Here is a 56,345-nt window from a genome sequence, read left to right as displayed (position 1 = left end):
CTGTGCTTGACCGGATGGAACGCGGCTTCCGCATCCTCGACAGCATCGCCCAGATCGCCCCGCTCCTTGGCCTTTTCGGCACCGTGCTCGGCATGATCGGTGCGTTTCAAGCGATGCAGGAAGCGGGCGCCAACGTCGATCCCTCGACCCTCGCGGGCGGGATCTGGGTCGCGCTGCTGACCACGGCGGCGGGGCTTGCGGTGGCGATGCCCACCTCGCTGATGCTGACTTTCTTCGAATCGCGCGTGGCGCGGGCGCGCGGCGTGGCCGAGACCGCCATCGAGACGATCTTTGCCCCGAGCCAGCCTACCACGCAGGCCGCCCCCGCGCCCGGGGAGACGCTGCACTCCGATGCCGCTTAGACGCCCCTCCCGGCGGCGACGCCTCTCGATGACATCGCTCATCGATGTCATCTTCCTGCTGCTGTTGTTCTTCATGCTGAGCTCGACCTTCACCCGCTATGCCGAAATTCCGCTCACCGGGGCTTCCGGGGGCGGGGCCGTGTCGGGCGATCAGGTGGTGATGTTCCTGCGGCTCAACCCCGAGGAGGCGCTGCTCAACGGGCGCGGGCTCTCGATCGAGGAGACGGTCGAGACGCTGCGCGAGGCTGAGGAGGGCACGGCGCGGACGCTGCTGGTCACCACCACCGAAGAGGTGACGACCCAGCGGCTGGTCGATCTGCTGATCGCGCTCGACACGGTTCCGGATCTCTCGACGCAGGTGCTTCGCTGATGGCCCTCAAACGCCCCGCCGCCCGACAAAAACCGGAGCCCACCATCGCGCTGATCAACGTGGTGTTTCTCATGCTGATCTTCTTCATGGTGACGAGCACGATCGCGCCGCCGATGGACGAACGCGTGCAACTCACCAGCACGTCCGAGCTGGAGGGCCGTCCGCCGCCCGATGCGGTGGTGCTGCTGCCGGACGGGTCGATGACCTGGCGCGGCGAGCCGATCGACCTGGCCGGCGCAGTGGCGCGAAGCGCGCCGGTGGAGGACGCGGCCGTGCCCGTGGCGGGTGAGCCGCCTGCGATGGAGTTGCGTCTCGTGCCGGATCGGGATCTGCCGGCCCAGCTTCTGATGGAGCGGGTGGCGGAGCTGACCGAGGCCGGGGCGGGGCAGATATTTCTTGTGACGGAACGGGGGCTGGACTGATGCGTGCGCGGATATTCGGCGGGGCTGCTCTTGCGATTTCGGTGGCGGCCCATGCGGTGGGGCTGGTGCGCTATGGCGAGGCGCCGGAGCAGGTTGCGGCCACCTCCGCGCCCCCGATGCAGGCGCAATTCGGGACCGGCTTTGCCGATCTGGTCACGGGCACGGTGGTGCCGGCGGCGCCGGAGGTGACCGACGCGCCCGCGCCCGAGGAGGTGCAGCCGCCCGAGCCGGTCGAAGTGACGCCCGAGGTCGCCCCGGTGGAGACCGCGCAGGCCGAGCCCGCGCCCGTGCTGACCCAGGCCGAAAGCGCCGCGCCCGCCGCGCCGGTGGCTGTGGGCGAGGCCGAGCCGATGACCATGGCCGCGCTCGTGCCGCTCTCGCCCGTCACGCCGACGCCGCCGGTGGATCCCGCGCCGGTCACGCCGTCGGTCTCCGCGCCGATCACGCCGTCCGAGACCGCGCCGACGCCGGTTCAGCCCGTCGCGCCGCCCACGGTAACGCAGGCCGAGACGCCGCCGCCCGAGGTGATCGAGGCCCAGCCCGAGACCGTCGTGCAGACACCCGATGACACCGACCTGCGCCCGGTCGCCCGTCCGCGCGACATTGCGCGGACCCCCCCGAAGAAGACCGAGCCGAAAAAGCAACCGCCGAAGCCCGCCGCGGTGGCCGCGGGCAATGCCGACCGCGACGAGGTCCGCGGCGCTGCCGCCGCCAGCACCTCGGCCGCGCCCGCCGCCAATGCGGGTCAGGGCCAGACCGAAAACGCCACCGCCGCCACCGAGCGCAAGGCCGCCGCGGCCTACCCCGGCAAGGTCAACCGCAAGCTGAGCCGGACGCGCAAGGCCCGCTCGCGCAGCAAGGGATCGGCGATCGTGCAGTTCAAGGTCGCGCGGAACGGCGGGCTCTCTGCGGTGCGCATCCTGCAAAGTTCGGGAGATACAGAGCTAGACCGGCTGGCGCTGGATCACACGCGGCGCGCCTCGCCCTTTCCCGCGCCGCCGGCTGGGGCGCAGACCGTCTTCAAATATCGCTACAACACCCGCTAGGGGCGTCGCGTTCGGCGCAGTCCGTTTACTAGGTAAACAATCCCCGCTAAGCTTTGGCCAAACCGGAGGGACAGGGGAGGCAAGCGGGTGACAGCCGACGATCGACACGGCGCAGAGACGGGCCCCGAGAGCGCGGGATCGGTGCTTGAGACCCTGATCGGCTATAACCTCAAGCGCGCCTATGTGATCGTGCAGGCCGATTTCCGCGAGGCGCTCGGCCAGGACGGGCTCGGCCCGCGGGCCTTCTCCGCGCTTTCCTTCGTCGTGCAATTTCCCGAGATCACCCAAAGCGCGCTGGCGCGTAAACTCGGGATCGAGCGCTCCGGCCTCGTGGCGATTGTTGACGATCTGGAACGGCGCGGGTTTCTGCGGCGCACGGCGGTTCCGGGGGATCGCCGGTCCCACGCGCTGGTCGCGACACATGTGGGGCAGGCGGCGCTCCGTTCGGCGCAGGATGCGGTGCGCGCGCATGAGGCGGCGCTGTTGGCGCATATGACCGAGCAGGAGCGGGAGATGCTGATCACGCTGCTCCGCAAGATCCGCGCGCGGGAGGGGTGAACATGGCGGGAGATTGCCTGCGGTTCGGTGGCGCGATCCGACGGGGGCCGCGATGAGCGGCACGGGGTTCTGGACGCCGGTCTTCGACATCGAAAAGCGCGGCGATGGCAGCATCCTGATGCGCCAGAACGACCCTCTCACGGACCACCGCCCGACGCTGGCCGACGCGCTAGACCACTGGGCCGAGACCGCGCCCGACCGTCCCTTCCTCGCCCGGCGCGCGCCGGGCGGCGGCGACTGGCGGCGGATCAGCTACGGCGCGGCGCGCGCGGCGGCGCGGGCGATGGGCGCGTCGCTCCTGACGCTCGGGCTGGGGCCGGACCGGCCGCTCCTGATCCTGTCGGAAAACAGCCTCGAACACGCGCTTCTGGGCCTCGCTTGCACCTGCGTCGGCATACCCTTCGCGCCGGTCTCGCCGGCCTATTCGCTGGTCTCCAAGGACCACCGCAAGCTCCGCGAGATCGCCCGGACGCTCCGGCCCGGCGCGGTCAACGCCGACGATCCCGAGGCCTTCGCCCCCGCGCTCGCGGCGTTGGCGGCGAGAGGGCGACACGTGATTTCCAACGAGGACGGGCCAGGCCGGATCGGGCTCGAGACCCTGCGCGGCGGCGATCCGGCAGGGGCCGAGGAGGCGCGCGCGGGCGTCGGGCCCGAGACGATCGTCAAGTATCTCTTCACCTCCGGCTCCACCGGCGCGCCCAAGGCCGTCATCAACACCCACTCGATGATCTGTGCCAACCAGGCGATGGTCCGCGATTGCTACCGGTTCGTGGCAGAGCGCCCGCCCGTGGTGCTCGACTGGGCGCCGTGGAACCACACGGCGGGGGGCAACAAGGTCTTTTACCTCGTGATGACCAACGGCGGCACGTTCTACATCGACGATGGCCGCCCCGTCTCGGGGCGCTTCGACGAGACCCTGCGCAACCTGCGCGAGATCGCCTGCACGTGGTACTTCAACGTGCCGCTGGGCTACGACCTTCTGGTCGAGGCGCTCGAAGGGGAGCCCGCGCTGGCCGAGATGTTCTTCCGCGATCTGGGCATGATGTTCTACGCGGGGGCCGGCATGTCGCAGATCACATGGGACCGGCTGCGCGCCGTCGCGCGCCGGACGGCGGGGCGCGAGGTGCTGCTGGCCACGGGGCTCGGCGCAACCGAGACCGCCCCCTTCGCGCTGGCCTGTACCGAGGTGCAGGAACGGGCAGGCAACGTGGGCGTTCCCGCGCGGGGGCTGACGCTCAAGCTGGTGCCTCAGGGCGGCAAGCTGGAGGCGCGGCTCAAGGGGCCGACGATCACGCCCGGCTACAAGGGCGATCCGGCAAAGACAGCGGAGGCCTTTGACGAGGAGGGGTTCTACAAGCTGGGGGACGCGCTGCGCCCGGCCGACCCGGAGGATTTCACCAAGGGGTTCTTCTTCGACGGGCGTATGGCGGAGAACTTCAAACTGACAAGCGGGACATGGGTCCCTGTCGGCGCGGTGCGCGCCGCGCTGGTCGATGCGATGGGCGGGCTGGTGCGCGATGCGGTGATCGTGGGCGAGAACGCACCGGAGCTCGGGGCGCTGCTCATCCTGAGCGAAGCGGGCGCGGCGATGGCGCCCGAGGCGCGGGAGGCGGCGCTTGCCGAACGGCTGGCGGCGGCGGCGCGGGCCGCGACGGGGTCGGCCAGCCGGGTGCGCCGCGCGCTCGTGCTCACCGAGCCGCCGAGCTTCGAGCGCGGCGAGGTGACCGAGAAGGGCTCGCTCAACCAGCGCCAGATGCGCGGCAACAACGCCGAGGCGATCATGACGCTCTATGACGGCGGACCGGGCGTCCTGACCTTCTAGAGCGCGTCGATCACGTGGACGAGCCACAGGGTGATTGCCGGGAACCCGGCGAGGAGCACCACCCGCAGGATATCCGTCAGCACGAAGGGCATCGCGCCGCGATAGGTCTCGCCGATGGGCGTGTCGCGGGCCATCGAGTTGATGATGAAGAGATTCATCCCCACAGGGGGCGTGATCAGCCCCACCTCCACCACGATCAGCACGAGGATCCCGAACCAGAGCCCGAAGTCATTGGCGCTCATGCCGAAATCGAGCGTGGCCATGATCGGATAGATGATCGGCACGGTCAGCAGGACCATGGAGAGCGAATCCATCACACAGCCGAAGGCGAGGTACATCAGCAGCACGATGGTAAGCACCAGCCACGGCGAGAAGCCCTGTTCGCCGACCCAGACGGAGGCGGTCTGGGGCAGGAAGGTCAGCGACAGGAAGTTGTTGTAGAGCTTGGCGCCGAGGATGATCATGAAGATCATCGCCGAGGATGAGGCGGTCGCGAGAATCGCGTCGCGCAGCCGGGCCCAACTCATCTCGCCCGTGGCGAGCGCGGCGACGAATGTGCCTGCCGCGCCGACGGCGGCGGCTTCGGTCGGGGTGAAGATCCCGGCATAGATGCCGCCGACCACCACGAGGAAGATCGTCAGCACCGGCCAGACCTTGCCGAGCGCGACCAGCCGTTCGGCCCAGGGCACGCGGGGTTTGACCGCGGCGCTGTTGGGGGCGACCCGCACCCAGACCGAGATCGCGACCATGTAGCCGATGGCGGCGAGGATGCCGGGCACGAGCGCCGCGACGAAGAGCTTCTCGATGTTCTGCTCGGCGAGGATCGCGTAGATCACCAGGATGACCGACGGCGGGATCAGGATTCCGAGCGTGCCCCCCGCGGCGAGGGCGCCGGTGGAGAGCGAGCCGGGGTAGCCGTAGCGCTTCATCTCGGGCAGCGCGACCTGTCCCATGGTGGCCGCGGTGGCGAGCGACGAGCCGCAGATCGCTCCGAACCCCGCGCAGGCTCCGACCGCCGACATGGCAACCCCGCCGCGCCGGTGGCCGAGGAAGCTTTCGGCCGCGCGGAAGAGCGAGGCGGACATGCCCGAGAGCGTGGCGAACTGGCCCATCAGCAGAAAGAGCGGGATGATCGAGAAGGAGTAGTTGGAGAACTCGCCGTAAACCATCGTCTTGAGTTGGTTGAGCACCATCGCGGGTGTGCCGATGACGAGGTAGTTGCCGAGCACGCCGACCGCGATCATCGCCAGTGCAATGGGCGCGCGCAGGAAGACGAGCAGCAAAAGGACGGGGAAGGACCAGAGCGCGAGGGCGATCGGTGTCATGGCTCAGCCCTCCAGACCGGCGAGGCGGCGCGCCGAGCGCAGCACGCAAAACAGCGCGACGAGCACGAAGCCGACGGCGCCGACGAGGCTCGCGGCATAACCCTGCCAGACCGGGATCTGGGCGATGAGTGTGGTGTCGCCATAGGCGAGCCTGTCCTGCATCCCCAGATAGAGCCGCCAGCTTCCGACCGCGGCGACCACGGCCATGCCGATGTTGAACAGCAGGTCGAGCCCGAGCGAGAGCCGCGCGGGCATCGCGGGCTGGAAGAGGTCGACCCGGGCATGGGCATCGCGCAACTGGGCCCAGGGCAGAAAGGCGAATACCGCCGCGGCCATCGCGATTTCGGTCATGTCGTAGATCCCCTTGATCGGACCGATGCCGATATCAAGCGGCACCAGCGCGCGCCCCGCAATCGACACGCAGGTCATCCCGACGATGAGCAGCAGCACCAGCCCGCCGGCCAGCGCCAGGGCGCGGGCGATGGCCTCCGCCGCGCGATGAAGCCCTTGATACATCCGTGAAGTCCCCGAACCGAAAAAGGAGAGAGGGCCCCCGCGGGCCCTCTCGGTGGTCGTGCTGCGGCCGCGATCAGCCGCCGTGCTTGGCGATCAGGCCGCGCGCCTGTTCGATCAGCGCGGCGCCGTCGATGCCCTTGTCGTTCATCTCGGCGATCCAGTCGTCGATCACCGGCTGGGCCGCCTCTTTCCAGCGGGCGACCTCGGCCTCGTCGAGCTCGACGATGGTGTTGCCCGCGTTTACGGCGATCTCGCGCGCCGGCGCGTCCATGTCATACATGACCTGTGTGGCGAAGGCCGACAGCTTGGCGCCGGATTCCGCGTCGAGGATCGCCTTGAGATCATCGGGCAGGGCGTCATACTTGGCCTTGTTCATCGCCAGAACGATGGTCGCGGTATAGAGCGCCTCGTCGCCCGCGAACTCGGTGTGGTTCTCCACCAGCTCCGCCAGACGGATCGAGCTCGTGACCTCCCACGGCACCACAGTGCCCTTGACCACGCCCTTGGAGAGCGCTTCGGGGATCGCCGGAAGCGGCATCCCGACCGGCGTCGCGCCGAGCTCGGAGAGCAAGTTGTTGATGATCCGGGTCGGGCCGCGCATCGTCACGCCGCTCATGTCCTCAAGGCTCTCGACCCCGTCCTTGGTGTGGATCAAGCCGGGCCCATGAACCCAGGCGCCGAGGATCTGGACATCGCCGTATTCGCTCTCCTGCCAGTCGGTCTCGACCATCTCCCAGAAGGCCGAGGCGGTGGCGACCGGATCGGTCATCATGAAGGGCAGCTCGAACACTTCGGTGCGCGGGAAGCGGCCGGGGGTGTAGCCCACGAGCGTCATGATTATATCGGCCACGCCATCGCGCGCCTGATCCATCAGCTCGGGCGGGCGGCCGCCGAGCGACATGGCGTCGAAATGCTGGAACGCGATCCGCCCGCCGGAGGCTTCCTCGACGCTCTCGGCCCAGGGCTTGAGAATCATGGACGGAACGGGCGCGGGCGGCGGCAGGAACTGGTGCAGCCGGAGCGTCACATCCTGCGCGGTTGCGCTGCTGCCGATCATCCCGGCCGCAAGGGCGCCGGCGGCTAGAATGCGTGTGAAAAGTCGTGTGTTCATGGGGGTCCTCCCTGATCCTCCCGTGGGTATCGCGTTGCCGCGATCTTGTGGCAGGTTACGCCATAAGCCCTGCCTGTGAAATGTGCCTTCGCGTCCTAAGAGTGGTAGAAATCGCGCATCGGCGGGCCCTCCGCGCCGGGCGGAGTTCAGCGAAACTTCGGCTCCCGTTTTTCGAGAAAGGCGCGCATACCCTCCTGCGCGCCCTCGGAGGTCTGGGACATCGAGGCCGCGAGGCTCTCGGCGAAGAGCCCGTCGCCGCGCGCCATGTCGGCGATGCGGGGCAAGGCGTTGATCATCAGATAGTTGGAGAAGGGCGCGTTGGCGGCCATCCGCGCGGCCAGCTTGCGCGCGAGGTCCAGCCCCTCGCCATCGCCCACCGCGTAATGCGCCAGCCCGAGTTGCAGCCCCTCATCGGCGCCATAGCGGCGCCCGGTCAGCATCATCTCGCGCATCCGGTCCGCCCCGAGGATGCGGCCCACGCGGACCGAGGCCCCGCCGCCGACGAAGATCCCGCGACGCCCCTCGGGCAGTTCGAACCGTACGGAAGGCTCGGCGATGCGGACGTGCGTCGCGCTCGCGATCTCCAACCCGCCGCCGATGACCGCCCCGGTCAGCACCGAGACCACCGGCAGGCCGCCGTATTCGATCAGCTCCGAGACCCGGTGCCAGTTGCGCGAATGATGGACCCCGTCGACCGGGGCGCGATGCTGGTGCTCGGCCAGATCGAGACCGGCGCAGAAATGCCCGCCTTCACCGCGCAGGATCACCGCCGCGACCCCGTCCGGAGGCGCCGAGAAAAACGCATCCAGCGCGTCGATGAGCGCGTCGTTCATCGCGTTGCGCTTTTCCGGGCGATCAAAGATGAGCTCTGCGATCTCGCCTGTGATTTCGATCCGGATGATCGGCCGATCTGTCATGGGCATCCCTTCTGCAGCGGGCCGGTCAGGCCATCGGGTGGTCGAGAAGTGTTGTACCGGTAAACAGTTTTGCAGTATAGCGTTATTCTCGCGCGGGGGGCGGCTGCTCCCGCTGCTCAGGCCGCTGAAAGGACCCGACATGGTCGATTTTTCCAAGGTGGAGGCGATCGACTTCCACACCCATGCCGAAGAGCCCTGCGACAGTTGCCGCGATGACGGGTACAACGAGTTCCAGACCGGCATGGCGGCCTATTTCCGCAATCCCGCCGGGGCCGAAGGGATGCTGCCGACGGTGCAGGATACCGCCGCCTACTACCGCGCGCGCAACATCGCGGCGGTGATCTTTCCGGTGGACGCGGAGCGCGAGACTGGCTTCCGGCGCTACTCCAACGAGGAGGTGGCGAGCCTCTGCGCGGAAAACGACGACATCCTGATCCCCTTCGCCTCGGTCGATCCGCACAAGGGCCGCGCGGGCGCGCGCGAGGTGCGCAGGCTGGTGCGGGAGTTCGGCGTGCGCGGCTTCAAGTTCCACCCCACGATGCAGGGGTTTTTCCCCAACGACCGCGCGGCCTGCTACACCGTGCTGGAGGCCTGCGCCGAGGAGGGGGTGATCACGCTCTTTCACACCGGCCAGACCGGTGTCGGCTCGGGGATGCGCGGCGGCATGGGGATGCGGCTGAAATACTCCAATCCGATGCATATCGATGACGTGGCGGTGGATTTTCCCGACATGAAGATCGTCCTTGCGCACCCCTCCTTTCCATGGACCGAAGAGGGGCTCGCCGTGGCGCAGCACAAGCCCAACGTCTACATCGACATGTCCGGCTGGTCGCCGCGCTATTTCCCGGAGATTTTTACCCGCTATGCCAACTCGATCCTGAAGCGGAAGATGCTCTTCGGCTCCGACTGGCCGGCCATCACGCCGGACCGCTGGCTCAAGGATTTCGCCGAGGCGCCATTCAAGGATGAGGTCCGCCCGCTGATTTTGAAGCAAAACGCGCTGCGGCTCCTGGGCGAGGTGGAGTGACCATGACCGACAACAGGATTCTGATCGTCGGGGGCGGGATCGGCGGGCTCGCGATGGCGCTGACGCTGCAACAGATCGGCGTGGATTGCGTGGTCTTCGAGGCCGCGCCGGAGATGAAGCCGCTCGGGGTTGGCATCAACCTGCAGCCCAACGCGGTGCGCGAGCTCTACGATCTCGGGATCGGGGCGGCGGATCTGGACAGGGTCGGTCTGCCCGCCGAGGAATGGGCGCTTGTGGGCCTGAACGGGCGCGAGGTCTATGCCGAGCCGCGCGGGACCAAGGCGGGGTATCACTGGCCGCAATATGCCGTGCATCGCGGCGCGCTGCATGTGTTGCTCTACGAGCGACTGATCGAACGGGCCGGGCCCGGGGCGGTCCAGCTTGGCACGCGGGTGACAGGCTATCGGCAGGACGGGGGGCTGGTGACGGCCACGGTCGAGGGGCCGGATGGCGAGTCGCGCGAGGTCTCCGGCCGGCTGCTGATCGGGGCGGATGGCATCCATTCGGCGGTGCGCGCGCAGATGCACCCGGACCAGCCGCCGATCCACTGGGGCGGCGCGCTCATGTGGCGCGGCACGTTGCGCACCCGCGCGATCCGCACGCAATCGTCTTTCGTCGGGCTCGGGACGCACCGGCACCGGATGGTGATCTACCCGATTTCCCGCCCCGATGCGGATGGGCTCTCGCTGGTCAACTGGATCGCCGAGGTGACGCTGGACAATTCCGGCGGCTGGCAGCAGGACGGCTGGTTCCGGCCCGTCACGGTGGAGAGCTTCCTGCACCATTTCGAGAGCTTCCGTTACGACTGGCTCAACGTGCCGGAGATGCTGCGGCAAACCGATTGCGCCTATGAGAACCCGATGATCGACCGCGATCCGGTGGACACCTGGGTCGACGGGGCGGTCGCGCTCATGGGTGACGCGGCCCATGCGATGTACCCCACCGGCTCCAACGGCGCGAGCCAGGCGATTGTCGATGCGCGCGTGATCGGGTCGCAGCTGCTGCGTCACGGGATCACGCCGGACGCTCTGGCCGCCTATGACGCGCAGCTCTGCGCGCCGGTGTCGGAACTTGTGCTGCGCAATCGCGGCAACGGGCCTTTCGGGCTGCTCAACCTGCTGGACGAACGCTGCGGAGGGGTGTTCGAGGATATCGATGCGGTCATCCCGGCCGACGAACGCGCGGCGTTCATGGCGCGCTACAAGGCCGCCGCCGGGTTTGCGATGGAACAGCTCAACGCGGCGCCGCCGACGATCGGCCCCGGTGCGCGCCTCACCACCCAGCACGATCTGTCGAACGCCTGAGCTTTCGGAGCTTTTCGTTTTCCAGGGAAGGGGTGGGGCGCTGGTTTTGCGATCCGCGCCGGCCTCTGGATCGTCGTCTTTATCGGCATCCCCCGGCGAGGCGTCCGCGCCGCCGGGGGGGAAGTCTTTCGGGGCCTTAGCCGCCGAAGTCGTCCAGCATGATGTCTTCGCGGTCGACGCCGAGATCGAGCAGCATGTTGATCACCGACTGGTTCATGATCGGCGGGCCACACATGTAGTATTCGCAATCTTCCGGCGCCGGGTGGTTCTTGAGGTATTCCTCGTAGAGCACGTTGTGGATGAAGCCGGTGTAGCCGCCCCAGTTATCCTCCGGCAGCGCATCGGAGAGCGCCACGTGCCAGGTGAAGTTGGGGAATTCGGCCGCGAGCTCGTCGAAGTCCTCGACGAAGAACATCTCGCGCTTGGAGCGCGCGCCGTACCAGAAGGTGATCTTGCGATCCTTGTTCTTCAGGCGCTTGAGCTGGTCGAAGATGTGGCTGCGCATCGGGGCCATGCCCGCGCCGCCGCCGATGAAGACCATTTCCTTTTCGGTCTCGCGCGCGAAGAACTCGCCGAAGGGACCGGAGATCGTGACCTTGTCGCCCGGCTTGAGGTTGAAGATGTAGCTCGACATCTTGCCCGGGGGGATGCCATCGGAGCCCGGGGGCGGGGAGGCCACGCGGACGTTGAGCATGATCATACCCTTTTCATCAGGGTAGTTGGCCATGGAATAGGCCCGCTCGATCGGTTCGGCGACGGTGGATTCGTACTGCCAGAGATTGAACTTGTCCCAATCCTCGCGGTACTCCTCCTCGACGTCGAAATCCTTGTAGCTCACGTGATGCGCCGGGGCTTCGATCTGGATGTAGCCGCCTGCGCGGAAGTTCACGTCCTCGCCCTCTGGCAGCTCCAGAACCAGCGCCTTGATGAAGGTCGCGACGTTTTCGTTGGAGCGCACGGTGCACTCCCATTTCTTGACGCCGAAGACCTCCTCGGGGACCTCGATGTCCATGTCCTGCTTGACCGCCACCTGACAGGAGAGCCGGTCGCCGCAGGCGGCCTCACGCTTGGTGATGTGGCTTTCCTCGGTGGGCAGGATGGACCCGCCGCCGGAGTGGATCTTGACGCGGCACTGCGCGCAGGTGCCACCCCCGCCACAGGCGGAGGGGACGAAGAGTTGCTGTTCGGCGAGCGTCTGCAGGAGCTTGCCGCCAGCGGGGACCGAAACCGTCTTCTCGCCGTTGATCGTGATGTTCACGTTGCCGGTCGAGACCAGCTTGGAGCGCGCGGTGAGGATGATCGTCACCAGCGCGAGCACGATCAGGGTGAAGAGGAGAATGCCGAGACCAAAAGTTGCCATGTCGTGTCGGGCTCCCTCAGAGTTTCACGCCGCTGAAGGACATGAAGGCCATGGCCATCAGACCCGCGGTGATGAAGGTGATGCCGAGACCCTGCAGGCCGTCGGGGATGTCGGAATATTTCAGCTTCTCGCGCACGCCCGCCATCGCGGTGATGGCCAGCGCCCAGCCGAAGCCGGAAGAGACGCCATAGGTCACGCTTTCGGCGAAGTTGTAGCTGCGTTCCACCATGAAGAGCGAGCCGCCGAGGATGGCGCAGTTCACCGTGATGAGCGGCAGGAAGACGCCAAGCGCGTTGTAGAGCGGCGGGAAGTACTTATCGAGCACCATCTCGAGGATCTGCACCAGCGCGGCGATCACCCCGATATAGGAGATGAGGCCGAGGAAGGTCAGGTCCACGTTCTCGAAGCCCGCCCAGCTCAGCGCGCCGGGGGCGAGCAGGTAGGTCAGGATCAGGTTGTTGGCGGGCACGGTGATCGCCTGCACCACCATGACCGAGATGCCAAGGCCGATGGCGGTCGCGATCTTCTTGGAGACCGCGATGAAGGTACACATGCCGAGGAAGAACGACAGGGCGAGGTTTTCGACGAAGATCGCCTTTACCGCTAGGGAAATCAGCGCTTCCATCAGTGGGCCTCCACGATTTGGATCTTGTATTCGCGCTCTTCGACCTGCTCGGGTTTCCACGACCGGAAGGCCCAGATCAGCAGCCCGATGACGAAGAAGGCCGAGGGCGGCAGCAGCAAAAGCCCGTTGGGCACGTACCAGCCGCCGTTGTTGACCGTCTGCAGGATGGTCACGCCGAAGAGGCTGCCGGAGCCGAAGAGCTCGCGGACAACGCCGACGAGCATGAGGATCAGCCCGTAGCCGAGCCCGTTGCCCACGCCGTCGATGAAGCTCGCCACCGGCGGGTTCTTCATGGCGAAGGCTTCGGCGCGGCCCATCACGATACAGTTGGTGATGATCAGGCCGACGAAGACCGAGAGCGTCTTGGAAATCTCGAAGGCATAGGCCTTGAGGATCTGGTCCACGATGATCACCAGCGAGGCGATGATCACCATCTGGACGATGATCCGGATCGAGCCGGGGATCTGGCTGCGGATCATGGAGATGAACATCGACGAGAAGCCCGTCACCAGCGTCACGGCGATGGCCATGACGAAGGCGACCTTCAGCGAGGAGGTCACCGCGAGGGCGGAACAGATGCCCAGAACCTGAAGCGTGATGGGGTTGTTGTCGACCAGCGGGTCGATCAGCATCTCTCTGCGTGTTTGAGCCATCAGATCTCTCCTGCCTTGAGATTTTCAAGGAAGGGCGCGTAGCCTTCCTCGCTCATCCAGAAACGGACCAGATTGTCGACACCGGCCGAAGTCAGCGTGGCGCCGGCGAGGGCATCCACGTGATATTCCGCGCCCGCGGGCGGGATGCTCTTGGAGACGGTGATCTGCAGCTCGCCCGACTCGTCGGTGAGCTTCTTGCCATTCCAGAGCGCCTTCCAGCGCGGGTTGTCCACTTCGGCGCCGAGGCCCGGGGTCTCGGCGTGGCTGTAGAATTGCAGCCCGTAGATATCGTTACCGTTTTCCTCGATGGCGATGAAGCCATAGAGGGTCGACCAGAGGCCATAGCCGTGAATCGGCAGGATGACCTTGTCGATCTCGCCCGCCGCGTCGCGCAGCAGGTAAACCGTCACATAGTCGGCCTGGCGCCCGATACCAGCGGGATCGTCCTCCAGAGCGGTCGAGAGGGCCGGATCGTCGGCGGCGGCCTGATCGTCGAAGGTGGCCGGGTCGAACTGGTCGGAGAACGCGCCAGTCTCAAGCTCAAGCACCTGCGGCTCGAAGGCCTGGAAGGCCGCGACCACATCGGTATCGGGATCGTAGACCCCGGCGACCTGCAGAATGTTGATCTGCTTGTCCTTGAGCTTGTTGACCTCCTGGATCGGGCGCAGCGACACCGAGACCGCCGAGACGATCATCGAGGCCACAAGGCACAGCGACCCGGCGACGATCACGGTCTTGGAGACCGAATCCGGCGGAGCGGCGAGGAAACGGCGGATGGGTCCGAGGTTCTGGTTTTCGTCAGACATGTCGTTTCGCCCTGCGTTTGATGTTGGCCTGCACGACGAAGTAGTCGATCAGAGGCGCGAACACGTTCCCGAAGAGAATGGCGAGCATCATGCCTTCGGGGAAGGCCGGGTTGATCACCCGGATCATCACCACCATGAAGCCGATGAGCGCGCCATAGATGTAGCGGCCGACGTTGGTGTGCGAAGCCGAGACCGGCTCCGTCACCATGAAGACAAGGCCGAAGGCATAGCCGCCGATCACCAGATGCCAGTACCAGGGCATGGCGAACATCGGGTTGCTGTCGGAGCCGACGACGTTGAGCAGCAGCGAAAAGCCGATCATGCCGCCGAGGCAGCCCACCACGAGCCGCCAGTTGGCGATCTTGGTGATGAGCAGGAAGGCAAGCCCGATCAGGCAGGCCAGCGTCGAGGTCTCGCCGATGGAGCCGGGGATCGTGCCGATGAAGGAACTGGCCCAGGTCATGCCGTTGGCGGCGAGGTCCTGGTAGCCCTGGCTCGCGCCGATGGAGAGCGCGGTCGCGCCGGAGTAGCCGTCCACGGGCACCCAGATCGAATCGCCCGACATTTGAGCGGGGTAGGCGAAGTAGAGGAAGGCCCGGCCGGTCAGCGCCGGGTTGAGGAAGTTTTTCCCTGTCCCGCCAAAGACTTCCTTGCCGATCACCACGCCGAAGGAGATGCCGAGCGCGACCTGCCATAGCGGCGCGGTCGCGGGCAGGATGAGCGCGTAGAGCATCGAGGTGACGAGGAAGCCCTCGTTGACCTCATGGCCGCGCACGGTGGCGAAGATCACTTCCCAGATGCCGCCCACGACCAGCGTCGTGATGTAGATCGGCAGGAAGTAGAGCGCCCCGTGCAGGAAATTCGCCAGCGGATTGGCCGGGTTGAACCCGATGCCGAAGGCGCTCAGGATCCAGGCGCGCCAGCCGCTCGGATCGAAGTTCCCGAGCGCGAAGTTGGCCTGGAGGCCGACGTTGTAGAGCCCGAGGATGATGCAGGGGATTGTCGCGATGACCACATAGGTCATGATCCGCTTCATATCGATGTAGGAGCGCGCGTGCGGCGCGGCGGTGGTGACCGTCTTTGGCGTGTAGAGGAAGCTCTCCACCATCTCGTAGACGGGGAAGAGTTTCTCGTATTTGCCGCCCTTTACGAAATTCGGTTCGATGCGGTCAAAGAAGCTGCGAAGACCCAAGCCCTAGCCCTCCTTTTCGATTTTGGTGAGACAGTCGCGAAGCGCCATGCCGTATTCATACTTTGCGGGGCAGGCAAAGCCCACAAGTCCGAGATCTTCCTCATCCAGTTCCAGAGCGCCGAGCGCCTGGGCCTGGTCGGTGTCCATCACCAGCAGCGCGCGCAGAAGCTGCGTCGGCAGGTAGTCTTGCGGCATGATCTCTTCGAAGGTGCCGATCGGCACCATCGCGCGGCGCCCGCCGTTGAGGTTGGACGTAAGGTTGTAGACCTTCTTCGCAAAGGCGGAGCCGAGCACCGGTTGCACGGCGTATTTGCCTGGCATCGGGCGAATCCAGCCCATCGGGATCTGTTTGTGATCCTCTTCGATGAGGGTGATCTGTCGTGCGTAGCGCCCGAGATAGGCCGAGGGCCCTTCGCCGAGACGCCCGCTGAGGATCGAGCCGGAAATGAGCCGCACCGGGACGCTTGCGTCGTATTCGCCCTCGGCAAGCTCGGTCAGCGACGCGCCCGCAACCGTGCGCACAAGGCGCGGATTGGTGCAAAGCGGTCCAGAGAGCGCGATCACACGGCGCGGATCGTAGTGCCCGGTTTCCAGCAGCCGGCCGATGGCGATCACATCCTGATAGCCGATGGTCCAGACCATCTCGGCCGAAGTCGGCGGCTGGAGGAAATGAATATGCGTGCCCGCGAGGCCGGCGGGGTGGGGGCCGGAGAAATCCGCAAGCTCGACGCCCGCGATGCCCGCGCCGGGCATGGCGGCGCCGGTCTCGTGGCAGAGATAGGTCGTCCCGGAGGTCAGGGTCGCCACAGCGGCGAGCCCGGTCTCGAAGGCCGATCCCGCATCGGCGATCACCACGGCCGGATCGCCGCTCAGCGGCTCGCTGTCCATCGCGGTCACGAAGATCGCGGCGGGGCGGCTCTCGGGCTCGGGAACCTTGGAGTAGGGCCGCGTGCGGAACGACGTCCACAGGCCCGAGGCGCAGAGCCGCTCCACGAGCCCCTCCTGCGTCGTTATGTCACCCGTCTGAGAGAAGTCCTGGGGGGGCTGTGCGCCCTCATCGACGTCGATCTCGACGCTGATGAGCACACGCCGCGCGCCCCGATTCACCGCCCGGACCCGGCCCGCGGCGGGCGATGTGATCATCACCTCCGGGCTGTCCTTGTGAAAAAACAGCGGTGTACCGATCCCGACGGTCTCGCCTTCCTGCACAAGCAGTCTTGGCTTCAACCCGATATAGTCGGCGGCAATCACTGCAGCGGTGCGAATATCTCTTCCGTCCGTGATCTCCTGCGCCGGTTTCCCGGCGACGGGCAGATCCAGACCTTTCTTTAGCTTGAAGCTTCCCACGCTTTTGGCCTCCGGTAGTCACTGGCGCGCGGTATGCTACGTTTTTGGCGCGACCAAAAGTACTGATTTGCTCATTCGCAACATTTATGTGTTGAATCGGGTTAAGAAACCAAAGAAAAGCTCCCCAATGTATGCGAGACAGTTCGCGATTGATCTCTCGGAGGCGATTACGGTGCCAACCAGCATGAAATTCTCCCGGCGCAGCTTCATTGTCATGTCGCTCGCCTTGGCGGCCTGCAAACGTGGCGCGAATGTTCTGGAGCTGTCCGGCTCCACCATGGGGACCAGCTTCTCGGTGGTCGCGGTGGACCACGAGGGCGCGGCGGACAAGGCCGCGGTGTCTCGCGCGATCGATACCGCGCTCGCTCAGGTGAACCAGCAGATGTCCAACTGGGATGCCGGCTCGGAAGTCTCGCGCTTCAACGCCGCCCGGACGACCGGGCCCATCGCCGTCTCTCCCGAGCTGGGCGAGGTGGTCTCCGCTGCGCTTGACGTGCACGCCGCGAGCGACGGGCAGTTCGACATCACGCTCGGCTCCGCGATCGAGGCCTGGGGCTTTGGTGCCACCGGCGCCGCCGACGGGCGCGAGCCCTCCGCCGCGCTGCTCGCCGCCGCCGCCGGGACCCACGGGCTCAGCATCGAGGGCGGCGCCGTCCGCAAGGCGCACCCCGAGACACAGATCTACCTGTCGTCCATCGGCAAGGGCTTCGGCGTCGATCAGGTCGCGGGCGCGCTGCGCGGCTTCGGGCTGAAGGATTTCATGGTCGAGATCGGTGGCGATCTCTATGTATCCGGCAACAACGCCGACGGCCAACCCTGGCAGATCGGGATCGAATCGCCCGACGCGCTCAGCCGCCAGGCCTATGATATCGCGAGCATTTCCAACCTCGGGATGGCCACCTCCGGCGACTATCGCAACTACTTCGAAAAAGATGGCGCGCGCTACTCGCACATCCTCGATGCACGCACCGGTCGCCCCGTGACGCACAACACCGCCTCGGTCACCGTGCTGGCCGAAAACGCGATGCTGGCCGATGCATGGGCCACCGCGCTGCTCGCAGTCGGGACGGAGCGGGGCCTTGAGATCGCAAATCAACGTGATCTCGCCGCCATGTTCATTGATCGCGACGGCAAAGCGGACCATGTAGGATACACGCGCGCCGAGAGCGCGCGGTTTGCGGCGCTCAAGGCCTGAGGCCTGAGGCGCAGGGTCACACAAGAACGGGGTAGCGACTCATGGCCACCTTTTTGCTCACCTTTGGATTGCTGGTTCTGATCGTCACGGGCATGGCGCTCGGGGTGATCTTTTCCGGCAAGACCATCAAGGGTAGCTGCGGCGGGCTCAACGCGATCACCGATGCGGATCAATGCCTTGTCTGCAACAAGGACATCGACCCCGACAGCCCCCTGCGCGAGCGTCTGCTTTGCCCCCGGGCGCGCAAGATGCTCTCGGAAATGGACGCCTGATCCAGCAAACCCGGGTCCGGCCCGCCCTCGGCGCACCGGCTTGCTGCCTTGACGATTGTGACGCCGATCACGCCGTCAGAGGAACAAACCCCAGAATCATCAGGCAAACCGCCGCGACGACCCCGTAGAGCCAGAGCTGCCAGCGGGGCCCTTCGGCTTTCCAGACGCGGCGGTATCTGTGCCCTGCCAGACAGGCCAGAACGAACAAAAGCGTGGCGATGAGCGGCGTAAGTGTCAGTTCTTCCAAACTGGGGTGTTCCTAAATCCGTCAAACGTCGTGTAGGCTGATCGCTACAGGGAGAGGGAAGCAACCATTCGGGAGGGCCTTCATGCCAGCTTCGTATCAGGCGCCGAGCCGCAAGGACAAGTCTTCGGACACGACCTACAGCCAATCGGCCCAGACCAATACTTCAGCCGAGACCGCCAACGTCCAGAAGATCCTTCAATCCAAGGACAAGGCCGTATTTTCCATCCGCCCGCAGCAGACGATCCACGACGCGGTCGAGATCCTGCGCGACAAGCGGATCGGCGCGCTTCTGGTGATGGATGCCGAGGGGCATCTCGTGGGGATTCTCTCGGAGCGCGATATCGTTCGCAAGCTCGCCGATACGCCGGGCAAGACGCTGCCCAATCGTGTCGAGGATGTCATGACCCGGGATGTCGAGGTCTGCACCCCGGATGAGCCGCTGCTGTCGGTTCTGCGCCGCATGACCGCCGGGCGGTTCCGGCACATGCCGGTTGCCGCCGACAACGGGGTGGTGGGGATCGTGACGATCGGCGATGTCGTCAATTTCCGCCTCAAGGAACTTGAACACGAAGCGCTTCAGCTCAAGCAACTCATCGTCGGCTGAGCACGGCCTGCGTCTTTGGCCCGCGTTCAATTGCGCTGTTCGACAGGTGCGGGATCGGGATCGAGCCGCCTGTGCCAGATCAGATGATCGGTGAGGGGCGACACGTCGAAGGGCACCGGCATGGCCACAAGGTCATGCCGGGCCATCATGCGTGGCGCTGCCGTGCGGTTGAAACCCGCGATGGGGCCGGAATTTCTCAGGAACTCGCGCAGTCTGGTCATTTTGACCACACGCCGCCGGATCGCCCAGTCGCCCCGATTTCCAGCATTGCATCAACGACTTGCCGAGCCTGTTGCGCCGGTTTTTCACGCCGTGGGCAGACTCCGGCCGGGGCCGGCCGCGCCGCTCAGGCAGGAATATCTATAGAAATCGTTTAGGATTACATGAGTATTCATTTCGAAAATGAAGCGCGGCGAGGCAAAATCGTCGGCACGTCGGTTGGGGAAGAGCAATGGAAGAGACAAGAGCCGAGACCCTTGCCGCCACCGTAGCGGCGCCCGAGGCCCATCGTGCGGGCGGCCTGTCGGCGGTGATCGGCGCGGCGACATGTTGCGGGGCGGACTTGCGCCGCACCCCCGCTGACGGCGCGCCGGTTGACATGATCCCGCGGCTCGCGCCGAATCCGGCGGTCGGGCAGCGGCGCTCCCCGTTGCGCCACCACTGGCCGGGGGCGGCGGCATGACCCTGCGCGACCAGCCGGCCCCGCTGCGGTGGGCCATCGCCGCGCTGGCCACGGCGATGTGCCTGTTTTGCATCCTGTGGAACCTCGATCTGTCGACCCGGCTCGGCCTCGCGATCCGGCACCAGCAATATCTCGCGCTCCAACTCGGCCTCGCGCTCGCGATCACCTACCTGCACTACGGCTGGTCGGGCCGCGCCGGCGTGCGGACGGGCCCGGTCGGCATCGCGATCGCCGCGCTCTGCCTGGGAACGTTGCTCTATGCGGCCTATGATTACGTCTGGCTTCTCAGGGAACAGTTCTACCGCCCCTGGCAGATCACGCTGATCGGCTCGGTGGTGGTCCTCGCGGTGATGGAGGGGGTGCGCCGGCGCGCCGGGATGATGCTCTTCACCATCGTGCTTGTCTTCCTCGTCTACGCGCTCTTTGCCGATCGCGTCGGCGGGCGGCTCATCGGCCGGGCGCTCTCGCCGCAGCGGCTGGTGGACTATGTGGGCTTCGACAACTCCGCGGTCTTCGCGGCCCCGCTCGCCGTAGGCACAATCGTCGTGTTGCTCTTCGTCTTCTTCGGCCGCCTCCTTTTTGCCGCTGGCGGTGGCACCTTCTTCACCGATTTCGCCATGGCGACCACCGGGCGCTCGCGCGGGGGCTCGGCCAAGATCGGGATCGTCGGATCGGCGATCTTCGGCTCGATCTCCGGCTCGGCGGTCGCCAACGTCGCGACCACCGGCGTCATCACCATTCCGCTCATGCGGCGCGGGGGCTACAGCAAGGAAGACGCGGGCGCGATCGAGGCCGTGGCCTCCACCGGCGGCCAACTCACCCCGCCGATCATGGGCGCGGCGGCCTTCCTCATGGCCGAATTCCTCGAAATCCCCTACGCTCAGGTCGCCGGCGCGGCGCTCATCCCGGCTCTGCTCTACTACCTCGCCGTCTTCCTTCAGGTCGACCTGATCGCCGCCCGCGACGGGGTCTCGGCCAACGTCGATGACAGCAAGCCCATCGGCGAGGTTCTCAAGGCCGGCTGGCATTTCCTGATCCCCTTCGGGATCCTGCTCTTCGCGCTCTTCCGGTTGGGGATGGATCCCGGGGAGAGCGCGCTTCTTGCCTCGCTTGCCCTTGTCGTCGCGGGGTTCCTGCGCGGCTATGAGGGCCAGCGGTTGACGCTGCGGACGCTGGGCCGGGTCTTTGTCGAGTCCGGGATCGCGATGGTCGATCTCATCCTCGTGCTGGCCGCGGCGGGCTTCGTGATCGGCGTGCTCAACGTGACCGGTCTTGGCTTCGCGCTGACGCTGGTTCTCGTGGATGCTGTGGGGCAGAGCGTCCTGCTGCTGCTGCTCGTCTCGGCCGTCATCTGCATCATTCTCGGCATGGGGATGCCGACGGCCGGCGTCTATGTCCTGCTGGCTTCGCTCGTCGCGCCCTCGCTGGTCGAGGCGGGCGTGCCGGCCATCTCGGCGCATCTCTTCATCCTCTATTTCGGGATGCTGTCCATGATCACGCCGCCGGTCGCTCTCGCCGCCTTCGCCGCGGCGACGATATCCGGGGCCGGGGCGCTCCAGACGGGGCTCGCGGCAATGCGAATCGGGTGGGCGGCCTTCATCCTGCCCTTCGCCTTCGTCACCACGCCCGCGCTGTTGCTCGCCGGGACACTACAGTCATCCCTCATGATGGCGATCCTGACCGCCTTCGGCATCGGCGCCGTCACCGCCGCCATCACCGGGTTCTGGGCCGGCACGCTCCGCCCGCTCCTGCGCTGGTTGTTCCTCGTGCTCGGGTTGCTGTCGCTGCCGATCGGCTTGTTCGATCTGGGGTTGGTGTTGCACAGTTGCGCAGCGCTTACCGTCGTGGCCATCGCGCAGTTCCGGGTCATGCGGAACCCGCAGGCCGAGCCGGGCTGCTAGGTCAATAACCTCGGGAGGAACCGATGCACATCTTCAGAACACTGGCGAGCGCCGCGCTTCTGTCGCTGGGCTCCACCGCCTCGGCGCAGGTCGTGACCATGGCCACCGGGGCGCCGGGGTCGCTGGCCTACAACGCGGGTCAGGCCGTCGCGGTCGTCGCCAATCACAGCGGGATCACGGTGCGCACCCAGCCGCTCGTCGGCTACATGCCGCTGTTGCAGGGGGCGGAGATCGATTTCGGCTATGCCAACGGCGCCGAGGCCGTCTTCGCCTATACCGGCACCGGCAATTTCGACCGGGCCCACCCCAACGTGCGCCTCGTGGGCGAGATGTTTCAGCTGACCACCGGCATCATGGCGCCCTGCGACCTGGGGCTCCAATCGGTCGATGATCTGGCGGGGCGGAGCGATCTGCGGATCGCTTCGGAGTACACTTCCTCGTCCATCATCCCCTTCTACATTCGCGGCGTGCTCGCCACCGGCGGGCTCGACTACCGTGATTTCGAATCGGTTCCCGTTTCCAATTTCGTGAGCGGGATCAGGGCGCTCGGCGATGAGCGCGTCGATCTCGCGCTGGTGAGCCTCAACGCGAGCGCGGGGCAGGAAGCGGCGGTCAGACTCAAGGCCCGGGGCGGCCTCTGCTACGTCTCGGCCCGGATCGGCGCGGAGGCCGAAGCGGCGCTGGCCGAGGTGCTGCCCTCCGGGCTCATCGCGCCGCTGCCGCGCATCGAGGGACTCAACGGGTTGCAGAGCTGGGATGCGGCGCTGGTGCGCGTGCCCTGGATGCTGCTGACCAATGCCGATGTGAGCGATGATCTGGTCTACGATCTGACCAGGGTCGTGCATCGGAACAAGGATGCGCTCGGCATTGCGTTCGGGGCGTTCAACCGCGCCAATTTCGAGGCCATGGCCCCCGAAAGCACGACCCCGTACCACCCCGGCGCGATCCGCTATTTCAAAGAGGCCGGCGTGCCCGTCGCCGACTAGGCGCCCCCCGCGCCGGCTGAAAGAGCGCGCGCGGCAGGGCATTTGCGATTGAGCTTCGCCGTGTGGCCGCTACCATCGGGCGAGCTTTCCCGGAGCTGCGCCACCATGCCCCCGACCTTGCCCAGATGACCACGACGCTTGCCCTGATGGAGCTCTCGCTCCTGCCAGACGGGATCGATCCGGCGGTCGCGCTTCTGCTGCTGGCGACGAGCTTTCTCGCTTCGCTCATCACCGTCGCGTTCGGCATCGGCGGCGGCGGGCTGCTGCTCGCGGTGATGGCTAGCCTGATGCCGCCCGCGGCGCTCATCCCGGTTCACGGTCTGGTCCAGCTCGGCTCAAACGCGGGGCGCATGGGCCTGTTGCTCGGCGCGGTCTCGCGCCCCGCCTTGCCCGCCTTCGCTCTGGGATCGGTGGTCGGCTGCATTGCGGGCGGGCTCGTGGTGGTGGACCTGCCGGCCCATGTGATCCAGATCGCCGTGGGCGCCTTCGTCATCTGGTCCGTCTTTGCCCGCGCGCCGCGGTGGGTGGGCCGGGCGCCGCTCCTGACGGGGCTGATCTCCAGCGTGTTGACCATGTTTTTCGGCGCGACCGGGCTTTTCGTTGCCAGCTACACCAAGTCGCTCCACCTGCCGCGCCACGCCCATGTCGCGACCCACGCCGCGCTGATGACGATCCAGCACGGGCTCAAGACCCTCGTCTTCGGGGCCCTGGGCTTTGCCTTCGCGGACTGGGGGCTCTTCATCGCGGCGATGATTCTCGCGGGGCTTGCAGGGACGTTCACCGGCCGGCTCTTTCTAGACCGCATCGCGGAGTGGTTCTTCCGCATCGCGCTCGATGTACTGCTGGTCCTGATTGCCGCGCGGCTTATCCTCGCGGGGCTGGGCCTCATCGGCTGAGGCGGGCGGGCGCGCCCGGGCGGGCGCGCGCCGGTCAGTACACGTCGCGCTGGAAGCGTTTGGCGTCGCGCAGGTCGGCGAGATAGGCCTCGGCCGCCACGTCATCCATGCCGCCGTGGGTCTTGAACACCTCGATCAGCGTGGTCTGCACGTCCTTGGCCATCCGGTTCGCATCGCCGCAAATGTAGAGATGCGCGCCCTCTTCGAGCCAGCGGAAGACCTCGGCCCCGTTCTCGCGCAGCCGGTCCTGCACATAGACCTTCTCGGCCTGATCGCGGCTGAAGGCCACGTCGAGCTTGGTCAGCAGGCCGGACTTGAGATAGCTCTGCAGCTCGACCTGATAGAGGAAATCCTGCGTGAAATGCGGGTTGCCGAAGAGGAGCCAGTTGCGCCCCTCGGCCCCTTGCGCGTCGCGCTCCTGCAGGAAGGCCCGGAAGGGCGCGATCCCGGTGCCGGGGCCGACCATGATGACGGGCGTGTCGGGATCGGCCGGCAGGCGGAAATTGTCGTTGCTTTCCACGAACACGCGCAAGCCATCGCCCTCGGCGACACGCTGGGACAGATGCCCCGAGCAGCCGCCGAAATGGCCGCATTCGAAGGCGTCCCAGGTGACGACGCCGACGGTGAGATGCACCTCGTCCTCGACCTCTGCCTGGCTGGATGCGATGGAATAGAGGCGCGGCTGCATCTTGCGCAGGCTATCGGCCAGCGCTTGGGGCGTGATCTCGGCGGGGTGCTCGCGCAGCACATCGTAGATCTGGCGCGCATCGAGATAGGCGCGCAGCTCGGCCTTGTCGGCGACAAGCGCGGAGAGGGCCTCGATCTTGGAGGCCTCGGCGTATTTCTCGACGAATCCGGGGTAGGATTGCGTGAGCTCCAGATCTTCGATCAGCGCCGTGCGCAGGGGCTTGGTCTCGCCGCCAAGCGTGATTTCGGCCGCGCCATCGAGCTTCAGGAGCGCCAGCAGGGCATCGACTTCCGCCGGATCGTTGTGGAAATAGACCCCCAGCGAATCCCCCGCCTGGTAGGTCAGGCCGGAGCCCTCAAGCGAGATCTCCACGTGGCGCACGTCCTTGGTGCTGTCCCGGCCGGTGATCTTCTGAACGACGCTCACCTCCGCCTCGAACGGGCTCTTCTTGGAATAGGGCGAGACCACGGGCGCGGGCGTCATGCCAGGCATCGGGACCACGTTGCTGACCGCCGGGGAGGCGGCTTTCAGCTCGGGCTCGAACACATCGAGCGCCCCGCCGATCCACGCCTCGGCGAGATCGTCGTAGTCCACATCAAGCAGCGCGCGCTCGACGGCCACTTTCGCGCCAAGCGCACTCAGCCGCTCTTCGAAATCCACCGCCGTCTTGCAGAAGAACTCGTAGCTGGAATCGCCGAGCCCGAGGACGGCAACCTGCACGCCATCGAGCTTGGGCGCCTTCTTCGAGCCGAGGAAATTGTAGAACTTTTCAGCCGTCTCCGGCGGCTCGCCCTCGCCATAGGTCGAGACGACGATGGTGATGAACTTCTCGGATTTGAGCTGGGTCGGCTTGTAGTCGGCCATGTCGATCAGCTTGACCTCCAGCCCCCGCGCGCGGGCGGCCTCGGCCAGATCGGCGGCCACGTGCTTGGCGTTGCCGGTCTGCGAGCCGTACAGCACGGTCAGGGTCGCGGGGTCCGCTGCGGGCGCCTGCGCGGGCGCGGTGAGGGCCCCGCCTTGCGCGCTGGCCGCGAGATAGCCGCTGACCCAGGCCTGCTGGATCGGCGTCATGCTGCCCAGAAGCGAGGTGAACTGCTGCGCCTGCTCGGTCGAAAGGGGGTTGATCCCTGCGGGGATTTGCGCCGGGGTCATGAGCTTACTCCTGTTCGATGTGCAGGCCGCATTCGCGCGACATGCCGAAGAAGCGCGTGTCTTCTTCGCGCATGCCGTCTTCGAGCTTGCGGGTGGTGTGGGTGTCGCCGACGCTGACATATCCCTTTTCCCAGAGCGGGTGATAGGGCAGGTCGTGCTCCTTGAGGTAGAAGTGGATGTCGCGGTTGCTCCAGTCGACGATCGGGTGGAACTTCACCCGGCCGTGCTGGAATTCGAGGATCTTGCGATCGGCGCGGCTGTCCGATTGCACGCGGCGCAGCCCGCTGTACCAGGTCCCGGCGCCCACATTGGACATCGCCCGCTGCATCGGCTCGACCTTGTTCATGCTGTTGTATTTCTTGAGCCCTTCCTCGCCCTGTTCCCAGAGCTGGCCGAAGCGCGCTTCCTGCCAGGCAGGGGACATTTCGGCGCGGAAGACGCGCAGGTTGAGCTTGAGCCGTTCTGTCAGCTCATCGACGAAACGATAGGTCTCGGGGAAGAGGTAGCCGGTGTCGAACAGCAGCACCGGGATATCCGGCACGGCCCGTGTCATCAGGTGCAGCATGACCGCCGACTGGATCCCGAAGCTCGACGAGACGACGTGATCGCGCGGCAGGTTTTCCAGCGCCCAGGTGATGCGCGTCTGCGCGTCCTGCCCTTCGAGCCACTCGTTGGCCGCGGTGAAAACCTTGGGGCCGCGCACGGCCGCCTCGGGCTGGACTTGGGATTTGACAGCAGATGACATGACTTCGCCTCGCTTCGGTTTATGCGTAAAAGTCGCGCTTGGAGACCTCGACCGCGGTGACGACACCGGCGCGGATGACGAAATCGCCGAAGCATTCGCTCTCCTCGCGCTCGGCCACCCACCGCCCGATGAGCCCGTCGAGCTCTTCGAGAATCGCATCGGGGCTCACGTTCTCAAGGTGCAGCTTGGGGATCCGCGTGCCGACACGGTTGCCGCCGAGGTAGAGGTTGTATTTGTTCGGCCCCTTGCCCACGAGCCCGGCCTCGGCGAGCATCGCCCGGCCGCAGCCGTTGGGGCAGCCCACAACGCGCAGGATGATGTGATCATCGGGGATGCCGTGCTTGACCAGAAGCCCTTCGACCGCCGCCACCAGATCGGGCAGGAAGCGCTCGGCCTCGGCCATGGCGAGCGGGCAGGTCGGCAGCGCGACGCAGGCCATGGAGTTCTTGAGCTGCGGCGTCATCATGTCGTCGATCAGCCCGTGGTCCCGCGCGATCTTTTCGATCTTCTTGCGATCCTTGGCGGCAACCCCGGCGATGACGAGGTTCTGGTTCGCGGTCATGCGGAAATCGCCCTTGTGGATTTCCGCGATCTTGCGCAGGCCGGTCTTCAGTGGCCGGCCCGGGTAGTCGAGGATGCGCCCGCTCAGGAGGTACAGCGTCAGGTGATGCTTGCCGTCGACCCCTTCGACCCAGCCGAACCGGTCGCCCCGGCTGGTGAATTCATAGGGGCGGGAGGGCGCGAAGGTGATGCCCGCGCGGCGCTCCACCTCGGCCTTGAACGTATCGATGCCGACGCGGTCGAGGGTGTATTTCGTCTTGGCGTTCTTGCGGTTGACCCGGTTGCCCCAGTCGCGCTGGACGGTGACCACGTGTTCGGCGACCTTGAGCGTATCCTCCAGCGGAATGAAGCCGAAATCATCGGCCTTGCGCGGATAGGTCGAGGTGTCGCCGTGGGTCATGGCGAGCCCGCCGCCCACCAGCACATTCCAGCCGATGAGCTTGCCGCCCTCGGCGATGGCCACGAAGTTGAGGTCGTTGGCGTGCAGATCCACCTCGTTATTGGGCGGGATGCTCACGGTGGTCTTGAATTTGCGCGGCAGGTAGGTCTCGCCGAGGATCGGCTCCTCGGTGGTCTTGACCTTCTCGCCATCGAGCCAGATCTCGGCATAGGCGCGGGTCTTCGGCAGCAGGTGCTCGGAGATCCGCTTGGACCACTCGTAGGCCTCGGCGTGCAGCTCGGATTCCACCGGGTTGGTGGTGCAGAGCACGTTGCGGTTCACGTCGCCCGCGGTAGCGATGGAATCGATCCCGGCCGAGTTGATGACCTTGTGCATGTCCTTGATCTCGGGCTTCAACACGCCGTGGAACTGGAAGGTCTGGCGCGTGGTCAGCCGGACGGAGCCGTAGATCGTGTGCTCTTCGGCGAATTTCTCGATGACGAGCCATTGCTCGGGCGAGATGATCCCGCCGGGCATCCGCGCGCGCAGCATCACATTGTGCAGCGGCTCCAGCTTTTGCGCGGCGCGCTCGGCGCGGATATCGCGGTCATCCTGCTGGTACATGCCGTGGAAGCGGATGAGCTGGAAATTGTCGGCGCTGAAGCCCCCGGTGATCGGGTCCTGCAAGTCCGCTTCGATCGTCCCGCGCAGGAAATCGCTCTCACGCTTGAGCCGTTCGTTGTCGGACAGTTTGCCCTCAACGATCAGATTGGGCTTGTCGGCTTTGCTGTCGAGCATCGGTGGCTACCTTCGATTGCGGGCTTCGATTGCGGGCTGCGAGTGCGGTCTTGATGAGGATGGCCGGGCGCGTCGCGGGCGCCCGGCTCGGGTTTTTGGGCAGACGGCGCCGGGCTTATGCCGGCTCTTTGGTCGTGCGCAGGTAGGGCAGGACCTTTTTGAAATCGCCGAACTTGGCTTTCGCGTCCTCGTCGCTGACCGTGGCGGGGATGATCACGTCGCCGCCCGGGGTCCAGTTCGCGGGGGTTGCGACGCCCTTGCCGGTCGAAGTCTGGAGCCCGTCGAGCGCGCGGAGTATCTCTGCGAAGTTGCGGCCCACGGTCATCGGGTAGGTCATGGAGAGCTTGAGCTGCTTGTCCGGGCCGATGATGAAGACGGCGCGCACGGTGGCGCTGTCGGCCGGGGTGCGGCCATCGGGGAGGTAGGCCTCGGCGGGCAGCATGTCGAAGGCTTTGGAGACTTCCAGCCCGTCATCGGCGATGATCGGGAAGCCGGCCGCGGCGCCGCCGAAGGTCTCGATGTCGCCTTTCCATTTCTTGTGGTCCTCGACCCCGTCGACCGAAACGCCGATCACCTTGGTGCCGCGCTTTTCCCACTCGTCAGCGAGCTGCGCCACGGCGCTGAACTCGGTGGTGCAGACGGGGGTGAAATCCTTGGGGTGGCTGAACAGGATCGCCCAGCTGTCGCCGATCCAGTCATGCAGGCTGAACGTGCCCTGATCGGTGGTCACGGTGAGGTTGGGGACGGTGTCGTTGATGCGCAATGCCACGTGGTCTTTCCTTCTGCCAGGTGATGGGCGCCGCGACGGTCCTGATCGGAGCGAGCAGGGCGCCGGGGTCGTGTCGTTTTAGGTCCATCCGTTCGGTTCGAAATCGCGGCGTGCCCTCTGGCCTCCGGTCGCAAACGACCCGAAGCCCAAGGCGCGCACCGCCTTTCGCGAGAGAGCTAACGAGGCCCTTGCGACGCGGCAAGACCGCCCGGGGCAATAAAGGACAGCGTCAAAACCGGCCCGAAATTTCGGGTACCCTGTTCCAGCGCGCTTGCGTCAGCCGGAACGAAATTCAGGCGCCCGGCGAGGGGGTTGGCGCGGTTGGGCGACATGGCCGCCGCGCGCGGGGGGAGGGGCCGGACGCGGCCGCTCCGGGGCCGGCGATGTCGCAATTTGGACACAACGATGAAAGTAACCTATAAAAAAACTCGGAAAATTTCGCGCACCCTGTTGCCTCCCGGCGATGGACGCACAATAACCGCGCCGACAACGCACGTTGTTTCCGGAACCGCTTTCGATCCTCTCCAGCCAGCCTAGCCAGACAGGTTCATTCGAAATGCATCAAGACGCTTTCGAGGGAGATACCCATGACCCAAAAGAAAACAGTCGGCACGACGCTCGGCCTCCTGCCGACTCTGGCCCTGTCCACCGCCTGCGCCATCCCCGCCCATGCCCAGACCGCCGCGATCGAGCTCGATCCGATCGAAATCACGAGCGGCGGCCCAGGCTATGCCACCACTGAGAGCTCCAACGACAAGGCCACCGCGCCGCTCGTGGACACGCCCCAGACCGTCAACACCATGTCGGCCGAGGAGATCGCTGACCGCGGGCTCAATTCGGTCGAGGACGTGCTGCGCGCGACGCCGGGCGTCACGCTTCAGGCGGGCGAGGGCGGCAACCCGATGGGCACCGCGCCGATCATCCGCGGCTTCGATGCCAACTCCGACATCTCGGTCGACGGGATCCGCAACTCCTCGCGCGTGAGCTACGAGACGTTCAACCTCGACTCGGTGCAGGTCAACAAGGGCGCCTCGGGCACGACGGCGGGCCGCGGCTCCACCGGCGGGACCATCAACCTCGACACCAAGACGCCCCAGCCCGGCAATTTCGCCGATGTCGCGCTCACCTACGGGACCGGGAACTACATGCGCGCCACGCTCGACGTGAACCGCGATTTCGGCTCCGGCGCGGTGCGGCTCAACCTCATGGGCCAGCAGGCCGATGACCTCAACGGCCGCAAGGGCCTGACCTCCGAGCGCTATGGCTTCGCGCCGAGCCTCACCTACCGGCTGAGCAACACCACCTCGATCACCGCCGGGCTTTACTACTACGAGATGCACGACCTGCCGGACTACGGCATCTCCTTCACCAACGCCAACACGCCCGCTGAATTCGCGGTCGGCTCCGGCACGGACGACGATCCGTATCAGCCCACCGATGTGGACAACGACAACTGGTACGGCCTGCATGACCGCGACTTCCGCGACAACATCACCCGCTCGGCCTATGCTCGTGTGGACCACGACCTCGCCAATGGGCTCACTTTCCAGTCGACCCTTCGCGTGACGGAAGACGAAAACGTCTACCTGACGACCAAGCCCGCCGCCGTCGCGGGCGGGGTCGAGGCGCAGGACCGCAACGGCAACCGCCTCACCAGGACCGTCGCGCTCAACGCGCAACTGTCCGGCGAGCGCGAGGCCTTCGGCGCCAGCCACAACTTCGTCGTTGGTGTTGACCTCTCCAAGGAAACCACCGACCGCGGATCGCTCTCGATCGACGCCCCTACGGATCCGGTCCTGAGCTATGAGAACCCCAACTACAATGCCGCCTGGGATGGAAGCGTCTCGGAGGAAGACCGCTCGAAATTCGGCGAGGTGGTCACCACATCGCTCTATGCCATCGACACGATGACGCTCTCTCCCCAGTGGGAGGTCACGGCGGGCCTGCGCTATGACATGGTGGACGCGATGGCGCTCACGGGGCCGAGTTCCAACCCGACGGAGCTTGAAGAGGAGCAGGGCTTCCTCAACGGCAACTTCGGCGTGGTCTACCACCCGCGGCAGGACGTCTCGCTCTATGCGGTGGTCAGCTCCTCGGCCGATCCGGCGCTCGGCAATCCCGGCATCCAGACCGATTCCGCGAACACCGACACGGTCGAACTCGATCCCGAACGCTCTTACACCTACGAGCTCGGGGCGAAATGGCTGGTCAACGACAGCTTCCTTCTCGGCGCGTCGATCTATCGGATCCAGAAGGACAACGAGCGCGTGGAGGTCGAAGAGGATGTCTGGGAGCTGGCCGGCGACAGCCAGTCCCAGGGGATCGAGCTGACCTTCGCGGGGCAGGTGACCGACAAATGGTCGCTCTCGGGCGGCTATTCGCGGATCGACTACAGCTCGAAATCCTCGGACACCGATTTCAGCCGGAACGTGCCGGAGAACAGCTTCTCGATCTGGTCGACCTATGACGTGAACGACGCCCTCACGGTCGGCGGCGGCGCGACCTACACCGGCGAGCGCTTCGCCGGCAATAACGAGACGCGGCTGATCCCCTCGTCCTGGCAGGTGGACGCCATGGCGCGCTACGCCTTTGCCGAGGACACGGCCGTCCAGGTCAACGTCACCAACCTCTTCGATGAGGATGTCTACGGCTCCAGCCACCATGGCCAGTTCGTCTACATGGGCCCGGCGCGGACCGTGTCGATGACGCTGACGAAGTCGTTCTGAGCCACGGCCTTCCGGCCGAATGAAACTGGCCGGGGCCCCGCGCGGGCCCCGGTTTTCCAACCCCGAGACCCGAGAGGCGCCGATGCTCATCACCATCCCCGATCTGCTCACCCCTGACGAAACCGCGCATATCCGCCAGGTCCTCGAACGGACCGACTGGGTCGACGGGCTCAGCACGGCGGGCGATCAGGCGGCGGGGGTGAAGAAGAACCTTCAGGTCCCGACCGACAACCACGAGGCCCAGAAGCTCAGCGCGCTGGTCCTTCAGGCACTGGGCCGCAGCCCGACCTATTCCTCGGCCGTTCTGCCGCTTCAGGTCCTGCCGCCGATGTTCAACCGCTACGACGCGGGCATGACCTTCGGCGATCATGTCGACGGCTCGATCCGCGTCATTCCCCAGACCGGCCAGCGCATCCGCACGGATGTCTCGACCACCGTCTTCCTCACCGAACCCGATGAGTACGAGGGCGGCGAACTGGTCGTGAAGGACACCTATGGCGAGCACAAGGTCAAGCTGCCGGCGGGCCACGCGGTGGTCTATCCCTCGACCTCGCTGCACCGGGTGACGCCGGTGACCAAGGGCTCGCGCTGGGCGTCGTTCTTCTGGGCGCAATCGATGATCCGCGACGACTGGCAGCGCCATATGATGTACGACCTCGACCAGTCGATCATGCGCATCCGCGGGCTGCTCCCCGATGACGATCCGGCGGTGACCGGCATCACCGCGCATTACCACAACATGATCCGCCAGTGGGCCGAGGTATGAGCCCCATCCCGGCCAAGATCGTTTCGCTTCAGGATTACGTCGATGCCGCCGCCCGGGCGCTGCCCGCGCCGACCTGGGCCTATCTCGCCGGGTCGGGGGCGGACGGGCTCACGCGGGCGGAGAACCGCGCGGCGTTTGACCGGCTTCGCCTGCGGCCCCGGGTGCTGGCCGATGTGGCCGGCGGGCACACGCGGCTCTCGCTTCTGGGCCAGAGCCTGACCCATCCGATTATCGTGGCGCCCATGGCGTTCCACAAGCTGGCCCATCCCGGCGCGGAGGAGGCGACGCTGCTCGGGGCCGCGGCGCGCGATGCGCTCGCGGTTGTCTCGGCCCAGGCGTCGATGGACATGACGACCCTCGCCGACGGGACCAGCGGCCCGCTGTGGTTCCAGCTCTATCTCCAGCCCCTGCGGGAGGCGAGCCTGAGGCTGGTCCGCCGGGCCGAGGCGGCGGGCTACCGCGCGCTTGTCGTGACGGTCGATGCGCCGGTCAACGGAATCCGCAACGAAGAGGCGCGGGCGGGGTTTGCCCTGCCGCGCGGGATCTCGGCGGTCAACCTCGCGGGGCTGCCGGCGCCCGAGAGCCCGCCGGCCGAAGGCGGCAGCGCGGTCTTTGACGGGCTCATGCCCGCCGCCCCGACATGGGAGGATATCGCGTGGCTCCGGGCGCAGACCGACCTGCCGATCCTGCTCAAGGGCATCCTCGATCCCGATGATGCCGCCCGCGCCATTTCGCTCGGCGCACAGGGGGTGATCGTCTCCAATCACGGTGGCCGCGTGCTCGACAGCGGGCTCTCCGCGCTCGACGCTTTGCCGGCGATCCGCGCGGCCCTCGGTCCGCAGCCGGCGATTCTCATGGATGGCGGGATCCGACGGGGTACGGATGTGCTCAAGGCGCGCGCGCTCGGCGCCGATGCGGTTCTGGTCGGCCTGCCGCTCCTTGCGGCGCTCGCAGTGGGCGGCGCGGTGGGGGTTTCCCACGCGCTGGAGATCCTGCGGACCGAATTGGAGGTTGCAATGGCGCTGACAGGCTGCAAGACACTCTCCGACGTTTCAAGTAAAACACTCTGGAATTCCTGACCGCCACCGCGCCACACCTGGTACCCCGCCGATGCCCGACCCGACCCAGACCTGTCCCCAGCAGCTTTGGCCCGCCCCCTGCGCCGCGCGCTACCGTGCCCGCGGCTATTGGCGCGGGGTAAGTTTCGGGGGCTGGCTCGACGAGATCGCCGCCGCCCATGGCCCGCGCGAGGCGCTCGTCGCGGGGACATTGCGGCTGAGCTATGACGAGCTGCGCAATCTGGCCCGGGCCTATGCGGCGGGGTTTCTCGGCGACGGGTTTGCGCCGGGGGATCGCGTGCTGGTTCAGCTTCCCAACGGTCCGGCCTTCCTGCCGGTGGTCCTTGGGCTGCTCTATGCCGGGCTCGTGCCGGTCTACGCGCTGCCTGCCCACCGCGACCGCGAGATCGCGCATCTGGTGGCCGGGTCCGGGGCGCGGGCGCTGATCTGCGCCGAGAGCTACGAAGGGTTCGATTATCGCCCGCTGGCCGAGGCCGTGCGCGCGGCTTGCCCCAGCCTCACGCGGATCTACATCGACGGGGCGCCGCAGGCGGGCATGTCCCGGCTCGCCGACCTCGCCGACACCGCCCCGCTCGATGCGCCCGTGCCGCGCGATCCCGGCTCGGTCGCATTCCTGCAGATTTCGGGCGGCACCACCGGCTTTCCCAAGCTCATCCCGCGCACCCATGACGACTATATCTACAGCTTCGAGGCCTCCGCCGGGATCTGTGCCGTCACGCCGCGCTCGGTCCTGCTGACCGCGCTGCCCGCGGCGCATAACTTCCCGATGTCGAGCCCGGGCTATTTCGGCGCGCTCTCGGTCGGCGCCAAGGTGGTGATGAGCCCCAGCCCCGCGCCCGGGGCGGCTTTCCCGCTGATCGCCGCCGAGGGGGTAACGCATACCGGCCTCGTCCCGCCGCTCGCGCTTCTTTGGATGCAGGCGGCCAAGGCGGCCAAGCATGACCTCAACTCGCTTGAGGTGCTGCTTGTGGGCGGCGCGAAATTCACCCCCGAGGCCGCCGCGCAGGTCCGCCCGACGCTCGGCTGCCAGCTGCAACAGGTCTTCGGCATGGCCGAGGGACTGGTGAACTACACCCGGCTCGACGATCCCGAAGAGGTCATCCTGAACACCCAGGGCCGCCCGATTTCGCCCGATGACGAGATCCTGCTGCTCGACGAGGATGGCGCCCCGGCCACGGGGGGCCACGGTGTGCTGCACACCCGCGGGCCCTATACGATCCGCGCCTATCACAACGCGCCGGAGGCCAACGCGCGCGCCTTCACTCCCGAGGGGTTCTATTGCACCGGCGACATCGTCCGGCTGCGCCCCGATGGCAACCTCGAGGTGCAGGGCCGGGCGGGGGACCACATCAACCGCGCGGGCGAAAAGGTCTCCGCCGAAGAGATCGAGGACAATCTCATCGCCCACGAGGCCGTGTTCGATGCCGTCGTCGTCTCCGTGCCCGACCGGTTCCTTGGCGAGCGGAGCTGCGCTTTCGTGGTGCTGCACGATGGGGCGAAGGCCGAGGACCGCGCGCTCAAGGCCTTCATCCGGGGGCGCGGGATCGCCGAGTTCAAAGTCCCCGATCAGATCGTCTTTACCGACCGGTTCGAGACAACCGCCGTCGGCAAGACCGATCGCAAGGCGCTCCGGGCGGCGCTCAAGAAACGTCATTTCGCGTGAAGGAGGCCAAGGGGCCAATGGATTTCGACCGTATCAGAGCCGATGTCGCCGCGGCGCTCTACACCACCCCCGACCAGATCGGGATGGAGGATAACCTCACCGATCTCGGGCTCGATTCGATGCGCATCATGACCCTCGTGACCGAGTGGCAGGAGCAGGGGATGGAGCTCGATTTCCTGTCCTTTGCCGAAGAGACGACGCTCGCGGCGTGGAAAGCGGCCTTCGAGACGCGGCAGGGGTGAGCGATGGACGCGGTTTCAACGGCGGGCGCCCTGCACGAACTGCTTGAGGCGCAGGAGGGGCTCTGGCTCGCGCAGCAGCTCGCGCCCGCCAACCCGCTGTTCAACACCGGCCAATTCATCGCGCTGGACGGCCCGCTCGATCTGGACGCCTTCACCGCTGCCCATGCCGAGGCGATGGCCGAAGCCGAGGCGCTGCGGCTCCGCATTCAGTCGGTGGGCGGCGCGCCCCGGCAATCGCTCGACGGGGAGGTGCCGGCGCTTGAGGTGGTCGATCTCACTGGCGATCCGGATGGGGAGGCCGCCGCCCGGCGCGACATGGACCGCGACAGCGCCGCGCCCACAGATCCGGCGCGGGACCCGCTCGCGGCCTTCCGCCTCTACCGGCTGAGCCCGACGCGGCATCTGTGGTACGAGCGCATCCACCACCTCGCGATCGACGGGTTCGGCATGGTGCTCCTCACCAACCGCGTCGCCGCGCTCTATTCGGCACGGATGGGCCAGAGCGCCGGCCCGGCGCTGGCGCCATATTCTGCCGCGCTGGAGGCGGATCGCGCCTATCGCGCCGGGGAAAAACACGCCGCCGACCGCGCCTTCTGGCTGGACCGCGCGGACCGCCTGAGCCCCCCGGCCTCACCGTCGCCAAATGCGGCGGGCGTGCTGAGCTCAAGCAGCTTCCTGAGGCTCGCGCGCCGGGTCCCCGACACCATCTGCACCGCGATCACCGAGCGGGCCAAACGCCTGCGCCTCACCTGGCCGGATGTGCTGACCTCGCTCAGCGCCGCCTATCTCCGCCGGGTCTCGCCCGACGGCGACGCGGTCTTCGGCCTGCCGTTCATGGCCCGGTTCGGATCGCGCGCGGCGCGGGTCCCGTGCATGTGGATGAACGTGCTGCCCCATGCGCCGAGCCTTCCCGAGGCCTCCGATCTCGACGCGGCGCTGCGCGAGGACGCGGCGGAGATTGCTCTCGCGCGGCGCCATGGGGCCTACCGCTCCGAACGGCTCCGCCGCGAGATCGGGCGGCGGCGGGTGGACGAGCGGCTCTACGGCCCGCTGATCAACGTCCAGCCCTACGATGTCGCGCCGCAATTCCATGGGCTCGAAAGCCGCCTCAACATCCTCAGCGCCGGGCCGGTCGATGACCTTACCGTCAGCTTCCGGGGCGATGGCAAGAGCGGCCTCACGCTGGAGATCGACGCCAACCCGGCGCTCTATTCCGAAGCGGAGATCGCCGGCCACCTGTCGCGGCTTCTGGCCTTTCTCGAGCGGGCTGCCCGCGCGGCGCGTCTGGAGGAGGTGCCGACCGTCACCGAGGGCGAGCACGCGCGGCTGATCCAGGAGCTCAACGCCACGGATCAGGCGCTGGACGAGATCACGCCGGAGACGACCCTGACCGCGCTCATCGAAGCGCAGATGGCCCGCAGCCCCGAGGCCCCGGCCGTCCGGTTCGGCGAGACCGTGTTGAGCTACGCCGAGCTTGACCGGCGCTCGCGCGCACTTGCCGAGCGGCTGGTGGCGCTTGGCGCGGGGGCGGACCAGCGCGTTGCGGTGCTGATGGACCGCTCGGAGCATCTGGCCGTCGCACTCGTCGCGATCCAGCGCGCCGGCGCGGCCTATGTGCCGATGGACCCGGGCCAGCCGCCCGCGCGGATCGAGGGGCTGCTGGCGCAGACCACGCCCATCGCCATCCTCGCCGACGCGCCGCCCGGCTTTCGCGTGGCCCCGCCCGTGCTCACCCCCGCAGAGTGGCCCGACGCGCCCACCGGCGCCCCCCTGCCGCCGGTCGCCCCGAATCAGCTGTCCTACGTGCTCTTCACCTCCGGCTCCACCGGCGCGCCCAAGGGCGTGATGATCGAGCACCGCGCCATCGTGAACCGGCTGCTGTGGATGCGCGAGGCCTATGGCTTCACCGCCGATGACCGCATCCTGCAAAAGACCCCGACGAGCTTCGATGTCTCGGTCTGGGAGCTCTTCCTGCCCTATCTGTGCGGCGCCTGCCTCGTCTTCGCCCCGCCGGGGAGCCACCGCGACCCCAAGGCCATCGCGCGCCTCATCCGCGACGACCGCATCACCACCTGTCATTTCGTCCCCTCGATGTTGGCGGCCTTCCTCGGCCACCCCGAGAGCGAGGGGATCACGATGCGGCGGGTCTTCTGCTCCGGCGAGGAGCTGACGCCGGATCACCGCGATCTGTTTCACGCCCGGATCGATGCCGAACTGCACAACCTCTACGGCCCCACCGAGGCGTCCGTTGATGTGACCTTCTGGCCCGCCGGGCCGGAGGATCGAAGCGCGCCGATGCCCATCGGCTGGCCAGTCTGGAACACGCGCTGCTACATCCTCGACGGCGCCATGCGCCCCGTGCCCGAGGGCGTCGCCGGGCAGCTTTACCTCGGCGGTGTCCAACTCGCGCGCGGCTATCTGGGGCGCGATGATCTGACGGGTGAGCGCTTCCTGCCCGACCCGTTCCGCCCCGGCGCGCGCATCTATGCCACCGGCGACATGGCGCGGCGGCGCGGCGATGGCGCGATCCTCTATCTGGGGCGCAACGATCATCAGGTGAAGATCCGGGGGATGCGGGTCGAGCTTGGCGAGATCGAAGCCGCGCTGCGGGGCCTTGCCGGCGTGCGCGAGGCCGTGGTGATCGCGCGTGATGATCCGGGGCAGCAACGGCTGCTGGTCGGCTATGTGGTGGCCGGGCCGGAGTGGACCGATGCGGCGCTGCGGGCGGCGCTGGCGCAAGCCTTGCCGGCGCATATGGTCCCGGCGCGGATCGTCCCGCTGGAGCGGATGCCGACCACCGCCAATGGCAAGCTTGACCGCAAGGCCCTGCCGAAACCGGCGCTGAGCGGGGTGGGGGGGACGCCGCCGCGGGGAGAGACCGAAGAGCTCATTGCCGAGGCCTTTGTCTCCGTGCTGCGCCTGCCCGAGCCCCCGGTGCGCGAGGCGGATTTCTTCGCCCTCGGCGGCGACTCGCTCTCGGCTCTGGATCTGATCCTGCGGCTGGAAGAGCGCCTGGGCCGCGCCGTGCCGCTGGGCCAGCTCTTCGAGACCCCGCAAATCGCCGCGCTCGCCCGCGCCGTCGAGACCCGCGCCGATGCCCTCGCCGGGCTCGGCCCGGTGTTTCCGCTGGTGGCTGGGCGCGAGGGGGGCGCGCCGGTCGTGCTGCTGCACCCCGCCGGGGGGCTTTGCTGGGGCTACCGCGCGCTGGCCAAGGCGCTTTCGGCGTCCTACGACGGGCCGATCTTCGGCTTGCAATCGCCGGTCCTCACGGGGGCCGCCATGCCCGAGCGGCTGGTCGATCTGTCGCGCCGCTACGCCGATGAGATCATCGCCCGCTCGGATGCCGATCGCGTGCATCTCGTCGGCTGGTCCCTCGGCGGCATCCTCGCGCAGGATCTCGCGGTCGAGCTCAGCGCGCGCGGGGTCCGTCCCGGCACGGTCGCGCTGCTCGACGCCTATCCCGCGGAGGTCTGGCGCGACGAGCCCGAGCCCGATCCGATGACCGCCCTGCGCGCCCTGCTGGCGATCGCCGGGTTCGATCCCGAGGGCCATCCCGAGCTCGATGATCGCGAAAAGCTCATGAGTTTTCTGAAGCGGAATTCCCGGCTTCTCGGTGCGCTGCCCGGGGATGTGCTCGACGCGGTCGTGACGCTCGTGACCGGCACCAAACGGCTGATGCGCGCCCATCAGCATCGGCACTACGCTGAGCCGGTGATCCACATTCGCGCGGCAGCCGATCACGCGGAGCGCGGGTTTGTCTCCGATCTCTGGGCGCCCCATTGCGCCGCGCTTGAGGCCTGTGATCTCGACTGCCTGCACAAGGACATGGTCGCGCCGGAGCATGTGGGCGCGATCGCCGCCATGCTCGCGCCGCGCGGCTGATCAGGCGGCGGCGAAGCGCAGCGCGGTGGGGAGCGAGCTCGGCAGGCTCGCGATATGCACCGCGCCGTCGTAGACCTGCGTGCTGAGCGCCACCCGGCCGCTCTCTTCGAGCCGGCGCGCGAGGGCGTGAAACTCCGCCGGGGCGTCGGTCGGCTCGGGGCCGCCCGCGCCCGTCCGCCGCTCGCGGTTGCCGCTGCCCAGATAGATCTCCGGGCGCGCGGGCCCCTCCCCGAGCGCGCCGAGATGCCGGGCAAGGACGCGCTCCAGCCGCTCCGGGTTCCACCACAGCGAGGGGCTGATGGCCGCGAAACGCGCGAAGCTCCGCGGCCGTTGGAGCATCAGGTTGAGCACGAAGAGCCCTCCGAGCGAATGACCCCAGATCGCGCGCCGCGCGGGATCGACCACGAGCCCGTCTTCCGCCGCCGCGCGCAACGGGCCGAGCAGCAGCGGCAGGAACCCCGGTGCGCCGCCCGCCGGGCGATTGCCGTAGCCCGCATCAGGCACCAGCCCGGTCTGGCCCTCGGCGGGAAAGGTCAGATCGCGGGCGCGGGCGAGGCGGTCAAACTGCGCTTCCGTCTGCTGTCCGATGCCGATGACGGCAAGATCCGGCACGGCCTCCAGCATCTGGGGCGTGAGGAAATCAAAGGCCGCGTTGCCATCGAGCAGGGTCAGGACCGGGCGCCCCCCGGCGGGGGCGGGGGCCGTCGGGATGGCGCGAAACAGACGGTAGGGCGCGGCGTCCGGTGCGGCCAGAGGATGGCGCGGTTCGGGCAGGACGGCGCTCTCGATCCGGTGGCTCGCGCAGGGCGCGCGCAGGATCTCCAGCGTCGCGAGGCGGCCCTTGTGCGGCGGCAGCGCAAGCCGGGCCGCCGGGATCACGGCGGGGCAGGCAAAACGCGGCACCGGCGCCGGCGTGGGGGCGATTGGTTTCTTGTGCATGGGGGCGCAAACTTGTACGTGATTGTTTTAGTCGGATACCACCGGTTGGCGGCACCCTAGGGGGCCTGCCGGACCGGCGCAACAACTCTCAGCGAGGCCATCGACCATGACGACACCTCATCGCTTCGGGATCGGGCTGCGCGCCCTTGCTTTGACGCTGGCGCTGCTCGGCTGGGCGCTGCCCGCCGCCGCAGAGCTGCGGATCACGGATGTGACGGAGCGCGAGGTGCGCCTGCCCGAGGCCGCGCAGGCGGTGATCCTTGGCGACGCGCGCCACATCATGGTGCTCGGCATGCTGCTAGACGATCCGGTCGCGCGGGTGGTTGGCTGGCGGCAGGACAAGGGGCTCGATCCGGCGCGGCGCGCGGCCTTCGCCGCACGGTTCCCGGCGCTGGAGGAGATCGCCCCGGTGGGCGCGGGCAACCGCGAGCTTTCGGTCGAGGCAACCATCGCGCAGGCGCCCGATCTGGTGATCCTGTCGCTCACCGATGCGCGCAACCCCACGATGGAGGTCCAGCTGCTGCAACTTGAGGCGGCGGGCATCCCGGTCGTCTTCGTGGATTTCTTCAGCCACCCGATCGAGAACACCACCCGCAGCCTCGAAATCCTCGGGCAGGCCCTCGGGGCGGAGGATCGCGCCGCCGACCTGATCGCCTTTTATACCGAGCGTCTCGACACGGTGCGCGGCCGGCTGGCCGAAGCCCAACCGGACGCGCCGCGTGTTTTCGTGCAGGTCCATGCCGCGCCGGGAACCTGCTGCGCGACCGTAGGCGGCGGGGTGTTTCACGACTTTATCGAAGCCGCGGGCGGGCACAATCTCGGACAGGATGCCGTCCCCGGCATCATGGGCAACGTGGGGCTGGAAAACGTCATCGCCGCCGATCCGGATGTGTTTCTCGCCACCGGCGGCGCGCATATGCGCGAGCGCGGCGGGCTGGTACTCGGCGCCGGCGTTGCGCAAGACGAGGCGCGGGCGGGGCTTGAGGCCCTGCTTTCCGGCGCCGGAATCGCCGATTTGCGGGCGGTGGAGCTGGGACAGGCCCACGCTTTCTGGCATCTTTTCAACGACAGCCCGATGCACATCGCGCTGATCGAATACCTCGCCCAGACCTTCCACCCCGAGCTCTTCGCCGATCTGGATCCGCAGGCCACCGTCGCCGAGATGCAGGCGCGGTTCTCGCCCATCGACGTCGATGGGACCTGGTGGCTCGCGGCCGAGTAACGCGCGCAGATGACCGACACAGAAGACATGGGCCGGCTGGCCGAGGGGTATCGGCTGTCGCGCGCGCGGCGGGGCCTGCTGGTGGCGGGGCTTGGCGCGCTGGCGCTGATCGGGGTGATCGCGGATATCGCCTCGGGGCCGTCGGGCCTGCCGGTGAGCGAGGTCCTGCGGGTGCTGACCGGGGGCGAGGCCGCGTCGCGCGGGGCGGAGGTCATCGTCTGGCGCGTGCGCCTGCCGGTGGCGATCATGGCGCTGCTGGTGGGGGCGGCGCTTTCCCTTGCGGGCACCGAAATGCAGACCGTCCTCGAAAACCCGCTGGCAGAACCCTTCACGCTCGGCGTTTCCTCTTCCGCGGCACTCGGCGCGGGCGTTGCGATCATCCTCGGGATCGGCGTGCCGTTCCTGCCGGCGATCTGGAGCGTGACGGCCAACGCCTTCCTCTTTGCCCTCGGCTCGCTCGCGATCCTGCAGATGGCCGCCGGGTTTCGCGGCGGGCCGACGCTGGTGATCCTCTTTGGGATCGCGCTCAACTTCACCGCCGGCGCGCTGCTGGCGCTGGTGCAATTCGTGGCCTCCGCCGATGCGCTGCAACAGCTCGTGTTCTGGACGATGGGCAGCCTCGCCAATGTCCGCTGGGAGGGGATCGCGCTGGTGGCCGTTGTCCTCGTGCTGACCGTGCCCTTCTCGCTGCGCGCCTCGTGGCAACTCACCGCGCTGCGCATCGGCGCCGATCAGGCACAGGGCTTTGGCGTCGACGTGGCGCGCCTGCGCCGCTGGGCGCTCATCCGGGTGAGTCTTCTGGCGGCGGCGGCGGTCTCCATCGTGGGGGTGATCGGCTTCGTCGGCCTCGCGGGCCCGCATATCGCGCGGATCATTGTGGGAGAGGATCACCGCTTCCTCACCCCCGCCTCGATCCTCACCGGCGCGGTGCTGATGTCCTTCGCCTCGATCCTGTCGAAATTGCTGGTCCCGGGCATCCTTCTGCCCATCGGGATCGTCACCTCGCTCGTCGGCCTGCCGGTCTTCTTTGCGCTGATCCTGCGCCGGGCGGGGAGCCTCTCATGAGCCTTGAGCTGCGCGAGGTCTCGCTGCGGCTCGCGGGCCGCGAGGTGCTCTCCGGGATCAGCGCCGCGCCCTTCGCGCGCGGGGAGTTCACCGTGCTCGCCGGGCCGAACGGGGTCGGCAAATCCACGCTCCTGCGCGCCATCGCCCAGTTCCTGCCCTATCGCGGCGAGGTTCTGTTCGACGGCGAGCCGCTTTCCGGCATGTCGCCCGCGCGGCGGGCGGATCTGGCGGGCTTCATGCCGCAGAACCTCCAGAGCCGGTCGGATCTCAGCGTCCTCGAGGGCCTGCTGGTCGCGATGAACGCCGCCGGCGGCACCCGCGAGGGGCAGGGGGCGCAGATCCGCCGGGCCGAGGCGCTGCTCGCACAATTCGGCATCGCCGCGCTGGCCGGGCGGGGCCTCGCGCGGCTCTCGGGTGGCCAGCGCCAGACGGTGGGCCTTGCCCAGGCGCTGGCGCGCGACCCGACGCTGCTGCTGCTCGATGAGCCCACGGCCGCGCTCGATCTCGCCATGCAATACCGCATCCTCGCCGAGTTGGCCGCCATCGCCCGGCGCGACCGGGTGGTGATCGCGGTGCTGCATGATCTGACGCAGGCCGCCCGCTGGGCGGACCGGCTTGTGGTGCTGCATCGGGGACGCGTTGCAGCGGACGGGCCTCCCGAGCAGATCCTGACGCCGGAGCTTCTGGCCGAGGTCTACCGCGTGCGCGCGCGCGTCGAGCGCGACGGGGCCGGGCAGCTGTTCGTCGCCGTCGACGGGCCAGCCTGACGCGGCACGCCGCACGCGCCTTGGATCAAACGAAACATGGCCGCAGAGACTGCGGCCATGTCTGTTTTTGCGTTGGACAAGAGGCGGTCTGCCCGCCCTCAGCCTTTGATCACTTGCGCACGATGCGCCAGAGCGTGTTGCCGTCCGGCGCCTCGCCGCGCGCCTTGTTGATGAGGTAGACCACGCCCGCGTCGCTTTCCTCAACGAAGTTGGGGAAGGGCCCGCCGGGCAGGTTGGCGACGATCTCACCGCTGTCGGAGACCACGGCGAGGCTGTCGGAGGCGCGGTTGGCGACATAGGCCAGCTTCTGGCTCTCGACATAGACCACGTTGAGCGCCTGCGCGCCCACGGCGACGTCGAGCATCTCGCTGCCGTCCTCGGCGCTGATCACCTTCAGATCGTCGCTGCCTTGCGAAACGACGAAGAGCTTCGTGCCGTCCTCGGAGACGTCCACGCCGGAGGCGCGGTCAACGCCGTTCAGCGGCAGGATCGTCACCTCGCCGGAGGCCAGGTCGATACGGGCGGCTTCGGGCGTGGTGCGCGAGACGGTGTAGAGCTGGCCGCGCGCCTCGTCGAGCGCGATGGACATGGTCGAGAAGGTCTCGCGGCGGATACCCGAGGGCACCACGATGGTCTCGACCAGCTCAAGCGCCTCGGCGTCATAGACGTTGATGCCCGCGTCAGCGATCGAGACGTAGACCCGGCCGCGGGTCGCGTCGACGATCGCGTCGCGCGGGTGCGATGCGGTGCCCGGCTCGAACTGTTTGATCAGGGACAGATCGTCCTGCGAATAGACCGCGACGGTGTTCTGGCGGGTGTTTGTGGCCCAGACGGTGTTGTTCACATCGTCGACCCCGACGCCGTAGACGGCAAAGACGCCGCCATCGCGGTCACCGCGATCGGGTGCATCGGCGGGCGCGGCTTCGGCGAGGACTTCGAGGCTTTCGGCGTCGAGCTTGATCAGGCGCGAGTCGCTGACCGGCGGGCGGCCCACGGCGGAGGTCACGAAGAGCGTGTTGTTCTTCTCGGAGATCGCGACCTGGTAGAGCCCGCCCCCGAGCGAGACCTTGGAGATTTCGAACTGGTCCGCGCCGCTGAATGCAATATCAGGGGAGACCTTGATCTGAACCACGCTCGCGCTGTCGGGGCCGTCGGTCTTGACGACGACGGGGTGCAAGCCGAGCGCGGCATCCTCGTCGAGGGTGAACTCAGCGGAGACGTTGCCTTCGGCGTCGGCGGTCAGGGCAGGCACAAGCGCCGCGTCGCCGCGTTCGATGGTGACGGTCTGACCGGGGGCAAAGCCCGCGCCGGTGATCTGGACGGTGCTGCCGGGGTAGATCGGCGCGCGATCGGCGGTGCTGAAACCGATGCGACCGGAAAACTCTGCTGGAGTGTCAAAGGCGGTTTGGGCTGCGGCGGGGGTAAGCCAGCAAAGCAGCGCGGTGGTGGCGCAAAGGGCTCGGCCGAGACGCGTGGTCGTGATCATGAAATCACCTCTCAGGATGTCTGGATTGTCAGGGGCGGCTGGCAAGCATTCCGGTTTGCTCGCGGGCTGGGGTGGTTGTTCTCCTTTCCGCAGGTGAAGTCAACCGAAACAAGTGTTTTAGTCAGGATTTCAGCGTCGCCCCGCCATCCACATAAAGATCGGCCATGGTGACGTGCCCGGCCTGATCGGAGAGCAGGAAGAGCGCGGCCTCGGCGATGTCTTCGGGGCGGGCGAGTTTGCCCAGCGGGATGCCGGTCTTGTGGATCGAAAGATCGCCTTCGATGATGCGCGCGGCGCCGTTCTCATCGGCCCACATGCCGGTCTGCATCGGCGTCAGGGTTGAGCCCGGAGCGAGGATGTTGCAGCGGATGCCGAGCGGCGCGAGCTCCAGCCCGAGGCAGCGTATCAGCATATGCAGCGCGGCCTTGCTCGCGGGATAGCCGCCCATGCCCACGCGCGGGATGCCCGCCGCGTTGGAGCCCACCGCGAGGATCGCGCCCGCGCCGTGGGGCGCCATTGCCCGGCCCAGAGCGCGGGTGACATGGAAGCCCCCGGTGAGGTTCACGTCGATCACCTTCTGCCAGAGGGCGGCGTCGAGCTCCAGCAGCGGCGCGCCGCCGAGGATGCCGGCGGCAAAGACCCCGTGGCGCAAGGGGCCGAGCCGCGCCTCGGCCTCGGCCACGGCGGCATCGACCGCCTCGGGATCGGTCACATCCAGCGGCGCCCAGAAGACCCCGTCGATCTCCGGTGCATCGGCGATCGCTTCGGGCAGGTCGGTGGCAAAGACCGTGGCCCCGGCCTCCGCCAGCGCCGCGACGATCGCGCGCCCGATCCCGCCGCCCGCGCCGGCGACGAACCCGGCGCTGCCCTCGAATCCGGTCAGTCTCATTGCGCCCCTCCGATCCGCGCGCAGGCCGCATCGCCGGACAGGACCACGCCCGCGCAGCTTGCGACCCAATCGAGCGCCATCTGGTGTTTGTCTTGCGAAAAATCGCCCAGGGCATCGGCGGCGAAAAACGGCTCGATGTCGCGCTGGAACGCCTCGCCCACGGTCGCGAGGCAGCCGATATGGGCGTAAATTCCTGTCACGATCAGCTGGTCGCGCCCCCGGGCGCGCATCAGGGTCTCAAGGTTCGACCGCTGAAACGCGCTGTAGCGATGCTTGACGAGGCGAATGTCTCCGGGCTGGGGCGCGAGCGGGGGGATGATCTCCTCATGCTCGGGCACGGCGCGCATTCCGGGGCCCCAGAGATTGGCCTGAAGTCCCCGGTCGGGGAGAAACTGATCCCCCTTTTGCGCGGTGTAGAAAACCGGCATCCCGGCGGCGCGGGCCGCGACGGCGAGGCGGGCGATGTTGGACACGATCCGCTGCAGCAGCGCGCCGTCCTGCGCCCAGGCTTCGGCCCCGTAAGCCGCGCAGAAGTAGCGCTGCATGTCGTGGATGAGCAGGGCGGCGCGGGCGGGCTCCAGCGCGAAAGTCGCGCGGGAGGCAGGCAGGGCATCGGCGGCGGGGAGCGGGTAATCGGGGATGCGGGGCAGGGCCATGATCGGGGCGGTCCTTCGGGTCTGTCGGAGGGCGAAGCGGCTAGAGGCTGTCGGAAATGCCGAGCGCGCTGCGCATGGCGATGAACTTGGCGCGGGTCTCGGCGACCTCGTCATCGGGCTGCGAGGCGCCGACGATACCGGCCCCGGCAAAGAGCCGCGCGCGCTGGCCGTCGATGATCGCGCAGCGCAGCGTCACGTGCCAGGCGCCGTCGTTCTGCGCGTCGACCCAGCCCAGCGTTCCGGCATAGAAATCGCGCGCGAAGGGCTCGGCCTCGGTGATGGTCTCCAGCGCGGCAGCGAGCGGATGCCCGGCGACGGCGGGCGTCGGGTGGAGCAGGTGGACAAGGTCGAGGCAGGGCATGGCGTCATCGCGAAGGCGGCCTTCGATCCGCGTGCCCAAGTGCCACATGCTGGCGGTCTGTTCGAGACCGGGGCTGGCGGGAATGGCCAGATCGCGGCAGTGCGGGGCGAGCAGGTCGTGGATGTATTCCACCACCACGCGATGCTCGGTGAGATCCTTGCGTGAGGCGAGGAGTTGCTGGGCGGCGGCGCGATCCGCGGCCGGATCCGCCTGACGCCGGATCGAGCCGGCCAGCGGATGCGACGCGATACGCGGGCCGGTTTTGGACAGGAGCAGCTCCGGCGTCGCCCCCACGAGCCAGCGCGGCGGCGCACCGGCCCCCTGCGGCAGGGGAAAGGCATAGCTGGTCACCGCACGGTCGGCGGCGAGGCGCAGGGCGATCTGGACCGGATCGAGCGCGGCGTCTGTGCGGTAGTCGAGCGCGCGGGCGAGCACGACTTTCTCCAGAGCGTGCGGCGCCCGGCGGATCGTTGCCGCGGCGCGGGCCACGGCGGCCCCGTACTGCGCCGGATCGGGGAGACGGTCGAGCGTGCGGCCGGTGGTTGTCATCGCGCCCGACGGCGCGGCGGGCTGCGCGGGGGCGGTCTCGTAGAGATGGCCCGGCTCATTGCGCGCGAAGGGAAAGGCGCCGAAATGCCGGCCCGCCGCGGGCAGCGCGACGCGCGATGCATCCGCCAGAGGGGCCGTCACAACCGTCCGGACCCGCCCGTAATCATCGCCCAGAAGCAGCGGCGCGCCCGCAAGGCCCGTGTCGCGCGAAATCTGGAGCGGCTCTTGGTCTCTTTGGTGCACGGGTTCGGCCTCGGCTTGGGGGAGGGCAGGTGGTGTCGGGCGATGCCTCGAGGCCCCCCTGAACGGGAGGTCCGGAGGACATCTGCCAGCCGTTAAGCCAATAGTTGAGTGATTTAGTCAAGTCAATGCCGGGTCGCGCTCACGGCGCGGTGAGGCAGGCCGCCGCCCGACGCGATGTCCGGGCGGCGACGGCGGGGTCATGCCACGTGGGGGATGACCTCTTTGCCGTAGGTGTCGATGATGTTCTCCTCGTCCCCGTTGTCGAGGTAGATGTTGAACTGGGTCACCCCGGAGGCCTTGAGCTTTTCGAGCTTGGCGATGTGGTCATCGGGCGTGCCGAGCACGGCAAAACCGTCGATGATGTCATCGGTGATGAAGTCGAGGTAGGGATTGTCGCTCTGGCCGTGCTTGGAATAATCGTAGCCCTTGCGGTCCTTGATGTAGGCGGTGAGCGAATCCGGGATGTCGGCGCGCTCGGTGCCGTATTTCTCGACGATATCGGCGACGTGGTTACCGACCATGGCGGGGAACCAGCGGGTCGCCTCGCGGCAGGTTTCCATATCGCCGAAATAGGCGGGAGCGGCGGACATGATGCGATAGTTCGACATGTCGCGCCCGGCTTTCTCGCCCGCCTCGACGGCCTGATCGCCCAGCCATTTGCAGATCGCGGGCTCGGCGATCTGGAGGATCAGCCCGTCGCCCATGCGGCCCGCGCTGTCGAGCGCCTTGGGCCCGTAGGCCGCGACCCAGACAGGCAGCTCATAGCCCGTGGCCCAGGGAAACTGGATCGGGTTGGGCACATCGCCGTATTGCCGTTCCTCGCCGCGGATCAGCCCTTTGACCACATCGATGAAGGCATCCATGTTCTTGAGGAGCGCCGGTTTGCGCCCCATCACCCGGACCGCGCTGTCGCCCCGGCCGACGCCGATGTCGAAGCGCCCGTTCGACTGATGCGCGAGGCTGCCGAAGAGCGAGGCCGCGGCGGACCATTCGCGCGTGTTGGGGTTGGTCACGCAAGGCCCGAAGCGCATGGTCTTGGTGTGCTCCATGCACATCGCCATGGCCGGGTAGCTCTCGCGCCAGAGGATGTGGCTGTCGTAGAACCAGCAGTAGGAAAACCCGGCCTGTTCGGCCTGGGCGACGAGTTTGCGGGCGCGGTCGGGCTCGACGACGCCTTTGAATGTGATGCCAAATTCCATGGATGTCCTCCGGTTCTGTCAGTGGTCTGGTGCCCAGATGCGGATCCCCGCATGGGTGAAGGGCACGGCTTTCGAGATGTTGATGCGGATGAGGATCGACGTGAGCGCCTCGATGCAGCGCGCGGCCTCCGCGCCGCCCGCGTTGTAGGCGGTGACGCCGAGTTTGCTGACCAGCGCCATGACCTTCTTGCGGGCCTCAAGGCTGTTGCCGCAGACGAGCACGTCGCAGTTGATGTCCCACTCAAGCGTCCTGAGCGTCACCGCCGAGACGTTGTGCAGCGCGCCGATGACCGGGATTTCGGGGCCGAGGATCGCCTGCGCGGCCTCGGTCGCCGAGCCTTCGGGCGGCATGTCGACCTTTTTGGGATCATCGGCGGCGAGCGGCACGACGATATCGATGAGGATCTTGCCCGCGAGCTTGTCCTTGAGGGCCTCCAGCGTCGCGTTGTGGCCCGCCCACGGCACCGAGAGGATCACCATGTCTTCGGCCGCGGCGACCGCGCCGTCGGTGTCGTGGCCGCTGATCGCGGCGCTGCCCTCGGGCAGTTTGGCGGTAAGCTCGGCCGCGATCTCGGCCGCGCGGGCCGCATCGCGCGAGCCGATGGCCACGGGGACGCCCGCGCGCGCAAAGCGCAGCGCGAGCCCCTGACCTTGCGGGCCGGTGCCGCCCAGAATTGCGAGTGTCATCGAAACATATCCTCCTCGATTGGCCGCAGGATTTGCGCCGCGGCGGCGGATGGGTCCGGGGTCCAGTCGACCCCGCGGAAAAGCACGGCGGGCGTCTTGGCCGCCTTTTGCACCACAAGCCCGGAGGCGGCGGCGATCTCGTCGCAAAGCGCAGGTTCGGTCACCACGAGCGGCTTGCCCCAGGCATCGGTGTTGCCGATCTCGGAGGCCTTGGCCGGGACGAGATGCAGCCCGATGGCGACGTTGACCTGCCCCAGCCGCCAAGGGCGCCCGAACGTGTCGGTGATGACCACGCCGAGGGGCATGCCGAAACGCGCGGCGAGCGCCTCGCCAAGGCCCCGCGCGCTGGCGTCGGGGTCGTCGGGCAGGGTGATGACTGTGCCGGGATCGGCGTTGGATTCATCCACCGCGGCATTGGCGGAGATGAGCCCGAGCTTGTGTTCGCAGATCATCGTGCCGTGGGTCTGGGCCGGGCGTTTGAAGGCGCGGACGACCCGGCGGCTCTGGCGCAGCACGACCTCGACCTTCTCCGGCTCCTTGTTGAGCTCGGCCGCCAGCTCCAGCGCGCGGGGCGAGGGGGTCACATCGGCGAGCCGGATGACGCAGCCCTCGGCCTTGGAGACGATCTTGTGCGCAAGGCAGAGGATATCGCCGGGCGCAACGCCCCCCGCGGCCTCCAGCGCATCGCCGAGGATGGCGGCGAGATCGTCGCCCGGGGCGATGTCGGGGATGCCGGGCAGGGCGGTGAGGGTGACGCTCATGCGAAGCCTCGCAATTCGGGGGCCAGATGGGCCGCGCGGGTGAGATCGCGCACGGTGTCCACATCCTCGGCAAGGCTCGCCAGCGGCAGGATCACCGGGGTGAGCCCCGCGCTCTGGGCGGCCAAGGCATGGCGCTCGGCGGAGCGGGGGCCGTAGTGAAACGCAATGGCGCCGGGCGCGAGGCGCAGCGCATTGGTGCCGCCGTCCTTGGCCGGACAGATGAGGACGCTGCGCGGCGAGCGCGGGAAGGCGATGATGCGGCGGATATCCTCGGCGCGGGGGGCGGCGAGGTCAGCAGGCAGGACGCAGATCTGGGCGTAGCCCTCGTCGGCGGCGTGGCGGGCGGCGGCGTCCAGCGCGGCGTTGAGGCCGCGCCCGGGATCGGGGAGCGCCAGCGCGCCGGCCTTCCGCGCCTTGCTTGCGATCTCGGCCGAGGGCGTGACCACCGCGAGGCCGAAGCCAAGCTCCGCGCGCAGCTCCGACAGAAGGCTCAGGCTGCGCCCCAGAAGAACCCGCGCGATTTCCGCGCGCCGGGGCGGGGCAAGCACCGGGGAGAGCCGGGTCTTGGCCTGCGCCGGATCCTTGACCGGAACGATGACAAGCGTGTCGCGGCTCATGCCACCGGCTCCGGGCAGAGCGCGAGGATTTCGCCCGCGAGGCGGCGCTTGCCCGCGAGGTCTGTCATGAGCGTCGGGCGGATGACGGGCTCCGGCCCCGCGGCCCGGACGCCGCCCGCAAGCGCGGCGTCGGCCTCGTCAATGACCAAGCTGCCTGCCAGCCCGGCGTAGATCTCGGCAATGCCCACCGCATCGACCCGGTGGCCGAGCGCGGCCATCATCCGGTCCGCCGGGCCTTTGACCACGCGGCCCGCGATCAGCGGGGAGACGGCGACGACCGGTGCGGCGGCCTGTTTCACAGCCTCCGCGATGCCGGGAATGCCCAAGATGGGGCGGATGCTCACCAGCGGGTTCGACGGGGCGATGACGATAAGGTCCGCGCCGGCGAGGGCGGCGAGCGCTTCGGGCGTCGGGCGGGCGGCCTCGATCCCGTCATAGCGCAGGGCCTTGACCTCCGGCGCGCACTGCTGGCGCACGAAATAGTCCTGAAACCCGATCCAGCCCGCGTCGGTCTCTACCTTGGTCTGCACCCGGTCATCCGTCGGCAGGACGATCTCGGCCTCAACCCCGAACGCGCGGGCCACGTCCCGGGCGATCACGCTGGGCCGTTCGCCGCGCGCGCGCCGGGCGGTGCGGTGGATGTGGAGCCCGAAATCGCGGTCGCCGAGGAACATCCACGTGTCCTCGCCCAAGGTCTTCAGCACCTCCAGCGCGCGGCCCGCCTCGTCGGCGACGCCCCAGCCCTGATCGCGGTTGATGAGCCCGGCGAGCGTGTAGGTCACCGTGTCGATATCGGGCGAGACCCAGAGCCCGTGAAACGCCTCGTCATCGGCGACATTGCCGATCACCGTGAGCTCGACGTCCGCAAGGGCGGCAAAGCCCTCGGCCATCTTGGCCCCGCCGACGCCGCCGGCGAGAAGGGTCACGCGCCGCCGCCTCATGGGGCCGCGTCGCCGTCCGCGGCGGGGAACATCTTGAGGAAATCGAGCGGCGCCCCGGCCTGACGCGCCACCAGCGGAGCGAGTTCTTCGGGATCGTGATCGTCATAGACATCGACCACGCCGTAGACTGTGTTGCGCCGCATCGGCATGCGGCCCGCCGAGCGGATCAGCTCGCACAGCTCCCGAGGCGTGATCTCCTGCCCGTGTTTGGAGCCCGCCGCGCGGGAGATGCTCTCGTTCATCAGCGTGCCGCCAAGGTCATTGACCCCGCGCGACAGCATCTCGCGCGCCCGCTCCGCTCCGAGCTTGGTCCAGCTGACCTGAATGTTGTCGATATGCCCGTGCAGCATGATCCGCGAAACCGCGTGCATCAGGCTCACCTCATCCGCCGTTGGCCCCGGGCGGACCCGGTCGGGGGCCTCGGTGTAGAGCGGGCTTTCGGTGTGGACGAAACTGAGCGGCACAAGTTCGGTGAACCCGCCGGTCTTCTTCTGGATGTCGCGCAGCAGCGCGATATGCGCGGCCCAATGCTCCGGCCCGTCCACATGGCCATACATGATCGTGGCGGTGGTCGGGATGCCGACCTCATGGGCGGTGGTGATGATCTCGACCCAACGCTCGGCGCTGAGCTTGTTCTTGGTGAGCTGCTGGCGCACCTCTGTGTCGAGGATTTCCGCCGCCGTGCCGGGGATCGAGCCGAGGCCGCAGTCCTTCAGGTCCTGCAGGAAATCGCGGTAGGACATCTTCGATTTCGACGCGCCGTACCAGATTTCGAAGGGCGAGAAGGCGTGGATGTGCATGTCCGGCAGCGCGGCTTTGATCCCGAGGATCAGATCGCGGTAGTAGCTGCCGGGCAGCTTGGGGTGCAGCCCGCCCTGAATGCAGACCTCCGTCCCGCCACGGTCCCAGGCCTCCTGCGCCCGCGCGACGACCTGATCGACCGAGAGCCACTCCGCGCCGTCCTCATCCGTCCGCTTGGCGAAGCCGCAGAAGCGGCAGCCCATGTAGCAGATGTTGGTGAAGTTGATGTTGCGGTTGACGACGAAGCTCACCCGGTCGCCGTTGGCGCGCCAGCGCAGCGTGTCGGCAGTGGCGTAGACGGCTTCGGCATCGGCCCCCCGCGTGCGGAAGAGCGTAACGCCCTCGTCCTCGCGCACCTCGCGGCCGGCGAGCGCGCGGTTGAGGATGCGCCGGACCGGGGCGGTGGCCGCCTCCAGCCGGGCCTGAAGGGCTACCGTGCGGCGGCGGTCGAAGTCTGTGGCGTTGAGCTGCATGAGCCAACCTCCAGGCATTGGGCGCGGGCAAGGCCATCCTTGCGGGCCATGGTGTCGAGGCTGTCGTGCAGCCCCGCGTCGAGATAGGTGTCGCGCTCGGCGAGGAAGCGCGGGTAGACGGTGAGCCGTTCCTGAAGGCGGAAGCCGGCGCCCTCGCAGGAGGCAGCGAGGGCGCGGATTTCCGGCCACTCGTGCTGCGGGTTGATGAAATCGATGGTCACGGGCGAGATGCCGCCCCAGTCGTTGATCCCGGCCTGCAGGTAGTCGATATGCCGCGCGCTGAGGTTCGGCGGGGCCTGAAGGCTGATCTCGGGGGCGAGGATGATCCGCGCGGCGGCGATGGTGCGGAGCATGTCGTCCAGCGTGGGCTCCGGGTGATGCTCCATGGCGATGCCGGGCTTGCGCTGGAAGTTCTGGACGATGACTTCCTGAATATGGCCGTGGCGGGCATGGACGGCGTTGATCGCGTGGAGCGCCTCGATCCGTTCCTCCCATGTCTCGCCGATCCCGATCAGCAGGCCGGTTGTGAAGGGCACCTGCCGCTCGCCGGTCCGCTCCAGTGTGCGCAGCCGTTGCAGCGGCACCTTGTCGGGGCAGGCGTGATGGGCCGCGCCCTTGCGGGTGAGCCGCCGCGAGACCGTCTCGAGCATCATGCCCATGGAAGCCGCAACAGGGCGCAGGACCTCGATCTCGTCATCCGCGAGCGTGCCGGCGTTCACATGGGGCAGGAGCGTGGTTTCGCGCAGCACCAGCGCGCACATTTCGGCGAGATAGTCGGTCATGCGGCTATAGCCGAGCCGCGCCAGCCCCTCCCGCGCCGCGTCATAGCGCAGTTCGGGCTTCTCCCCGAGGCTGAAGAGCAGCTCCTTGCAGCCCTTCTCCTCGCCCCGTTTGGCCATGGCCAGAACCTGCTCGGGGGTGAGGATGTTGGCCTCGGGCGAGCTGGGGTGTTTGACGAAGGTGCAATAGCCGCAGGTATCGCGGCACATGTTGGTCAGCGGCACGAAGACCTTGCGCGAATAGGTGACCGTATCGCCCCACTGCGCGTCCCGGATCTCGCGCGCTCGGGCCATGAGCGAGGGCAGCGGCGCGCTGGCGGCAAAGGCGGCATCGGTGCCGGGGTCTGTGTCGATCGCTGTCATGGATCATTTGTGAGCCATGGTCTTCGAGCCGGTCAACAAATTTTTTTACCAAATGGTCAAATGGAGGCGAAAAGACGGGGGTAGCGCGCAAACGGTGAAAAAATGAACGGCCGCGCCGGGGGCGGGGCGCGAGAAACGGCAGATCGGGGATTGGGAAGGGGCGCGCGCCTAGTCGCTCAGCGCATCCGCCACCGCTTGCAAGAGCTCGGCCCGCGGGACCGGCTTCATCAGGCGCATATCCTCGGGCCGCAGCCCGTTGCCATGCACGCTCGCCTCCGAGGCATAACCGGACATGAAGATGAAGCGCGCCTCCGGTTTGGTCTCGCGGATGCGGCGGGCGAGGTGGGTGCCCTGCAACTGGCCGGGCATGACGATGTCGGTGACGATCAGGTCAAATTCCGGCTGGGTGCGGAAAATGTCGAAGGCGTTGTCGCCGTTCTTGGCGACCACCACCGAATAGCCCGCGGCTTCCAGCATCGACAGCAGCACCGTGCGCACGCTGTCCTCGTCCTCCACCAGCAGGATGCGCTTGCCATCCGCCGGCGCGTGGGGCGCCTCGGGTGCGGGCTCATCGCCGGCGGCGGCGCTGGCGTCGGTGGCGGGGAAATAGAGCTTGAAAGTCGTGCCGTGCCCGGGCTCGGTGTAAAGATGCACGGTGCCGTGCGACTGGCGCATGAACCCCTGCACCATCGAGAGCCCGACGCCGGAGCCGGAGCCGGGCGGTTTGGTGGTGTAGAACGGCTCGAAGATCCGGGCGGCGGTGGCCGGGTCGATGCCGCTGCCGGTGTCGCTCACCGCGAGCATGACGTAGCGGCCCGCGGCGATCTGCTCGCCGCGCGAATCCACATATTCCTGATCGATCCGCTGGTTGGAGGTCTCGATCGTCAGCCGCCCGTGGCCGTCCATCGCGTCGCGGGCGTTCAGGATGAGGTTGAGCAGCGCGCTCTCCAGCGACGTCGCATCGACCCGGACCGGCCAGAGCCCGGCCAGCAACGAGGTCTCGACCTCCACCGATTCCGGCAGCGCCCGGCCCATCCAGTTGCGCGCCTCGCGCACCACGACGTTGATGTCGAGCACCTCGGGCTCCAGCCGCGTGCGCCCGGCAAAGGCGAGCATGCTGCGGGTGAGCCCCGCGCCGCGCTGGCTGGCCTGGATGGCGGCGTCGATGAGCTCGTGATCGCCGGGATCCCGCACCTGATCGTGCAGCAGCTCCAGATTGCCGAGGATCACCGCGAGGATATTGTTGAAGTCATGCGCGATCCCGCCGGTGAGTTGCCCGAGCGCCTCGGTCTTCTGAAATTGCTGCGCCAGCTCTCCCTGCCGGCGGGCCTCGGCCTCGGCCTGGATCTCCTTGGTGATGTCGAGATAGATGCCGTTGACCAGATGACTGCCGTCGCCGCGCGGCGTGGCCTCCACCTGAAGCTCGACCGCCATCCGCTCGCCCGCCGCATCATACATCCAGGCCCGCGCGGAGGACCGTCCGCCCGCCGCGACGGACTCGTTCACCGCCGCGATCATCTGCACTTCCTCGCCCTCTTCGAAACAGGGCAGCAGGCGCATCGGATCTTCGAGCAACTCCTGCGGCCCGACGCCCCAGATCTCGGCGCATTTCGGGCTGATGAAGAGCATTTCGCCGGCCTTGCCATCCTGCCAGATGAGCTGAAAGATCACGCCGGGCAAGTTCTCGGCAATCGCCGCGAGTTGCCGCTGGCGCTCCGAGCCCTCTTCGCGCGCGGCGATCACATCGGAGACATCCATATGCAGCCCGATGATGTTGCGCTCTCCGTCGGGCGTGAGGCTTTCGAGCTTCCAGAAGGAGCGCATGTGGCGCAGCCGCCCGTCGGGGGAAAAGCTGCGGAACACCTGGCTGCCCTGGCTTGCGGTGCCGTTCACCTCATCCTGGATATAGGCGCGCATCTTGGCACGGTCTTCGGGGTGAACCTGGTTGTCCGAGAATCTCGTGGGTTGGAGCGCCTCGGTGTCGGTGCCGTAGAGCGCCGAGAAATTCTCATCGAAATCGACCCTCCCTTTCGCCCCGTCGTAGCGAAAGACGCCGATACCGCAGGTCTCGAAGATGAACTGAAGTTGGCGCAGCCGGGTTTCGTTTTCGCGGGCGATCGCGGCGAGCTGGGCGCTGGCGCGGATCACGAGGAAGGTCACGCTGACCCCGAGGCTGCCCAGTAACAGATAGGGCAGGAAGATGTCGTAGAGGGTTTGGGGGTTCTCGATAATCCCGAAGACCAGAATGAGCCCGATCGCAATGCAGGTGCTGAGCATGAAGGCCGCGACGGCTTTGGGTAACATCCGCCAGCACAGCCCCGGCCAATCCTCCGGGCGGCTCATCCGGCGCAGCAAGAGCCCCGAGATGGCCAGCAGCGTGGGGGCGAATGCGCCGACCGGGATCGGTATGCCATTGAAGTAATGGCGCAAGAGTGACGCGGCGGTGGCGACGATCACCGCGCTGACCGGCCCGCCAAGATAGGACGCGTAGAGCACGAGGCCTGTCGAGGTGCTCAGCACCGCCGCATTGCCCCATGACTGGGTAGACAGG

The 56,345-nt window shown here is 67.5% G+C and carries 53 protein-coding genes (2 of these 53 cut by a window edge); 24 read left to right on the top strand and 29 right to left on the bottom strand.

Annotation, left to right across the window (positions count from 1 at the left end; genetic code table 11):
* The 6 genes from BM353_RS11340 to BM353_RS11315 form a co-directional block, all read left to right on the top strand.
* On the top strand, positions 1 to 362 hold the 3' portion of the coding sequence (locus tag BM353_RS11340) for a MotA/TolQ/ExbB proton channel family protein (protein WP_092080932.1). It extends 307 nt beyond the left edge of the window; only the last 362 of its 669 coding nucleotides appear in the window; its start codon lies off the left edge, out of view; its stop codon occupies positions 360 to 362.
* Complete coding sequence (locus BM353_RS11335) at positions 352 to 732, top strand: biopolymer transporter ExbD (protein ID WP_281248120.1); 381 nt, start codon at positions 352 to 354, stop codon at positions 730 to 732. The genes BM353_RS11340 and BM353_RS11335 overlap by 11 nt, the downstream gene beginning before the upstream one ends.
* The gene (locus BM353_RS11330; protein WP_092080928.1) at positions 732 to 1,154 is read left to right on the top strand and encodes an ExbD/TolR family protein; all 423 of its coding nucleotides are present in this window, start codon (positions 732 to 734) and stop codon (positions 1,152 to 1,154) included. Before BM353_RS11335 ends, BM353_RS11330 begins: the two co-directional genes overlap by 1 nt.
* Positions 1,154 to 2,200, top strand: a complete 1,047-nt coding sequence (locus BM353_RS11325; protein ID WP_092080926.1) for an energy transducer TonB family protein — start codon at positions 1,154 to 1,156, stop codon at positions 2,198 to 2,200. The genes BM353_RS11330 and BM353_RS11325 overlap by 1 nt, the downstream gene beginning before the upstream one ends.
* A gap of 87 nt (positions 2,201 to 2,287) precedes the next feature.
* Positions 2,288 to 2,758 (top strand): MarR family winged helix-turn-helix transcriptional regulator, encoded by a 471-nt coding sequence (locus BM353_RS11320; RefSeq protein ID WP_092080924.1) that lies wholly within the window; start codon positions 2,288 to 2,290, stop codon positions 2,756 to 2,758.
* A 52-nt stretch (positions 2,759 to 2,810) separates the two neighbouring features.
* Complete coding sequence (locus tag BM353_RS11315) at positions 2,811 to 4,580, top strand: feruloyl-CoA synthase (RefSeq protein ID WP_092080922.1); 1,770 nt, start codon at positions 2,811 to 2,813, stop codon at positions 4,578 to 4,580.
* Here the strand turns inward: BM353_RS11315 and BM353_RS11310 are convergent.
* From BM353_RS11310 to BM353_RS11295, 4 genes are all read right to left on the bottom strand, one after another.
* Positions 4,577 to 5,905 (bottom strand): TRAP transporter large permease, encoded by a 1,329-nt coding sequence (locus tag BM353_RS11310; RefSeq protein WP_092080920.1) that lies wholly within the window; start codon positions 5,903 to 5,905, stop codon positions 4,577 to 4,579. The two genes, BM353_RS11315 and BM353_RS11310, sit on opposite strands and share 4 nt — an antisense overlap.
* A 3-nt stretch (positions 5,906 to 5,908) precedes the next feature.
* Positions 5,909 to 6,421, bottom strand: coding sequence for a TRAP transporter small permease (locus BM353_RS11305; protein ID WP_245759633.1), 513 nt, complete (start codon positions 6,419 to 6,421; stop codon positions 5,909 to 5,911).
* A 73-nt stretch (positions 6,422 to 6,494) separates the two neighbouring features.
* Positions 6,495 to 7,532, bottom strand: coding sequence for a TRAP transporter substrate-binding protein (locus tag BM353_RS11300; protein ID WP_092080918.1), 1,038 nt, complete (start codon positions 7,530 to 7,532; stop codon positions 6,495 to 6,497).
* 146 nt (positions 7,533 to 7,678) lie between these two features.
* Positions 7,679 to 8,449 (bottom strand): crotonase/enoyl-CoA hydratase family protein, encoded by a 771-nt coding sequence (locus tag BM353_RS11295; RefSeq protein ID WP_092081128.1) that lies wholly within the window; start codon positions 8,447 to 8,449, stop codon positions 7,679 to 7,681.
* A gap of 139 nt (positions 8,450 to 8,588) precedes the next feature.
* On the opposite strand from BM353_RS11295, the gene BM353_RS11290 reads away from it, so the two are divergent.
* Complete coding sequence (locus BM353_RS11290; protein WP_092080916.1) at positions 8,589 to 9,476, top strand: amidohydrolase family protein; 888 nt, start codon at positions 8,589 to 8,591, stop codon at positions 9,474 to 9,476.
* 2 nt (positions 9,477 to 9,478) lie between these two features.
* Positions 9,479 to 10,780: a flavin-dependent oxidoreductase gene (locus BM353_RS11285; protein ID WP_092081126.1), complete on the top strand. Its 1,302-nt coding sequence runs from the start codon at positions 9,479 to 9,481 to the stop codon at positions 10,778 to 10,780.
* Positions 10,781 to 10,916: 136 nt separating this feature from the next.
* Here BM353_RS11285 and nqrF read toward each other — a convergent pair whose 3' ends face one another.
* From nqrF to BM353_RS11255, 6 genes are read right to left on the bottom strand one after another with little or no spacing between them, the layout of a single operon-like run.
* A complete protein-coding gene (nqrF, locus tag BM353_RS11280; protein WP_092080914.1) occupies positions 10,917 to 12,140 on the bottom strand; it encodes an NADH:ubiquinone reductase (Na(+)-transporting) subunit F in 1,224 nt (407 codons plus the stop codon).
* A gap of 16 nt (positions 12,141 to 12,156) precedes the next feature.
* Complete coding sequence (gene nqrE, locus BM353_RS11275) at positions 12,157 to 12,765, bottom strand: NADH:ubiquinone reductase (Na(+)-transporting) subunit E (protein ID WP_092080912.1); 609 nt, start codon at positions 12,763 to 12,765, stop codon at positions 12,157 to 12,159.
* Positions 12,765 to 13,418 carry an NADH:ubiquinone reductase (Na(+)-transporting) subunit D gene (locus BM353_RS11270; protein WP_092080910.1) on the bottom strand — a complete coding sequence of 218 codons (654 nt, stop codon included), beginning with the start codon at positions 13,416 to 13,418 and terminating at the stop codon, positions 12,765 to 12,767. Before BM353_RS11270 ends, nqrE begins: the two co-directional genes overlap by 1 nt.
* On the bottom strand, positions 13,418 to 14,224 hold the full coding sequence (locus tag BM353_RS11265) for a Na(+)-translocating NADH-quinone reductase subunit C (protein WP_092080908.1): 807 nt from the start codon (positions 14,222 to 14,224) through the stop codon (positions 13,418 to 13,420). Before BM353_RS11265 ends, BM353_RS11270 begins: the two co-directional genes overlap by 1 nt.
* Positions 14,217 to 15,416 (bottom strand): NADH:ubiquinone reductase (Na(+)-transporting) subunit B, encoded by a 1,200-nt coding sequence (locus tag BM353_RS11260; RefSeq protein WP_092080907.1) that lies wholly within the window; start codon positions 15,414 to 15,416, stop codon positions 14,217 to 14,219. Before BM353_RS11260 ends, BM353_RS11265 begins: the two co-directional genes overlap by 8 nt.
* A gap of 3 nt (positions 15,417 to 15,419) precedes the next feature.
* The gene (locus tag BM353_RS11255; protein ID WP_092080906.1) at positions 15,420 to 16,763 is read right to left on the bottom strand and encodes a Na(+)-translocating NADH-quinone reductase subunit A; all 1,344 of its coding nucleotides are present in this window, start codon (positions 16,761 to 16,763) and stop codon (positions 15,420 to 15,422) included.
* Positions 16,764 to 16,947: 184 nt separating this feature from the next.
* Between BM353_RS11255 and BM353_RS11250 the strand changes: the two genes are divergently transcribed.
* Together BM353_RS11250 and nqrM are read left to right on the top strand one after the other, a co-directional pair.
* Positions 16,948 to 17,958, top strand: a complete 1,011-nt coding sequence (locus tag BM353_RS11250; RefSeq protein WP_245759632.1) for an FAD:protein FMN transferase — start codon at positions 16,948 to 16,950, stop codon at positions 17,956 to 17,958.
* 41 nt (positions 17,959 to 17,999) lie between these two features.
* Positions 18,000 to 18,230, top strand: coding sequence for a (Na+)-NQR maturation NqrM (nqrM, locus tag BM353_RS11245; RefSeq protein WP_092080904.1), 231 nt, complete (start codon positions 18,000 to 18,002; stop codon positions 18,228 to 18,230).
* 67 nt (positions 18,231 to 18,297) lie between these two features.
* Here nqrM and BM353_RS11240 read toward each other — a convergent pair whose 3' ends face one another.
* Complete coding sequence (locus tag BM353_RS11240; protein WP_092080902.1) at positions 18,298 to 18,477, bottom strand: hypothetical protein; 180 nt, start codon at positions 18,475 to 18,477, stop codon at positions 18,298 to 18,300.
* Positions 18,478 to 18,559: 82 nt separating this feature from the next.
* Here BM353_RS11240 and BM353_RS11235 point away from each other — a divergent pair, with 82 nt between their 5' ends.
* Positions 18,560 to 19,081, top strand: coding sequence for a CBS domain-containing protein (locus BM353_RS11235; protein ID WP_092080901.1), 522 nt, complete (start codon positions 18,560 to 18,562; stop codon positions 19,079 to 19,081).
* A 26-nt stretch (positions 19,082 to 19,107) separates the two neighbouring features.
* On the opposite strand, the gene BM353_RS16645 is transcribed toward BM353_RS11235, so the two are convergent.
* Entirely contained in the window at positions 19,108 to 19,302 is a 195-nt protein-coding gene (locus BM353_RS16645) for a hypothetical protein (RefSeq protein WP_143104152.1), read from the bottom strand.
* A gap of 230 nt (positions 19,303 to 19,532) precedes the next feature.
* Between BM353_RS16645 and BM353_RS11230 the strand changes: the two genes are divergently transcribed.
* From BM353_RS11230 to BM353_RS11215, 4 genes are all read left to right on the top strand, one after another.
* Entirely contained in the window at positions 19,533 to 19,763 is a 231-nt protein-coding gene (locus tag BM353_RS11230; protein WP_092080899.1) for a hypothetical protein, read from the top strand.
* On the top strand, positions 19,760 to 21,664 hold the full coding sequence (locus BM353_RS11225) for a TRAP transporter permease (protein ID WP_092080897.1): 1,905 nt from the start codon (positions 19,760 to 19,762) through the stop codon (positions 21,662 to 21,664). Before BM353_RS11230 ends, BM353_RS11225 begins: the two co-directional genes overlap by 4 nt.
* A gap of 23 nt (positions 21,665 to 21,687) precedes the next feature.
* A complete protein-coding gene (locus BM353_RS11220) occupies positions 21,688 to 22,650 on the top strand; it encodes a TAXI family TRAP transporter solute-binding subunit (RefSeq protein ID WP_092080894.1) in 963 nt (320 codons plus the stop codon).
* 125 nt (positions 22,651 to 22,775) lie between these two features.
* Complete coding sequence (locus BM353_RS11215) at positions 22,776 to 23,546, top strand: TSUP family transporter (RefSeq protein WP_092080891.1); 771 nt, start codon at positions 22,776 to 22,778, stop codon at positions 23,544 to 23,546.
* A 34-nt stretch (positions 23,547 to 23,580) separates the two neighbouring features.
* Here BM353_RS11215 and BM353_RS11210 read toward each other — a convergent pair whose 3' ends face one another.
* The 4 genes from BM353_RS11210 to BM353_RS11195 form a co-directional block, all read right to left on the bottom strand.
* Positions 23,581 to 25,386: an assimilatory sulfite reductase (NADPH) flavoprotein subunit gene (locus tag BM353_RS11210; protein ID WP_092080888.1), complete on the bottom strand. Its 1,806-nt coding sequence runs from the start codon at positions 25,384 to 25,386 to the stop codon at positions 23,581 to 23,583.
* Positions 25,387 to 25,390: 4 nt separating this feature from the next.
* A complete protein-coding gene (locus BM353_RS11205; RefSeq protein ID WP_092080885.1) occupies positions 25,391 to 26,131 on the bottom strand; it encodes a phosphoadenylyl-sulfate reductase in 741 nt (246 codons plus the stop codon).
* A gap of 19 nt (positions 26,132 to 26,150) precedes the next feature.
* Positions 26,151 to 27,869, bottom strand: a complete 1,719-nt coding sequence (gene cysI, locus BM353_RS11200) for an assimilatory sulfite reductase (NADPH) hemoprotein subunit (RefSeq protein ID WP_092080882.1) — start codon at positions 27,867 to 27,869, stop codon at positions 26,151 to 26,153.
* Between the two features lie 115 nt (positions 27,870 to 27,984).
* Positions 27,985 to 28,638 carry a peroxiredoxin gene (locus BM353_RS11195; RefSeq protein WP_092080879.1) on the bottom strand — a complete coding sequence of 218 codons (654 nt, stop codon included), beginning with the start codon at positions 28,636 to 28,638 and terminating at the stop codon, positions 27,985 to 27,987.
* Positions 28,639 to 29,225: 587 nt separating this feature from the next.
* Here BM353_RS11195 and BM353_RS11190 point away from each other — a divergent pair.
* Genes BM353_RS11190 through BM353_RS11165 form a run of 6 tightly spaced genes read left to right on the top strand, consistent with a single transcriptional unit; the run spans position 29,226 to position 38,996 of the window.
* Positions 29,226 to 31,364 (top strand): TonB-dependent receptor, encoded by a 2,139-nt coding sequence (locus tag BM353_RS11190; protein ID WP_092080876.1) that lies wholly within the window; start codon positions 29,226 to 29,228, stop codon positions 31,362 to 31,364.
* A 19-nt stretch (positions 31,365 to 31,383) separates the two neighbouring features.
* Positions 31,384 to 32,130, top strand: a complete 747-nt coding sequence (locus BM353_RS11185; RefSeq protein ID WP_245759631.1) for a Fe2+-dependent dioxygenase — start codon at positions 31,384 to 31,386, stop codon at positions 32,128 to 32,130.
* Positions 32,127 to 33,209, top strand: a complete 1,083-nt coding sequence (locus BM353_RS11180) for an alpha-hydroxy acid oxidase (protein ID WP_092080873.1) — start codon at positions 32,127 to 32,129, stop codon at positions 33,207 to 33,209. Before BM353_RS11185 ends, BM353_RS11180 begins: the two co-directional genes overlap by 4 nt.
* 31 nt (positions 33,210 to 33,240) lie before the next feature.
* A complete protein-coding gene (locus tag BM353_RS11175; protein ID WP_092080871.1) occupies positions 33,241 to 34,872 on the top strand; it encodes a (2,3-dihydroxybenzoyl)adenylate synthase in 1,632 nt (543 codons plus the stop codon).
* Positions 34,873 to 34,889: 17 nt separating this feature from the next.
* Complete coding sequence (locus BM353_RS11170; protein ID WP_092080868.1) at positions 34,890 to 35,114, top strand: phosphopantetheine-binding protein; 225 nt, start codon at positions 34,890 to 34,892, stop codon at positions 35,112 to 35,114.
* Between the two features lie 3 nt (positions 35,115 to 35,117).
* Positions 35,118 to 38,996, top strand: a complete 3,879-nt coding sequence (locus BM353_RS11165) for a non-ribosomal peptide synthetase (protein WP_092080865.1) — start codon at positions 35,118 to 35,120, stop codon at positions 38,994 to 38,996.
* Here the strand turns inward: BM353_RS11165 and BM353_RS11160 are convergent, their stop codons facing one another.
* Positions 38,997 to 39,935, bottom strand: coding sequence for an alpha/beta hydrolase (locus BM353_RS11160; protein ID WP_092080862.1), 939 nt, complete (start codon positions 39,933 to 39,935; stop codon positions 38,997 to 38,999).
* 106 nt (positions 39,936 to 40,041) lie between these two features.
* Between BM353_RS11160 and BM353_RS11155 the strand changes: the two genes are divergently transcribed.
* From BM353_RS11155 to BM353_RS11145, 3 genes are read left to right on the top strand one after another with little or no spacing between them, the layout of a single operon-like run.
* Positions 40,042 to 41,157, top strand: a complete 1,116-nt coding sequence (locus BM353_RS11155) for an ABC transporter substrate-binding protein (protein WP_092080859.1) — start codon at positions 40,042 to 40,044, stop codon at positions 41,155 to 41,157.
* A 9-nt stretch (positions 41,158 to 41,166) separates the two neighbouring features.
* Complete coding sequence (locus BM353_RS11150) at positions 41,167 to 42,222, top strand: FecCD family ABC transporter permease (protein WP_245759630.1); 1,056 nt, start codon at positions 41,167 to 41,169, stop codon at positions 42,220 to 42,222.
* Complete coding sequence (locus BM353_RS11145) at positions 42,219 to 42,989, top strand: ABC transporter ATP-binding protein (protein ID WP_092080856.1); 771 nt, start codon at positions 42,219 to 42,221, stop codon at positions 42,987 to 42,989. The genes BM353_RS11150 and BM353_RS11145 overlap by 4 nt, the downstream gene beginning before the upstream one ends.
* Before the next feature lie 109 nt (positions 42,990 to 43,098).
* Here BM353_RS11145 and BM353_RS16950 read toward each other — a convergent pair whose 3' ends face one another.
* From BM353_RS16950 to BM353_RS11085, 12 genes are all read right to left on the bottom strand, one after another.
* Positions 43,099 to 44,475, bottom strand: coding sequence for a YncE family protein (locus BM353_RS16950; RefSeq protein ID WP_092080853.1), 1,377 nt, complete (start codon positions 44,473 to 44,475; stop codon positions 43,099 to 43,101).
* 121 nt (positions 44,476 to 44,596) lie between these two features.
* On the bottom strand, positions 44,597 to 45,364 hold the full coding sequence (locus tag BM353_RS11135) for an SDR family oxidoreductase (protein ID WP_092080850.1): 768 nt from the start codon (positions 45,362 to 45,364) through the stop codon (positions 44,597 to 44,599).
* Entirely contained in the window at positions 45,361 to 46,020 is a 660-nt protein-coding gene (locus BM353_RS11130) for an isochorismatase family protein (RefSeq protein ID WP_092080847.1), read from the bottom strand. The genes BM353_RS11135 and BM353_RS11130 overlap by 4 nt, the downstream gene beginning before the upstream one ends.
* 40 nt (positions 46,021 to 46,060) lie before the next feature.
* Positions 46,061 to 47,173 carry an isochorismate synthase gene (locus BM353_RS11125; protein ID WP_092080844.1) on the bottom strand — a complete coding sequence of 371 codons (1,113 nt, stop codon included), beginning with the start codon at positions 47,171 to 47,173 and terminating at the stop codon, positions 46,061 to 46,063.
* A 197-nt stretch (positions 47,174 to 47,370) separates the two neighbouring features.
* Entirely contained in the window at positions 47,371 to 48,372 is a 1,002-nt protein-coding gene (locus BM353_RS11120) for a TIGR03842 family LLM class F420-dependent oxidoreductase (protein ID WP_092080841.1), read from the bottom strand.
* 18 nt (positions 48,373 to 48,390) lie between these two features.
* Positions 48,391 to 49,059 (bottom strand): NADPH-dependent F420 reductase, encoded by a 669-nt coding sequence (gene npdG / locus BM353_RS11115; protein ID WP_092080838.1) that lies wholly within the window; start codon positions 49,057 to 49,059, stop codon positions 48,391 to 48,393.
* On the bottom strand, positions 49,056 to 49,820 hold the full coding sequence (gene cofE, locus BM353_RS11110; RefSeq protein ID WP_092080835.1) for a coenzyme F420-0:L-glutamate ligase: 765 nt from the start codon (positions 49,818 to 49,820) through the stop codon (positions 49,056 to 49,058). The genes npdG and cofE overlap by 4 nt, the downstream gene beginning before the upstream one ends.
* Positions 49,817 to 50,437, bottom strand: coding sequence for a 2-phospho-L-lactate guanylyltransferase (gene cofC, locus BM353_RS11105; protein ID WP_092080832.1), 621 nt, complete (start codon positions 50,435 to 50,437; stop codon positions 49,817 to 49,819). The genes cofE and cofC overlap by 4 nt, the downstream gene beginning before the upstream one ends.
* The gene (cofD, locus tag BM353_RS11100; RefSeq protein WP_245759629.1) at positions 50,434 to 51,363 is read right to left on the bottom strand and encodes a 2-phospho-L-lactate transferase; all 930 of its coding nucleotides are present in this window, start codon (positions 51,361 to 51,363) and stop codon (positions 50,434 to 50,436) included. The genes cofC and cofD overlap by 4 nt, the downstream gene beginning before the upstream one ends.
* An 11-nt stretch (positions 51,364 to 51,374) precedes the next feature.
* Positions 51,375 to 52,652, bottom strand: coding sequence for a 5-amino-6-(D-ribitylamino)uracil--L-tyrosine 4-hydroxyphenyl transferase CofH (gene cofH, locus BM353_RS11095; protein ID WP_092080826.1), 1,278 nt, complete (start codon positions 52,650 to 52,652; stop codon positions 51,375 to 51,377).
* A complete protein-coding gene (gene cofG, locus BM353_RS11090; protein ID WP_092080823.1) occupies positions 52,610 to 53,794 on the bottom strand; it encodes a 7,8-didemethyl-8-hydroxy-5-deazariboflavin synthase CofG in 1,185 nt (394 codons plus the stop codon). Before cofG ends, cofH begins: the two co-directional genes overlap by 43 nt.
* Positions 53,795 to 53,962: 168 nt before the next feature.
* Positions 53,963 to 56,345, bottom strand: the 3' portion of a protein-coding gene (locus BM353_RS11085) for an ATP-binding protein (protein WP_177220541.1). It continues 128 nt past the right edge of the window; only the last 2,383 of its 2,511 coding nucleotides appear in the window; its start codon lies beyond the right edge, outside the window; its stop codon occupies positions 53,963 to 53,965.

This window comes from Poseidonocella sedimentorum, from assembly GCF_900116005.1.
Classification (GTDB): domain Bacteria; phylum Pseudomonadota; class Alphaproteobacteria; order Rhodobacterales; family Rhodobacteraceae; genus Poseidonocella; species Poseidonocella sedimentorum.
Note: the sequence above shows the minus strand (reverse complement) of the source record. Positions and strands in the feature narration are given on the sequence as shown.

Bases quoted from the DNA above. Each gene is read 5' to 3' on its own strand.
- cofE (WP_092080835.1), bottom strand. From the start codon at position 49,820: ATGAGCGTCACCCTCACCGCCCTGCCCGGCATCCCCGACATCGCCCCG.
- BM353_RS11225 (WP_092080897.1), top strand. From the start codon at position 19,760: ATGACCCTGCGCGACCAGCCGGCCCCGCTGCGGTGGGCCATCGCCGCG.
- cysI (WP_092080882.1), bottom strand. From the start codon at position 27,869: ATGCTCGACAGCAAAGCCGACAAGCCCAATCTGATCGTTGAGGGCAAA.
- BM353_RS11315 (WP_092080922.1), top strand. From the start codon at position 2,811: ATGAGCGGCACGGGGTTCTGGACGCCGGTCTTCGACATCGAAAAGCGC.
- BM353_RS11330 (WP_092080928.1), top strand. From the start codon at position 732: ATGGCCCTCAAACGCCCCGCCGCCCGACAAAAACCGGAGCCCACCATC.
- nqrE (WP_092080912.1), bottom strand. From the start codon at position 12,765: ATGGAAGCGCTGATTTCCCTAGCGGTAAAGGCGATCTTCGTCGAAAAC.
- nqrM (WP_092080904.1), top strand. From the start codon at position 18,000: ATGGCCACCTTTTTGCTCACCTTTGGATTGCTGGTTCTGATCGTCACG.
- BM353_RS11185 (WP_245759631.1), top strand. From the start codon at position 31,384: ATGAAACTGGCCGGGGCCCCGCGCGGGCCCCGGTTTTCCAACCCCGAG.
- BM353_RS11155 (WP_092080859.1), top strand. From the start codon at position 40,042: ATGACGACACCTCATCGCTTCGGGATCGGGCTGCGCGCCCTTGCTTTG.
- BM353_RS11235 (WP_092080901.1), top strand. From the start codon at position 18,560: ATGCCAGCTTCGTATCAGGCGCCGAGCCGCAAGGACAAGTCTTCGGAC.
- BM353_RS11190 (WP_092080876.1), top strand. From the start codon at position 29,226: ATGACCCAAAAGAAAACAGTCGGCACGACGCTCGGCCTCCTGCCGACT.
- BM353_RS11295 (WP_092081128.1), bottom strand. From the start codon at position 8,449: ATGACAGATCGGCCGATCATCCGGATCGAAATCACAGGCGAGATCGCA.
- BM353_RS11325 (WP_092080926.1), top strand. From the start codon at position 1,154: ATGCGTGCGCGGATATTCGGCGGGGCTGCTCTTGCGATTTCGGTGGCG.
- BM353_RS11230 (WP_092080899.1), top strand. From the start codon at position 19,533: ATGGAAGAGACAAGAGCCGAGACCCTTGCCGCCACCGTAGCGGCGCCC.
- BM353_RS11130 (WP_092080847.1), bottom strand. From the start codon at position 46,020: ATGGCCCTGCCCCGCATCCCCGATTACCCGCTCCCCGCCGCCGATGCC.
- BM353_RS11335 (WP_281248120.1), top strand. From the start codon at position 352: ATGCCGCTTAGACGCCCCTCCCGGCGGCGACGCCTCTCGATGACATCG.
- BM353_RS11300 (WP_092080918.1), bottom strand. From the start codon at position 7,532: ATGAACACACGACTTTTCACACGCATTCTAGCCGCCGGCGCCCTTGCG.
- BM353_RS11205 (WP_092080885.1), bottom strand. From the start codon at position 26,131: ATGTCATCTGCTGTCAAATCCCAAGTCCAGCCCGAGGCGGCCGTGCGC.
- cofG (WP_092080823.1), bottom strand. From the start codon at position 53,794: ATGACAGCGATCGACACAGACCCCGGCACCGATGCCGCCTTTGCCGCC.
- cofH (WP_092080826.1), bottom strand. From the start codon at position 52,652: ATGCAGCTCAACGCCACAGACTTCGACCGCCGCCGCACGGTAGCCCTT.
- BM353_RS11135 (WP_092080850.1), bottom strand. From the start codon at position 45,364: ATGAGACTGACCGGATTCGAGGGCAGCGCCGGGTTCGTCGCCGGCGCG.
- BM353_RS16950 (WP_092080853.1), bottom strand. From the start codon at position 44,475: ATGATCACGACCACGCGTCTCGGCCGAGCCCTTTGCGCCACCACCGCG.
- BM353_RS11220 (WP_092080894.1), top strand. From the start codon at position 21,688: ATGCACATCTTCAGAACACTGGCGAGCGCCGCGCTTCTGTCGCTGGGC.
- BM353_RS11175 (WP_092080871.1), top strand. From the start codon at position 33,241: ATGCCCGACCCGACCCAGACCTGTCCCCAGCAGCTTTGGCCCGCCCCC.
- BM353_RS11270 (WP_092080910.1), bottom strand. From the start codon at position 13,418: ATGGCTCAAACACGCAGAGAGATGCTGATCGACCCGCTGGTCGACAAC.
- BM353_RS11170 (WP_092080868.1), top strand. From the start codon at position 34,890: ATGGATTTCGACCGTATCAGAGCCGATGTCGCCGCGGCGCTCTACACC.
- cofC (WP_092080832.1), bottom strand. From the start codon at position 50,437: ATGAGCCGCGACACGCTTGTCATCGTTCCGGTCAAGGATCCGGCGCAG.
- BM353_RS11165 (WP_092080865.1), top strand. From the start codon at position 35,118: ATGGACGCGGTTTCAACGGCGGGCGCCCTGCACGAACTGCTTGAGGCG.
- nqrF (WP_092080914.1), bottom strand. From the start codon at position 12,140: ATGGCAACTTTTGGTCTCGGCATTCTCCTCTTCACCCTGATCGTGCTC.
- BM353_RS11310 (WP_092080920.1), bottom strand. From the start codon at position 5,905: ATGACACCGATCGCCCTCGCGCTCTGGTCCTTCCCCGTCCTTTTGCTG.
- BM353_RS11290 (WP_092080916.1), top strand. From the start codon at position 8,589: ATGGTCGATTTTTCCAAGGTGGAGGCGATCGACTTCCACACCCATGCC.
- BM353_RS16645 (WP_143104152.1), bottom strand. From the start codon at position 19,302: ATGACCAGACTGCGCGAGTTCCTGAGAAATTCCGGCCCCATCGCGGGT.
- BM353_RS11150 (WP_245759630.1), top strand. From the start codon at position 41,167: ATGACCGACACAGAAGACATGGGCCGGCTGGCCGAGGGGTATCGGCTG.
- BM353_RS11305 (WP_245759633.1), bottom strand. From the start codon at position 6,421: ATGTATCAAGGGCTTCATCGCGCGGCGGAGGCCATCGCCCGCGCCCTG.
- BM353_RS11215 (WP_092080891.1), top strand. From the start codon at position 22,776: ATGACCACGACGCTTGCCCTGATGGAGCTCTCGCTCCTGCCAGACGGG.
- BM353_RS11160 (WP_092080862.1), bottom strand. From the start codon at position 39,935: ATGCACAAGAAACCAATCGCCCCCACGCCGGCGCCGGTGCCGCGTTTT.
- BM353_RS11285 (WP_092081126.1), top strand. From the start codon at position 9,479: ATGACCGACAACAGGATTCTGATCGTCGGGGGCGGGATCGGCGGGCTC.
- BM353_RS11210 (WP_092080888.1), bottom strand. From the start codon at position 25,386: ATGACCCCGGCGCAAATCCCCGCAGGGATCAACCCCCTTTCGACCGAG.
- BM353_RS11180 (WP_092080873.1), top strand. From the start codon at position 32,127: ATGAGCCCCATCCCGGCCAAGATCGTTTCGCTTCAGGATTACGTCGAT.
- BM353_RS11250 (WP_245759632.1), top strand. From the start codon at position 16,948: ATGAAATTCTCCCGGCGCAGCTTCATTGTCATGTCGCTCGCCTTGGCG.
- BM353_RS11120 (WP_092080841.1), bottom strand. From the start codon at position 48,372: ATGGAATTTGGCATCACATTCAAAGGCGTCGTCGAGCCCGACCGCGCC.
- BM353_RS11145 (WP_092080856.1), top strand. From the start codon at position 42,219: ATGAGCCTTGAGCTGCGCGAGGTCTCGCTGCGGCTCGCGGGCCGCGAG.
- npdG (WP_092080838.1), bottom strand. From the start codon at position 49,059: ATGACACTCGCAATTCTGGGCGGCACCGGCCCGCAAGGTCAGGGGCTC.
- BM353_RS11265 (WP_092080908.1), bottom strand. From the start codon at position 14,224: ATGTCTGACGAAAACCAGAACCTCGGACCCATCCGCCGTTTCCTCGCC.